The sequence below is a fragment of the Kitasatospora sp. NRRL B-11411 genome (genome assembly GCF_000721345.1).
Classification (GTDB): domain Bacteria; phylum Actinomycetota; class Actinomycetes; order Streptomycetales; family Streptomycetaceae; genus Kitasatospora; species Kitasatospora cineracea.
This window is the reverse complement of the sequence record NZ_JOGH01000039.1, coordinates 1-57,671: the sequence shown is the minus strand read 5'-3', so window position 1 is coordinate 57,671 and position 57,671 is coordinate 1. Positions and strand designations below refer to the sequence as shown.

At 73.3% G+C, this 57,671-nt stretch carries 43 protein-coding genes, 1 pseudogene and 1 riboswitch (1 of these 45 running past the window's edge); of the genes and pseudogenes, 37 read left to right on the top strand and 7 right to left on the bottom strand.

Annotation, left to right across the window (positions count from 1 at the left end; genetic code table 11):
• Nucleotides 1–1,285 carry the 3' portion of a family 2B encapsulin nanocompartment shell protein gene (locus tag IH44_RS0119345; RefSeq protein WP_030460872.1) on the top strand. 125 nt of this gene lie to the left of the window's left edge, so 1,285 of the gene's 1,410 nt are visible here — the last part of the coding sequence; its start codon lies beyond the left edge, outside the window; it ends in the stop codon at nt 1,283–1,285.
• Nucleotides 1,286–1,331: 46 nt separating this feature from the next.
• Here IH44_RS0119345 and glgX read toward each other — a convergent pair whose 3' ends face one another.
• The gene (gene glgX, locus IH44_RS0119340) at nt 1,332–3,533 is read right to left on the bottom strand and encodes a glycogen debranching protein GlgX (protein WP_030460871.1); all 2,202 of its coding nucleotides are present in this window, start codon (nt 3,531–3,533) and stop codon (nt 1,332–1,334) included.
• Nucleotides 3,534–3,630: 97 nt separating this feature from the next.
• Between glgX and IH44_RS0119335 the strand changes: the two genes are divergently transcribed.
• The 4 genes from IH44_RS0119335 to IH44_RS0119320 all read left to right on the top strand — a co-directional run bounded on the left by IH44_RS0119335 (nt 3,631) and on the right by IH44_RS0119320 (nt 8,286).
• Complete coding sequence (locus IH44_RS0119335; protein WP_081966982.1) at nt 3,631–4,815, top strand: Ig-like domain-containing protein; 1,185 nt, start codon at nt 3,631–3,633, stop codon at nt 4,813–4,815.
• A gap of 166 nt (nt 4,816–4,981) precedes the next feature.
• Nucleotides 4,982–6,235, top strand: coding sequence for an Ig-like domain-containing protein (locus tag IH44_RS0119330; RefSeq protein WP_081966981.1), 1,254 nt, complete (start codon nt 4,982–4,984; stop codon nt 6,233–6,235).
• A 175-nt stretch (nt 6,236–6,410) separates the two neighbouring features.
• Complete coding sequence (locus tag IH44_RS0119325) at nt 6,411–7,613, top strand: Ig-like domain-containing protein (RefSeq protein WP_051817070.1); 1,203 nt, start codon at nt 6,411–6,413, stop codon at nt 7,611–7,613.
• A 187-nt stretch (nt 7,614–7,800) separates the two neighbouring features.
• Nucleotides 7,801–8,286: an ATP-binding protein gene (locus IH44_RS0119320; RefSeq protein WP_369794973.1), complete on the top strand. Its 486-nt coding sequence runs from the start codon at nt 7,801–7,803 to the stop codon at nt 8,284–8,286.
• Between the two features lie 233 nt (nt 8,287–8,519).
• On the opposite strand, the gene IH44_RS0119315 is transcribed toward IH44_RS0119320, so the two are convergent.
• The 4 genes from IH44_RS0119315 to gcvT form a co-directional block, all read right to left on the bottom strand.
• Nucleotides 8,520–9,887 (bottom strand): L-serine ammonia-lyase, encoded by a 1,368-nt coding sequence (locus IH44_RS0119315; RefSeq protein ID WP_030460866.1) that lies wholly within the window; start codon nt 9,885–9,887, stop codon nt 8,520–8,522.
• Between the two features lie 159 nt (nt 9,888–10,046).
• Nucleotides 10,047–11,315 carry a serine hydroxymethyltransferase gene (glyA, locus tag IH44_RS0119310; RefSeq protein WP_030460865.1) on the bottom strand — a complete coding sequence of 423 codons (1,269 nt, stop codon included), beginning with the start codon at nt 11,313–11,315 and terminating at the stop codon, nt 10,047–10,049.
• A gap of 15 nt (nt 11,316–11,330) precedes the next feature.
• Entirely contained in the window at nt 11,331–11,705 is a 375-nt protein-coding gene (gcvH, locus tag IH44_RS0119305) for a glycine cleavage system protein GcvH (RefSeq protein ID WP_030460864.1), read from the bottom strand.
• A gap of 91 nt (nt 11,706–11,796) precedes the next feature.
• Nucleotides 11,797–12,915 (bottom strand): glycine cleavage system aminomethyltransferase GcvT, encoded by a 1,119-nt coding sequence (gene gcvT, locus IH44_RS0119300; RefSeq protein ID WP_030460863.1) that lies wholly within the window; start codon nt 12,913–12,915, stop codon nt 11,797–11,799.
• Nucleotides 12,916–13,066: 151 nt separating this feature from the next.
• A riboswitch (glycine riboswitch) is annotated at nt 13,067–13,170 on the bottom strand.
• Between the two features lie 139 nt (nt 13,171–13,309).
• On the opposite strand from gcvT, the gene IH44_RS0119295 reads away from it, so the two are divergent.
• The 10 genes from IH44_RS0119295 to IH44_RS0119250 all read left to right on the top strand — a co-directional run bounded on the left by IH44_RS0119295 (nt 13,310) and on the right by IH44_RS0119250 (nt 24,323).
• A complete protein-coding gene (locus IH44_RS0119295) occupies nt 13,310–14,077 on the top strand; it encodes an enhanced serine sensitivity protein SseB (RefSeq protein ID WP_030460862.1) in 768 nt (255 codons plus the stop codon).
• Between the two features lie 117 nt (nt 14,078–14,194).
• Nucleotides 14,195–15,019: an enhanced serine sensitivity protein SseB C-terminal domain-containing protein gene (locus IH44_RS0119290; protein WP_030460861.1), complete on the top strand. Its 825-nt coding sequence runs from the start codon at nt 14,195–14,197 to the stop codon at nt 15,017–15,019.
• Between the two features lie 589 nt (nt 15,020–15,608).
• Entirely contained in the window at nt 15,609–16,607 is a 999-nt protein-coding gene (locus IH44_RS0119285) for an ABC transporter permease (RefSeq protein ID WP_030460860.1), read from the top strand.
• 28 nt (nt 16,608–16,635) lie between these two features.
• Nucleotides 16,636–18,411 (top strand): ABC transporter substrate-binding protein, encoded by a 1,776-nt coding sequence (locus tag IH44_RS0119280; RefSeq protein WP_030460859.1) that lies wholly within the window; start codon nt 16,636–16,638, stop codon nt 18,409–18,411.
• 114 nt (nt 18,412–18,525) lie between these two features.
• On the top strand, nt 18,526–19,524 hold the full coding sequence (locus IH44_RS0119275) for an ABC transporter permease (RefSeq protein WP_030460858.1): 999 nt from the start codon (nt 18,526–18,528) through the stop codon (nt 19,522–19,524).
• Nucleotides 19,521–20,585 carry an ABC transporter ATP-binding protein gene (locus IH44_RS0119270; RefSeq protein WP_030460857.1) on the top strand — a complete coding sequence of 355 codons (1,065 nt, stop codon included), beginning with the start codon at nt 19,521–19,523 and terminating at the stop codon, nt 20,583–20,585. Before IH44_RS0119275 ends, IH44_RS0119270 begins: the two co-directional genes overlap by 4 nt.
• Nucleotides 20,586–20,613: 28 nt before the next feature.
• Nucleotides 20,614–21,663: an ABC transporter ATP-binding protein gene (locus IH44_RS0119265; RefSeq protein WP_030460856.1), complete on the top strand. Its 1,050-nt coding sequence runs from the start codon at nt 20,614–20,616 to the stop codon at nt 21,661–21,663.
• Between the two features lie 114 nt (nt 21,664–21,777).
• Nucleotides 21,778–22,689 (top strand): hypothetical protein, encoded by a 912-nt coding sequence (locus tag IH44_RS0119260; protein ID WP_030460855.1) that lies wholly within the window; start codon nt 21,778–21,780, stop codon nt 22,687–22,689.
• Nucleotides 22,690–22,838: 149 nt separating this feature from the next.
• Complete coding sequence (locus tag IH44_RS0119255) at nt 22,839–23,618, top strand: hypothetical protein (protein WP_030460854.1); 780 nt, start codon at nt 22,839–22,841, stop codon at nt 23,616–23,618.
• 45 nt (nt 23,619–23,663) lie between these two features.
• Nucleotides 23,664–24,323, top strand: coding sequence for a trimeric intracellular cation channel family protein (locus IH44_RS0119250; protein ID WP_030460853.1), 660 nt, complete (start codon nt 23,664–23,666; stop codon nt 24,321–24,323).
• Here IH44_RS0119250 and IH44_RS0119245 read toward each other — a convergent pair.
• Nucleotides 24,259–25,080 (bottom strand): IclR family transcriptional regulator, encoded by an 822-nt coding sequence (locus IH44_RS0119245; RefSeq protein WP_030460852.1) that lies wholly within the window; start codon nt 25,078–25,080, stop codon nt 24,259–24,261. The genes IH44_RS0119250 and IH44_RS0119245 overlap by 65 nt on opposite strands.
• A 103-nt stretch (nt 25,081–25,183) precedes the next feature.
• Here IH44_RS0119245 and IH44_RS0119240 point away from each other — a divergent pair, with 103 nt between their 5' ends.
• The 4 genes from IH44_RS0119240 to mnmA all read left to right on the top strand — a co-directional run bounded on the left by IH44_RS0119240 (nt 25,184) and on the right by mnmA (nt 29,593).
• Entirely contained in the window at nt 25,184–26,365 is a 1,182-nt protein-coding gene (locus IH44_RS0119240) for a cysteine desulfurase family protein (protein ID WP_030460851.1), read from the top strand.
• 54 nt (nt 26,366–26,419) lie between these two features.
• A complete protein-coding gene (locus tag IH44_RS0119235; protein ID WP_030460850.1) occupies nt 26,420–26,911 on the top strand; it encodes a MarR family winged helix-turn-helix transcriptional regulator in 492 nt (163 codons plus the stop codon).
• 94 nt (nt 26,912–27,005) lie between these two features.
• A complete protein-coding gene (locus IH44_RS0119230; RefSeq protein ID WP_030460849.1) occupies nt 27,006–28,418 on the top strand; it encodes an MFS transporter in 1,413 nt (470 codons plus the stop codon).
• 41 nt (nt 28,419–28,459) lie between these two features.
• Complete coding sequence (gene mnmA / locus IH44_RS0119225) at nt 28,460–29,593, top strand: tRNA 2-thiouridine(34) synthase MnmA (protein ID WP_030460848.1); 1,134 nt, start codon at nt 28,460–28,462, stop codon at nt 29,591–29,593.
• Here mnmA and IH44_RS0119220 read toward each other — a convergent pair.
• Nucleotides 29,590–31,221, bottom strand: a complete 1,632-nt coding sequence (locus IH44_RS0119220; RefSeq protein ID WP_157852393.1) for a hypothetical protein — start codon at nt 31,219–31,221, stop codon at nt 29,590–29,592. The two genes, mnmA and IH44_RS0119220, sit on opposite strands and share 4 nt — an antisense overlap.
• A 254-nt stretch (nt 31,222–31,475) precedes the next feature.
• On the opposite strand from IH44_RS0119220, the gene IH44_RS0119215 reads away from it, so the two are divergent.
• The 18 genes and pseudogenes from IH44_RS0119215 to IH44_RS49420 form a co-directional block, all read left to right on the top strand.
• Nucleotides 31,476–32,012 carry a TIGR00730 family Rossman fold protein gene (locus tag IH44_RS0119215; protein WP_030460846.1) on the top strand — a complete coding sequence of 179 codons (537 nt, stop codon included), beginning with the start codon at nt 31,476–31,478 and terminating at the stop codon, nt 32,010–32,012.
• A gap of 11 nt (nt 32,013–32,023) precedes the next feature.
• The gene (locus tag IH44_RS0119210; protein ID WP_030460845.1) at nt 32,024–32,713 is read left to right on the top strand and encodes an SDR family oxidoreductase; all 690 of its coding nucleotides are present in this window, start codon (nt 32,024–32,026) and stop codon (nt 32,711–32,713) included.
• 120 nt (nt 32,714–32,833) lie between these two features.
• Nucleotides 32,834–33,805, top strand: coding sequence for a methionine synthase (locus tag IH44_RS0119205; protein WP_051817069.1), 972 nt, complete (start codon nt 32,834–32,836; stop codon nt 33,803–33,805).
• Nucleotides 33,802–36,159 carry an NAD-dependent DNA ligase LigA gene (gene ligA, locus IH44_RS0119200; protein ID WP_232795010.1) on the top strand — a complete coding sequence of 786 codons (2,358 nt, stop codon included), beginning with the start codon at nt 33,802–33,804 and terminating at the stop codon, nt 36,157–36,159. Before IH44_RS0119205 ends, ligA begins: the two co-directional genes overlap by 4 nt.
• Before the next feature lie 365 nt (nt 36,160–36,524).
• Nucleotides 36,525–38,051: pseudogene (locus tag IH44_RS0119195) on the top strand (putative bifunctional diguanylate cyclase/phosphodiesterase); the annotation flags it as partial.
• Nucleotides 38,052–38,219: 168 nt separating this feature from the next.
• Nucleotides 38,220–38,516: an Asp-tRNA(Asn)/Glu-tRNA(Gln) amidotransferase subunit GatC gene (gene gatC / locus IH44_RS0119190; protein ID WP_030460841.1), complete on the top strand. Its 297-nt coding sequence runs from the start codon at nt 38,220–38,222 to the stop codon at nt 38,514–38,516.
• A 5-nt stretch (nt 38,517–38,521) separates the two neighbouring features.
• On the top strand, nt 38,522–40,015 hold the full coding sequence (gatA, locus tag IH44_RS0119185) for an Asp-tRNA(Asn)/Glu-tRNA(Gln) amidotransferase subunit GatA (RefSeq protein ID WP_030460840.1): 1,494 nt from the start codon (nt 38,522–38,524) through the stop codon (nt 40,013–40,015).
• On the top strand, nt 40,012–40,251 hold the full coding sequence (locus IH44_RS0119180) for a hypothetical protein (protein WP_014138190.1): 240 nt from the start codon (nt 40,012–40,014) through the stop codon (nt 40,249–40,251). Before gatA ends, IH44_RS0119180 begins: the two co-directional genes overlap by 4 nt.
• Before the next feature lie 27 nt (nt 40,252–40,278).
• Nucleotides 40,279–41,778 (top strand): Asp-tRNA(Asn)/Glu-tRNA(Gln) amidotransferase subunit GatB, encoded by a 1,500-nt coding sequence (gene gatB, locus IH44_RS0119175; protein ID WP_030460839.1) that lies wholly within the window; start codon nt 40,279–40,281, stop codon nt 41,776–41,778.
• Between the two features lie 212 nt (nt 41,779–41,990).
• Entirely contained in the window at nt 41,991–42,197 is a 207-nt protein-coding gene (locus IH44_RS0119170; RefSeq protein WP_030460838.1) for a hypothetical protein, read from the top strand.
• Nucleotides 42,198–42,271: 74 nt separating this feature from the next.
• A complete protein-coding gene (locus tag IH44_RS0119165) occupies nt 42,272–45,307 on the top strand; it encodes a helix-turn-helix transcriptional regulator (protein WP_232795009.1) in 3,036 nt (1,011 codons plus the stop codon).
• A 223-nt stretch (nt 45,308–45,530) separates the two neighbouring features.
• The gene (locus IH44_RS0119160) at nt 45,531–48,569 is read left to right on the top strand and encodes a bifunctional diguanylate cyclase/phosphodiesterase (RefSeq protein WP_030460836.1); all 3,039 of its coding nucleotides are present in this window, start codon (nt 45,531–45,533) and stop codon (nt 48,567–48,569) included.
• Between the two features lie 275 nt (nt 48,570–48,844).
• The gene (locus tag IH44_RS0119155; RefSeq protein ID WP_030460835.1) at nt 48,845–50,695 is read left to right on the top strand and encodes an acetolactate synthase large subunit; all 1,851 of its coding nucleotides are present in this window, start codon (nt 48,845–48,847) and stop codon (nt 50,693–50,695) included.
• A 31-nt stretch (nt 50,696–50,726) separates the two neighbouring features.
• The gene (gene ilvN, locus IH44_RS0119150) at nt 50,727–51,251 is read left to right on the top strand and encodes an acetolactate synthase small subunit (RefSeq protein ID WP_030460834.1); all 525 of its coding nucleotides are present in this window, start codon (nt 50,727–50,729) and stop codon (nt 51,249–51,251) included.
• Between the two features lie 110 nt (nt 51,252–51,361).
• Nucleotides 51,362–52,360 (top strand): ketol-acid reductoisomerase, encoded by a 999-nt coding sequence (ilvC, locus tag IH44_RS0119145; RefSeq protein WP_030460833.1) that lies wholly within the window; start codon nt 51,362–51,364, stop codon nt 52,358–52,360.
• Between the two features lie 214 nt (nt 52,361–52,574).
• Nucleotides 52,575–54,155 carry a phosphoglycerate dehydrogenase gene (gene serA / locus IH44_RS0119140; RefSeq protein WP_030460832.1) on the top strand — a complete coding sequence of 527 codons (1,581 nt, stop codon included), beginning with the start codon at nt 52,575–52,577 and terminating at the stop codon, nt 54,153–54,155.
• Nucleotides 54,156–54,437: 282 nt separating this feature from the next.
• Complete coding sequence (locus IH44_RS46575) at nt 54,438–54,605, top strand: hypothetical protein (RefSeq protein WP_157852391.1); 168 nt, start codon at nt 54,438–54,440, stop codon at nt 54,603–54,605.
• A gap of 95 nt (nt 54,606–54,700) precedes the next feature.
• Nucleotides 54,701–57,671, top strand: a 2,971-nt coding sequence (locus IH44_RS49420) for a S8 family serine peptidase (protein ID WP_198545013.1), incomplete at its 3' end; no start/stop codon positions are given.

Below are 57,671 nucleotides of genomic sequence, written 5' to 3'. Positions count from 1 at the left end.
CCGCTGGCTGCTGCGCAAGCTCCCGTGGGTGCACGTCTCCGGCGGCACCTACCGGCTCAACCGGCGCCTGTCGTACGCGGTCGGCCGCGGCCGGGTCGGCTTCGCGCAGACCGGCTCGGACGTCCGGGTGGTGCCGCCGACCCTGCGCGAGGTCCCGGTGCTGCGCGGCTTCGAGGACGACGCGGTGCTGGAGCAGCTCGCCGAGCGCTTCGTGCGGCGCGAGTTCACCGCCGGCGAGGTGCTGGTGCGCGAGGGCGACCCGATCGCCGAGGTGTTCCTGATCGCGCACGGCAAGGTCGAGCGGATCGGCACCGGCAAGTACGGCGACCCCACCGTGCTGGCCGTGCACGCCGACGGCGACCACGTCGGCGACGAGGCGCTCACCGTCCCCGACGGCCGCTGGCCCTACGGCGTCAGGGCCGCCACCGCGGGCACCGCGATGTCGCTGCCCTGGCCCGCCTTCCAGGAGGTGCTGGACCGCTCCCCGGCCCTGCAGGCGCAGATCGCCGCCCACCTGGCCGGGCACGCCGCCGCGCAGAACCAGCACGGCGAGGCCGAGATCGGCATGTCGGCCGGCCACGAGGGCGAGTACGACCTGCCCACCGCCTTCGTCGACTACGAACTCGCGCCCCGCGAGTACGAGTTGAGCGTCGCCCAGACGGTGCTGCGGGTGCACAGCCGGGTCGCCGACCTGTACAGCAAGCCGATGGACCAGACCGAGCACCAGCTCCGGCTGACCATCGAGGCGCTGCGCGAGCGCCAGGAGCACGAGATCGTCAACAACCCGGAGTTCGGCCTGCTCGCCAACTGCGCCTTCGACCAGCGGATCCACACCCGCTCCGGCGCGCCCACCCCGGACGACCTGGACGAGCTGCTGGCGATGCGCCGCGACACCGACTACCTGTTCGCCCACCCCAAGGCGATCGCCGCGTTCGGCCGGGAGGCCAACCGGCGCGGCGTCTACTTCTCCACCGCGGAGTTCGGCGGCCACCGCGTCCCGGCCTGGCGCGGCGTGCCGCTGCTGCCCTGCGGCAAGATCCCGGTCCGCTCCGGCGCCACCTCGATCATCGCCGTGCGCACCGGCGAGGAGAACCAGGGCGTGGTCGGCCTCACCCAGGTCGGCCTCCCCGACGAGGTCGAACCCGGCCTGAACGCCCGCTTCATGGGCATCGACGAGAAGGCCGTGGTCAACTACCTGGTCTCGGCGTACTACTCGGCCGCGGTCCTGGTCCCGGACGCGCTGGGCGTGCTGGAGAACGTCGAGGTCAACCACCCGATGTCCTGAGACCGGCCGTCGGGGCCCGGGCCGCGCGGCCCGGGCCCCGACGCGTTCAGCGGGCCGTCAGCAGCACCGCCGAACGGCCCGTCAGCAGCACCTGCGTCACCTCGGCCGGCTCCGGGTCCCCGGCCAGCGCGGTGTCCAGCAGCGGGACGTGCGGGGCGGGCAGGGTGAAGCGCCGCGGCTCGGGGGCGGCGTTCAGCAGCAGCAGGAAGCTCGCGTCGCGCAGCTCCCGCCCCCGCTGGTCGCGCTCGGACATCGCGCTGCCGGACAGCCGCACCGCCAGTGCCTGCCCCGGCGAGAACCAGTCCGCGTCGGTCATCTCCCGGCCCGCCGGGGTCAGCCAGGCCAGGTCCCGCTGCCCGTCCGGCCCGGCCGGGCGGCCGGAGAAGAACGCCCGCTGCCGCAGCACCGGGTGCGCCCGGCGCAGGTGCACCAGCTTGGCGGTCAGCTCGGCCAGCGAGCGCCAGCCGGGGTCGTCCAGCAGCGACCAGTCCAGCCAGCTCGTCTCGTTGTCCTGGCAGTACGCGTTGTTGTTGCCGCCCTGGGTGCGCCCCATCTCGTCGCCCGCGGTCAGCATCGGCACCCCGCTGGAGAGCAGCAGCGTGGTCAGCAGGTTGCGCAGCTGGCGCAGCCGCAGCGCGCGGACCGCCGGGTCGTCGCTCTCGCCCTCCGCGCCGTGGTTCCAGGACCGGTTGTCGTCGGTGCCGTCCCGGTTGTCCTCGCCGTTGGCCCCGTTGTGCTTGCGGTCGTAGCTGACCAGGTCGCGCAGCGTGAAGCCGTCGTGCGCGGTGACGAAGTTGACCGAGGCGTACGGGCGGCGCCCGCCGCGCTGGTACAGGTCGGAGGAGCCGGAGAGTCTGGTCGCCAGCTCGCGGACGTCCGGCCGGGCGCCGCGCCAGAAGTCCCGGACGGTGTCCCGGTAGTGGTCGTTCCACTCGCCCCACAGCGGCGGGAAGCCGCCCACCTGGTAGCCGCCCGGGCCGACGTCCCACGGCTCGGCGATCAGCTTGACCCGGCTGAGCAGCGGGTCCTGCGAGACCGCGGCCAGGAACGGGTGCTCCATCTCCACGCCGTCCCCGCCGCGGGCCAGCGCGGCCGCCAGGTCGAACCGGAAGCCGTCCACGCCCATCTCGGCGACCCAGTACCGCAGCGAGTCGGTGATCAGCCGGATCACCTGCGGGCGCCGGGTGTCCAGCGTGTTGCCGCAGCCGGTGTAGTCGGCGTAGCCGCGGCGCGAGCGGTCCGGCCGGTAGTAGCCCGCGTTGTCGATGCCGCGGAAGGACAGCGCCGGGCCCATCACGCCCTGCTCGGCGGTGTGGTTGTAGACCACGTCGAGGATCACCTCGATGCCCGCCGCGTGCAGCGCCCGCACCATCCGCTTGAACTCGCCGACCTGCTGGCCCCGGCTGCCGGTGGCCGCGTAGCCCGCGTGCGGGGCGAAGTAGCCGAGCGTGTTGTAGCCCCAGTAGTTGACCAGCCCGCGGGCCTGCAGGTGGTCCTCGCTGACGTGGTGGTGCACCGGCAGCAGCTCCACCGCCGTCACCCCCAGCCGCACCAGGTGCCCGACCGCCGCCGGGTGCGCCAGCCCCGCGTAGGTGCCGCGCAGCTCCGGCGGCACCTCCGGGTGGCGCATGGTGAAGCCGCGCACGTGCAGCTCGTACAGCACCGTCTCGGCCCACGGGGTCTTCGGCCGTTGGTCGTCGTACCAGTCGTCGGCGTCGTCCACCACCACGGCCTTGGGCACGTACGGCGCGGAGTCCCGGTCGTCCCGGACGGTGTCCGCCACGTCCCGCTCCGGCCAGTTGCGGACGGCCGCGCAGGTCGCGTCGTGCGCGGTGTAGGCGCCGTCGATGGCCCGGGCGTACGGGTCGAGCAGCAGCTTGGCGGGATTGTGCCGGGCGCCGGTCCACGGGTCCCACCGGCCGTGGACCCGGAAGCCGTAGCGGGTGCCGGGCAGCACGCCGGGCAGGTAGCCGTGCCAGGTCTGGTACGTCTGCTCGGCCAGCCGGTGCCGGCTCTCCCGGCCGCGCTCGTCGAACAGGCACAGGTCGACGGCCTCGGCGTTCGGCGCCCAGAGCGCGAAGTTGGTGCCCCGGCCGCCCTCCGGGTCGGTGCGGAACCGGGCGCCCAGCGGCTGCCAGCTGCCCGGCCACGGCGGATCGGCGTCGGGCCGGGGCGCCGAGCCGTTCCACCGGGCCGCCGGCCGCTCCTGACGGCCCGCGCCCGCACCCAGCTCCTGCCACGCCGTCATGGCGACCCTCCCAGCAATCCGGGGGCCCGTCCCCGTTCTTCCGGTTGTTCCCTGTCCGACGGCCCTCGTCACCCCAGGTCGGGCGGCGTGACGCACCGTGATCGATCATGTGCCCAGCGGCTCCGGCGGGGGCGGGGGCGGCGGGGCCGACCGGCCGCCGGGCGACGCGGCGGCCGCCCCGCCGGTCTCCCGGGCCCGGCTCTCGGTGCGGCCCGGCGACGGCGCGCAGGACGTCCCGGCCGACGGCCCGGTGGAGGTCGCGGTCGCCGAGGGCCGGCTGCTGGCCGTCCGGCTCGCCGACGACCGCGGCACCGCCGTCCCCGGCACGCTCAGCGCCGACGGCGCCCGCTGGACGCCCGACCGCCGGCTGGCCACCGCCACCGCCTACACCCTGGACGCGGTCGCCGAGGACGCCGCCGGCCTGCGCGCCGCCCAGCACGCCGCCTTCGCCACCGCCGCCCCCGCGCACACCTTCGCCGGCTTCTTCACCCCCGAGGACGGCTCCACCGTCGGCGTCGGCATGCCGGTCTCGCTGCGCTTCTCGCACCCGATCGCCGACCGGGCCGCGGTCGAGAAGGCCGTCGCGGTGGTCGCCGACCCGCCGCTGGAGGTCGCCGCGCACTGGTTCGGCGACCAGCGGCTGGACTTCCGCCCCGAGGAGTACTGGCCGGCCGGGACGAAGGTCACCCTGCTGCTGCGACTCAAGGACGTCGAGGGCGCGCCCGGCTACCTCGGCACCCAGGACAAGGACGTGCACTTCACCGTCGGCCGCGCGCTGGTGGCCGTCGTCGACCTGGACGCGCACACCATGACCGTCCGCCGGGACGGCGAACTGCTGCGGGTGCTGCCGGTCAGCGCCGGCAGCCCCGAGCACGGCACCTACCTGGGCACCATGGTGGTCTCCGAGCGCCACGAGGTGACCCGGATGAACTCGCAGACCGTCGGCCTCGGCGACGAGTACGACATCAAGGACGTCCCGCACGCGCTCCGGCTGACCGCCTCCGGCACCTTCGTGCACGGCAACTACTGGAGCGACCCCGCGGTGTTCGGCGCCGCCAACACCAGCCACGGCTGCATCGGCCTGCCCGACACCAAGGGCGGCTCCGCGGACTCCCCGGCCGGCTGGCTCTACCGGCACACCATCACCGGGGACGTGCCGAGTCCGGGCGGTGCCGACGAGGGAGCCGTGGCGGAGCCACGGCGACTGAGGAGAAGCCGTCCGGGCGACAGCCATCGGCCCGCGACGCCGCCCTCCGGATGCCGGCCGGTCCGAGTTCACTGAACCGGCACTCGGCTCCCGCCGAAGATTCACTCAGATTCGCCCGTTATCCTGACCGCGCGCGACCGGGGCCGAGGCGACCAAGCGCCCGGGCCGCGATCGGCCCGGGGCGACGGATCCCGGGCGCAGCACGGGTATTCGCCGGTGGTACCGGGAGGGGAGCAGCGCGGTGGAGACGGTTGGCAAGTCCTGGGCGGTGGCGGGGCAGGGGCGCCGGGCCGGGCGGTCGGCGGCGGCCCTGCTGGTCGGTGGTGCGCTGCTGCTGGGCACCGCGGCCTGCAACGACGGTGGCGGCGCCACCGGTTCGACCGACGCCAAGGGGTCGGCGAGCGCCGGGAGTTCGTCCTCGACCGACGCCGCGCCGAAGGTCTCGGCCGCCCAGCTGACCGTCACCCCGGCCGACGGGGCCACCGACGTGCAGCCCAAGGACGGCCTGCAGGTCGCGGTGGCCGGCGGCAAGCTCACCACGGTCGAGGTGACCGACAAGAACGGCAAGGCGGTGGAGGGCAGCATCTCCGCCGACGGCCTGAGCTGGAAGCCGGCCGGCCAGCTGACCGTCGGCACCACCTACACCGTCGCCGCGCAGGCGGTCGACCCGGCGGGCCTGGTGGCCGCCTCGACCACCAGCTTCACCACGCTGACCCCGGCGAAGACCGCCTCGACCAACGACAACATCGCCGACAACGGCAACTACGGCGTCGGCATGATCGTCTCGGTCCGGTTCGGCAAGGCGATCAAGAACAAGGACGCGGTGCTGGGCGGCGTCACCGTCACCGGCTCCGACGGCACGGTGGCCAAGGGCCACTGGTTCGGCGACAGCCGGCTGGACTTCCGGCCGGAGAACTTCTGGACGCCGGGCACCAAGGTGACGGTCAAGTACCGCTTGAAGAACGTCGAGGTGGCGCCCGGCGTGTACGGCGACATCGACAAGGACGAGCCGTTCACCATCGGCCGCTACCAGGTCTCCACGGTGGACGCGGCGGCCCACACCATGACGGTGGACCGGGGCAACGGCAAGACCGAGACCGTCCCGATCACCGCGGGCAACGACCAGAACGCCTCCTGGAACGGCACCATGGTGATCTCCTCCAAGGAGAAGGTCACCCGGATGAACTCGGCGACCGTCTCCAACGTCAAGGGCGACGAGTACGACGTCCCGGACGTGCCGCACGCGATGCGCCTGACCACCAGCGGCACCTACGTGCACGGCAACTACTGGAGCAGCGCCTTCGGCAAGTCCAACGCCAGCCACGGCTGCATCGGCGTGGCCGACGCCAAGGGCGGCAGCGACAGCTCGGCGGCGGGCAAGTTCTTCAACTCCTCGATCGTCGGGGACGTGGTGCGGATCAAGAACTCCAAGGGCCAGACCGTCTCCGGCGACAACGGCTGGAGCGGTTGGACCATCCCGTGGAGCAAGTGGTAGGCACCGGTGCGCGCGCCGTGACGGCCCGGTGGTCACCCGACCGCCGGGCCGTGGTCCGTTCGTGACCGTACCGGGACACTTCCCCCGCAACGTTTGACCGTCCCGGCCCGTCATATCAAACGAAAGCCCTGTCAGCCGACAGGCGGGTGCGTGGGGAGAACGGAACGTGAAGGCGATGCGCGGGGGATACGTGGTGGGGGCGCTCGCGGGCGCCCTGGTGCTGATGGCCACGGCCGGCTGCAGCTCCGGCGCGACCAAGTCGGACGACGCGAAGGGCGCCTCGGCCAGCTCCGGCGCGACGGCCGGTGACACCAAGCCGGCCGCCTCGACCGCGACCATCGCCATCGCCCCCGCCGACGGCACCACCGGGGTGAAGCCGACCGGCGAGGTCAAGGTGACGGCCGGCAACGGCAAGCTCACCTCGGTCAAGGTCACCGGCCCGGACGGCGTCGAGGTGCCCGGCCAGATCGGCGCCGACGGCAGCTGGGCCCCCACCGGCGCCCTCCAGGTGGCCACCGCCTACACCGTGGACGCGCTCGCCGAGGACGCCAAGGGCGCGGTCGCCAACGCGCGCTCCGGCTTCACCACCCTCACCCCCGACAAGGAGGCCGGCACCAGCGACAACATCGCCGACAACGGGGAGTACGGCGTCGGCATGATCGTCTCGGTGACCTTCAAGCGGGCGGTCAAGAACAAGGACGCGGTGCTGGGCGGCATCACCTTCGAGGCCTCCGACGGCACGACGGTCAAGGGCCACTGGTTCGGCGACAACCGGGTCGACTTCCGGCCGGAGAACTACTGGAAGCCCGGCACCAAGGTCACCATCCACTACAAGCTGAAGAACGTGGAGACCTCGCCCGGCGTCTACGGCGACGTGGACAAGGACGAGCCGTTCACCATCGGCCGCTCGCAGATCTCCACCGTCGACGTCAACACCCACAAGATGGCGGTCGTCCGGGACGGCCAGCAGGTCGACACCGTCGAGTTCACCGCCGGCAAGCCCGGCTACGACACCTGGAACGGCGTCATGGTGGTGGAGGCCAAGGAGGGCACCACCCGGATGACCTCGGCCGGCGTCACCAAGGAGGGCTCCGGCGACGAGTACGACCTGGTGGTTCCGCACGCCATGAGGTTGACGGACTCCGGCACCTACGTGCACGGCAACTCGTGGAGCGCGGGCGTGATCGGCCGCTCCAACGGCAGCCACGGCTGCATCGGCGTGACCGACACCAAGTCCGGCAGCGCGAGCGCCCCGGCGGGCAAGCTCTACGACTCCAGCCTGGTCGGGGACGTGTTCAAGGTGGTCAACTCCAAGGGCAAGACGGTCGACCCGTCCAACGGCCTGAGCGGCTGGAACACCCCCTGGGCGCAGTGGTGACGCTCGGGCGCCCGTTCGGTTGCTGACGGCATATGCCAAATGAATAGTGATCGTTTGCTCATTGTCCGTACGCACCTGCTCGCGTTCCGCAATGATGGGGCGCATGGCGGCATGGGGCGAAGCAGACCGGTCATCACTTCCACCGGCCGGCACCCGTGGTGACGATCCGTCAGGGATCGGCGCCGGCGTGGTGCTGGCCGACCTGGAGCGGCTGACGCCGGAGGAGATGGAGCACCTCTTCTTCGGCGTGCTCAGCGATCCCGACGCCGCGGAGGAAGTCCGGCTGCCCTCCCGCCCGGAGTCGGCCGGGGTGGCCCGGCGGCTGGTGCTCTCGGTGTTACGGACGTGGAAACTCCACCAGCTGCTGGAGGCGGGGGAGTTGCTCACGGGTGAACTGGTGGCCAACGCCATCCGGCACACCGGTGGTCGGATGATCGGACTGAAGGTGACCCGTCGCCCCGGCTGGCTCCGGGTCGAGGTCCGGGACTCCTCGCGCGCCCTGCCCTGCCTGATCGTCGCCCCCGAGGTCGGCTACCAGAACGGCAACGGCCTGCGCCTGGTGGAGTCGCTCGCCGACCGCTGGGGCGCCGACCTGCTGCCGCGCGGCAAGGGCGTCTGGTTCGAGATGAAGATCCGCGAACGGGCCGCCGCCGTCGCCGCTGCCACCCGCTGAACCCCTGCCCGGCCCGCCGCCTGGCATGTGAAGGTGAACTCAGCCACACGCCTTGGTTTCGATTTTGTTCGCCGGTTCATAGCGTGCGATAGTCATGCAAGTCGGGCAGAACAACCCGACACCCTCCCTCCGCCGGCACGCACCCCCTTGGCCGCCGGAGGACGCACAGGGGCCCCGGACCGCGAACAACCGCGGACAGGGGCCCCGTACCGTTTCCGGGGGCGATCAGCGGCTCAGCACTCGATGACGTTCACGGCGAGGCCGCCGCGCGAGGTCTCCTTGTACTTGATCTTCATGTCGGCGCCGGTCTCCTTCATGGTCTTGATCGCCTTGTCGAGCGAGACGTGGTGCCGGCCGTCGCCGCGCAGGGCCATCCGGGCGGCGGTGACGGCCTTCACGGAGGCCATGCCGTTGCGTTCGATGCAGGGGATCTGGACCAGGCCGCCGACCGGGTCGCAGGTGAGGCCGAGGTTGTGCTCGATGCCGATCTCGGCGGCGTTCTCGACCTGCTCGGGGGTGCCGCCGAGGACCTCGGCGAGGCCGCCGGCGGCCATCGAGCAGGCGGAGCCGACCTCGCCCTGGCAGCCGACCTCGGCGCCGGAGATCGAGGCGTTCTCCTTGAAGAGCATGCCGATCGCGCCGGCCGCGAGCAGGAAGCGGACGATCCCGTCCTCGTCGGCGCCCGGGATGAAGTTCAGGTAGTAGTGCAGGACGGCCGGGATGATGCCGGCGGCGCCGTTGGTGGGGGCGGTGACCACCCGGCGGCCGGAGGCGTTCTCCTCGTTGACGGCCATCGCGTAGAGGGTGACCCACTCCATCGCGTTGCCCGGCCCGATGCCCTCGGCGCGCAGCGCGCGGGCCGCGCTCGCGGCGCGGCGGCGGACCTTGAGCCCGCCGGGGAGGATGCCCTCGCGGGACATGCCGGCCGCGACGCACTCCTTCATGACGGCCCAGATCTCCAGCAGCCCGGCCCGGATCTCGGCCTCGGTGCGCCAGGCCTTCTCGTTCTCCAGCATCAGGCCGGAGATGGACAGGCCGGTCTCCCGGGTCAGGCGCAGCAGTTCCTCGCCGGTGCGGAAGGGGTGGCGCAGGGCGGTGTCGTCGGGCTTGACCCGGGCCTCGCCGATGGCGTCCTCGTCGACCACGAAGCCGCCGCCGACCGAGTAGTAGGTCTTCTCCAGCAGCGTCTCGCCGGAGGCGTCGTAGGCCCATAGGGCCATGCCGTTGGCGTGGTAGGGGAGGGCCTTGCGGCGGTGCAGGACCAGGTCGTGGTCCGGGTCGAACGGGATCTCGTGGCGGCCGAGCAGGCTGAGCCGCTTCTCGGCGCGGATCCGCTCGACGTCGAGGTCGGCGCGGTCGACGTCGACCGTGCGGGGGGAGTGGTTCTCCAGGCCGAGCAGGACGGCCTTGGGGGTGCCGTGGCCGTGCCCGGTGGCGCCGAGCGAGCCGTACAGCTCGGCCCGGACGGTGGCGACCCGCTCCAGCAGGCCCTCGGAGTTGAGGCGGCGGGCGAACATCCGGGCCGCGCGCATCGGGCCCACGGTGTGCGAGGAGGAGGGGCCGATGCCGATGGAGAAGAGGTCGAAGACGCTGATGGCCACGGGGTGACGTCCTTGTCCGGTCTCGTGGTGGTGGTGCTGGGTCCCGTCTCGTGGACGGGGCGCGGCATGGAACGGGGCACCGCGCGCACGTCTTCCAGTGTGCGCGGTGCCCCGGGGTTGCTCGGTGGACCGCCGGTCGGCGGCCGGACGAGCGGGGTCTTACAGCTCCGGGTAGAGCGGGTGCTTGGCGGCGAGCGCGCTCACCCGGGCCTTGAGGGCCTCGGCCTTGGCCGCGTCGAAGCCCGGCTTGAGGGCCTCGGCGATGACGTCGGCGACCTCGCGGAAGTCCGCGGCGCCGAAGCCGCGGGTGGCCAGCGCCGGGGTGCCGATGCGCAGGCCGGAGGTGACCATCGGCGGGCGCGGGTCGTTCGGGACGGCGTTGCGGTTGACCGTGATGCCGACCTCGTGCAGGCGGTCCTCGGCGTCCTGGCCGTTGAGCTCGCTGTTGCGCAGGTCGACCAGGACCAGGTGCACGTCGGTGCCGCCGGACAGCACGGAGACGCCGGAGGCGGTGACGTCGTCCTGGAGCAGGCGCTCGGCGAGGATCTTCGCGCCCTCCAGGGTGCGCTGCTGGCGCTCCTTGAACTCCTCGGAGGCCGCGACCTTGAACGCGACGGCCTTGGCGGCGATCACGTGCTCCAGCGGGCCGCCCTGCTGGCCGGGGAAGACCGCGGAGTTGATCTTCTTGGCCCACTCGGCCTTGGAGAGGATGACGCCGCCGCGCGGGCCGCCCAGGGTCTTGTGGGTGGTGGTGGTGACCACGTCCGCGTACGGCACCGGGGAGGGGTGCAGCCCGGCGGCGACCAGGCCGGCGAAGTGCGCCATGTCGACCATCAGCAGGGCGCCGACCTCGTCCGCGACCCGGCGGAACTCGGCGAAGTCCAGCTGGCGCGGGTAGGCGGACCAGCCGGCGATGATCAGCTTGGGCTGGTGCTCCTTGGCGAGGCGCTCGACCTCGGCCATGTCGACCTGGCCGGTCTTCTCGTCCACGTGGTACGCGGCCACGTTGTAGAGCTTGCCGGAGAAGTTGATCTTCATGCCGTGGGTCAGGTGACCGCCGTGGGCCAGGTTCAGGCCCAGGATGGTGTCGCCCGGCTGGATCAGCGCGAACATCGCCGCGGCGTTCGCCTGCGCGCCGGAGTGCGGCTGCACGTTGGCGTGCTCGGCGCCGAACAGCTCCTTGATCCGGTCGATGGCGATCTGCTCGACCACGTCGACGTGCTCGCAGCCGCCGTAGTACCGGCGGCCGGGGTAGCCCTCGGCGTACTTGTTGGTGAGCACCGAGCCCTGGGCCTCCATGACCGCCACCGGGGCGAAGTTCTCGGAGGCGATCATTTCCAGGGTGGTCTGCTGGCGGTGCAGCTCGGCGTCGACCGCGGCGGCGATCTCCGGGTCGAGCGCGTGGAGGGACTGGTTCAGGACCGTCATGAGGGGGTCTCCCGGTCAGGCGCCGGTGAAGGCGGTGTAGCCGTCGGCGTCGAGCAGCTCGTCGGTCGCCTCGACCCGGACCTTGAACAGCCAACCGCCCTCGAAGGGCTCCGAGTTGACCAGGGCCGGCTCGTCGATGACGGCCTGGTTGACCTCGGTGACCACGCCGGTGGCGGGGGAGTAGAGGTCGCTGACCGACTTGGTGGACTCAAGCTCGCCACAGGTCTCACCCGCGGTGACGGTGTCACCCACCGCAGGGAGCTGGACGTAGACGATGTCGCCGAGGGCGTCGGCCGCGTGCGCGGTGATGCCGACCGCCGACACCCCGTCCACGGCGGCGGTCAGCCACTCGTGCTCCTTGGTGTACTGCAGGTGCGTGGGGTTGCTCATGACGTCATTCTCCAGGATCGCGGGAGGGGAGGGCGCGGCCGTCCGCTGGGCGGACGAACCGGAAAAGGACTGTTCCGAAGGGGCGCGGGGGTCAGCGGGCGCGCTTGTAGAACGGCAGCGCGACGACCTCGACCGGCTCGGCCTTGCCGCGCACGTCCACCGCGACGGCGGTGCCCGGCTCGGCGTGGGCGGCGTCCACGTACGCGATGGCGATCGGCTTGCCCAGGGTCGGGGACGGCGAGCCGGAGGTGATCCGGCCGATCACGGCGCCCTCGGCGTCCACCACGGAGTACTCGGCGCGCGGGACGCGCTTGCCCTCGGAGACCAGGCCGACCAGCTTGCGGGGAGGGTTGGCCTCGGCCTGCGCCGCGGCCTCCTCCAGGGCCTTGCGGCCGACGAAGGCACCGTCGTTGGTGGTCTTGTCGAAGCGCACCACCCGGCCCAGGCCCGCGTCGAACGGGGTCAGTTCGGTGGACAGCTCGTGCCCGTACAGCGGCATGCCGGCCTCCAGGCGCAGCGTGTCGCGGCAGGACAGGCCGCACGGGACCAGGCCCTCGGCGGTGCCGGCCTCGGTCAGCGCGGTCCACAGGTGCTCGGCGTCGGCGGGGGCGCAGAACACCTCGAAGCCGTCCTCGCCGGTGTAGCCGGTGCGGGCCAGCCAGACCTGGCGGCCGGCCACGGTGGCGGGCAGCAGGGCGTAGTACTTGAGGCCGGGCAGGTCGGCGTCGGTCAGCTTGGCCAGGATGCCGTTGGCCTCCGGGCCCTGGACGGCGAGCAGCGCGTAGGCGTCCCGGTCGTCGCGGACGACGGCGTCGAAGCCGGCCGCGCGCTCGGTCAGCGCGTCCAGCACCACCTGGGCGTTGGAGGCGTTGGCGACCACCAGGTACTCGTCCTCGGCGGTGCGGTAGACGATCAGGTCGTCCAGGATGCCGCCGTCCTCGCGGCAGATCATGGTGTAGCGGGCGCGCAGCACGCCGAGCGCCGAGATGAAGCCGACCAGCGCGTGGTCGAGCAGCTCGCCGGCCTGCGGGCCGGAGACGGTGATCTCGCCCATGTGCGAGAGGTCGAACAGGCCGGCCCGGGTGCGGACCGCGAGGTGCTCCTCGCGCTCGCTGCCGTAGCGCAGCGGCATGTCCCACCCCGCGAAGTCGGTCATGGTGGCGCCGAGCGAGCGGTGCAGCGCGTCGAGCGCGGTCAGGCGGAGGGACACGACAGGACTCCCGGGATCTGGAAACGGGCAGGCTGGGGCGAATCTCCCCCATCTGTCGTCGAACCTGAGAGCTTCGCCGCCTCCTGACAAGGATGGCGGCTTGCACCGTGGGTGGGCGCACGGCGCGGCCGTGTCCACTTTCCAGATCTGCCTAGCCCGGGCGGTAGGGGTGCCTGAGAGATTCCGGGGAGGACTTGCTCCTTCGGCGCCGGTCGCGGCCTGAGCAGGCCGTTCCGGCTCTCCCGCGCGGGTTCGAGCGGCCGGTATGAAGTTTGGGCGGGCCCATCATGGCATGCCGGGGGCACCCGGTGGGAGAGGGGCCCGGTCACACCCGCGCACGGGGGGCGCCCGCGCGCCGCTAACCTGATCGCAACCGCGGATGTGGAGGGGCGAGATGGGGTTCCCGCTGGACGGGGCGCTGGAGGGCGGGGCCTGGCCGGCCAACGAGCTGGAGCAGGTGCTGACGGCCGCGCTCGGCGACCCCGGGGCGACGCCCCGGGTGATCGAGGTGCTGGCCCGCAGCCAGGTGTGGATCCCGCTGCCGTCCGGCACCGCGCCGGACGCCGACTCGCTGGACCTGCCGACGCTGGAGCTGGCCGGCGCGCCGTACGTTCCGGTGTACTCCTCGCAGGAGCAGTACCTGCAGCACTGCCCGGGCATCCCGTTCGCGATCGCCCCGATGTGGGAGTTCGCCCGCGGGCTGCCGCTGGGCATCGGCATCGCGGTCAACCCGGAGGCGCCGGTGGGCATCCCGGTGCCGCCGGAGGGCGTCGGCGAGCTGCGGCGCGGGCCGCGCGGCGAGCAGTGGGAGGCGCAGGGGGTGGCCGAGGGCGCCCGGGTGGCGCTCAAGGAGCCCGAGCCGCACCAGGAGCCGTACGCCTTCCTGGCCGCCGCGACCGGCGAACTCGTCGCGCTGCCGGGCGTCCTGACGGCCCGTCGGGCGCTGGCCCGGGTGGAGGGCGAGGCGACCCTGCTGTACGTCGGCGTGCAGCTGGACCCGGCGGCCCCCGCCGACCCGGCCGAGGTGAACACCGCGCTGGGCCGGGCGCTCGGAACCGCGCCGCCCAGCTGGGGCGTCCACCTGGTGCTGCTCGACCTGGTGGCCGACCCGGTGGTGGAGTGGATGCTGGGGCGGGTGCAGCCCTTCTACGTGCGGCCGTGACGGCGGATCCGGTCCGGCGCGCGGGGCCGGCGGCATGACGGCCGCCGGGTCCGCCCCATAGGGTTGCCCGGTACACCGGAGCACGGCGGAACGGACGACAGAGAGTAGGGCGGCGACGTGACGGGAGCGGTCGGCGACCCGGGGGCGGTCGAGCGCGCCCTCGCAGCAGTCGCACCGGAACGCTGGGAGGCGTACGAGGGGCTGCTGCGCGCCCTGGCCGGCGGGCAGGTCTGGATGCTGCTGTGGCACGGCAGCCCCGGCAGCCCGGACGCCCAGTACGGGAACATGGACGTCGGCGGGCACGGCTACGCGCCCTGCGCGACCTCCCCCGGGCAGCTCGCCGCCAGCGGCTGGACGCGCGCCCACGAGGTGGTCTCCGGGCCGGAGATCGCCGCCTCGCTGTACCGCTCGCGCTGGGGCCTGTGGCTCGACCCGCACCGCCCCGGCGGCGGCGTCGGCGTGCCCTGGGCCGACCTGCGGCGGATCGCGCTCGGCCTGGACCGGCTGCCGGCCGGCCCGCTGCGGATCTCCGAACCCCCGGTGCAGGGCTCGCCGTTCTTCTCCGTGCTGGAGCAGCAGGCGGGCGAGGTGCGGCCGCTGCGCTCGCTGCGCCGGGCCTGGGTGCAGCCGGTGCTGGGCGAGGGCTACCTGGCGATCGGGCTGGACCTGTACGACGCCTCGCCGCCCTCCGTGGAGGCGGCCCGGGCGCTGGTGCAGCGGGCCGCCGCGCAGGCGCCCGACGGGCCCGGCGTGTCCACCGTGATGATGGCGGACGAGTACGACCCGGTGGCGATGTGGATGTGGGCCAACGCCCGGCCGTTCTTCGACCGGCAGGGCGCCCCGCAGGCCCAGCCCACCGGCTTCGGTTACGCAGCGCAACCACCGGCCGGGCCCACCCAGGGGTGGCCGCAGGCGCCCTGGCCGGGTTATCCGGGCCGTTGAACCTACCCTGACGCTCCGTCGAAAAACCCCCGCCCCGACCTTTTCCCCGGTCGGCGGGGGTTTTTTGCCACCTCATGATCTACGCGCGCCATCCCTTGTGCCACCTGGCGTTTTCCCGCCAGTGGCGGGGTGTCGTCAGTGCGCCCCTTGACGGACACGTAACAGCTGTGTGAAGAGCGATATGCGCGCGCAACGGAAGTGCATGCGGACAGATCACAGTTAGGCATCCTTCGGCATGGGGGTCTTCCGCCGGGTACGTCCCATGACAGAGAGTGCTGCGCAATGCGGAGCGCGAGCCGAACCTCACGAAGGTGAACGCGCCCCCGCCAGAGCATGAACCGCACGACGCGTTTCTCCGTGCGGCAGCACCGTGCACTTCGGAGCCCCTCCCCGCCGGGGAGCGGCCCCGCTCGGCGACCTCCGACCCGGAGGCGACCCGGGGGAACCCGCACCACCAGCAACGCCCTGCTTGCTCAACGCACTTCTGCACCGCCGCATCGGCGTCCGGCACCACCGAACCGCTCTGCACTTCCGCACCGCACGCGACTCCGTGGGCCGGCCACCGTCGGCGAGGGGAACGAACTGACTCATGACCACACCCACCGAGACCTCGGGTCCGGCGGCCGGCGCGCAGCCTGACGGCTCGTCAACCACCGAGCCGCCCAAGAAGATCGAGGGACGCTCACCCGGCCGCATCGCCTGGGAGCGCCTCAAGCGCGACAAGGTCGCCCTGGCCGGCGGCGCCGTGGTGATCCTGCTGATCCTGGCGGCCGTCCTGGCACCGGTGCTCACCGCGCTGTTCGGACACCCGGTCGACGAGCCGCACCCGGACCAGATCAACCCCGACCTGGGCCTGCCCAAGGGCTCGTTCGGCGGCATCAGCGGCGACTACCTGCTCGGTGTCGACCCGACCTTCGGCCGCGACGTGTTCTCCCGGATCCTCTACGGCGCCCGGATCTCGCTGCTGGTCGCGCTCGGCGCGGCCGTGGTGGCGATCACCATCGGCGTGGTGCTGGGCATCATGGCCGGCTACTTCGGCGGCTGGGTGGACTCGGTGATCAGCCGGGTGATGGACGTCCTGCTGGCCTTCCCGCAGCTGCTGTTCAGCATCGCCCTGGTGTCGGTGATCCCCAACTCGGTGCTGGGGCTGGGCGACACGACCGTGCGCGTGATGGTGCTGATGACGGTGATCGGCTTCTTCGGCTGGCCGTACATCGGACGCATCGTCAGAGGCCAGGCGATGTCGCTGCGCGAACGCGAGTTCGTCGACGCCGCCCGCAGCCTCGGTGCCGGCCGCGCGCACATCCTGTTCCGCGAACTGCTGCCCAACCTGGTGGCGCCGATCCTGGTCTACACGACCCTGATCATCCCCACCAACATCCTGAACGAGGCGGCGCTCAGCTTCCTCGGGGCCGGCGTCCGGCCGCCCACCCCGTCCTGGGGGCAGATGCTCTCGGACGCGGTGGGGATCTACCAGGCGGATCCCACCTACATGGTGATCCCCGGTCTCGCCATCTTCATCACCGTGCTCGCCTTCAACCTCTTCGGTGACGGCCTGCGTGACGCTCTCGACCCCAAGGGCAACTGAGCCCGCAATTCTGGAGGTTCCCCAACCCATGAAGCGAAACAGGACGCTCGCGGCCGCCGCACTGGTGGTCACCCTCGCCCTCACCACCGCCGCGTGCGGCGGCAGCAAGGGCGGCGGCACGGGCGGCGACAACGCCTCCGGCAAGGCCGGTGCGGCGGGCTTCAACGCGGCGGCCGAGAAGAAGGTGAACCCGTCCGACAAGAAGGGCGGCACCCTCAACCTCTGGACCACCACCGACGTGGACTCGCTCGACCCCGGTCGCGCGTACTACGCCTCGGTGTGGAACTACGAGCGCTTCTACACCCGCACCCTGCTCGCCTTCGACGGCAAGCCGGGCAAGGAGGGCCTGCAGCTCGTCCCCGACCTGGCCTCGGCCAAGCCGGAGATCTCCGCCGACGGCAAGACCTACACCTTCAAACTGAAGCCGGGCCTGAAGTTCGAGGACGGCTCGGTCATCACCTCGAAGGACATCAAGTACGGCATCGAGCGCATCTTCGCGCAGGACGTCATCTCCGGCGGCCCGACCTACCTGATGAACGAGCTGGACCAGGGCCAGGGCTACAAGGGCCCCTACACCGACAGCGACCCGAACAAGCTCGGCCTGAAGTCGGTGCAGACCCCGGACGACACCACCATCGTCTTCACCCTGGCCAAGCCGAACTCCGACTTCCCGTACCTGCTGGCCATGGGCTCCGCCGCCCCGGTCCCGCAGAAGCTGGACACCGGTGCCCAGTACGGCCAGAAGCCGGTCTCCTCCGGCCCGTACAAGTTCAAGTCGGTCGAGCCGGGCAAGGAGTACGAGCTCGTCCGCAACGAGAACTGGGACCCGGCCTCCGACCCGTTCCGCAAGGCGCTGCCGGACACCGTCAAGCTGACCGTCACCACCAACGCGGACGACATGGACTCCCGCCTGCTGGCCGGCACCGCCGACCTCGACTGGGCCCAGACCGGCCTGTCGCAGGCCGCCCAGGTCAAGGTGCTCCAGGACCAGTCGCTCAAGGCCAACACCGACGACCCGTACAACGGCTTCATCCGGTACATCACGATGGCCCCGTCGGTCGCCCCGTTCGACAACCAGCACTGCCGCAACGCGGTGCTCTACGCGGCCGACACCACCGCCCTGCAGACCGCCCGCGGCGGCTCGGTGGCCGGTTCGCTGTACGGCTCGATGCTGCCCCCGAACATCCTCGGCTCCGACGACTACGACCCGTTCGGCCTGACCAAGGGCAAGCCGAACCTGGACAAGGCGAAGGAAGAGCTGAAGGCCTGCGGCAAGCCGGACGGCTTCAAGACCACCATCGCGGTGCGCGGCAACAAGCCGAAGGAGGTCAACTCCGCGGTGGCGCTGCAGACCGCGCTGAAGGCCGTCAACATCGACGTCACCGTCGACCAGTACGACGGCAAGCTGATCTCCTCGGTGATCGGCGCGCCCGACGTGGTCAAGTCCAAGGGCTACGGCCTGATCGTGATGGGCTGGGGCGCCGACTACCCGACCGGCTCCGGCTACCTGCAGCCGCTGGTCGACGGCCGCTTCATCACCCAGAACGGCAACAACAACTACGCCGAGATCAACGACCCGGAGATCAACGGCTGGTTCGACCAGGCCGCCCAGGAGACCGACCCGGCCAAGGCCGCCGACCTGTACAAGAAGATCAACCACAAGGTGGTCGACGGCGCCTACTACCTGCCGATGGTCGCCGACAAGGCCCTGAACTGGCGCAACCCGCGCCTGACCAACGTCTACATCTCCGACGCCTTCGGCGAGGTGGACTTCCAGGCGCTCGGCGTCTCCGACGGCAAGTGACCTGACCTCCCCTAGTTCGCACCGCTAGTCCGAAGGGCAGGTGAAGGCCCTGCCCGGGCCGGCCGCGGCGCCCCCACCGGGGCGTCCGGCCGGCCCGCGGCAGGGCCGACCGCAGTGCTCGTGTATCTCGTCAGGCGACTGATCAACGTCGCCTTCATGCTGTTGGTGGTCGCCGCGGTGACCTTCGGCATCTTCTTCATGGTGCCGAAACTCACCGGAACCGATCCCGCGATGCTCTACGTGGGCAAGATCGCGGACAAGGCGGCGGTCGAGGGAATCCGCCACAAGATGGGCCTCGACAAGTCGATCATCGAACAGTTCTGGCTCTTCCTGCGCGGGGTGTTCGCCGGCCGCGACTACAACGCCGGCACCGACATGACCCACTGCGCGGCCCCCTGCCTGGGCTACTCGTTCAAGACCGAGCAGGCGGTCTGGCCGCTCCTGCTCAACCGGGTCGGCGTCGACGTCTCGCTCGCGGTCGGGGCCTCCGTGCTCTGGCTGGTCTTCGGCACCGCCACCGGCGTCATCTCGGCGCTGCGCCGCGGCACCGCGCTGGACCGCATCACCATGACCGTCGCGCTGGCCGGCGTCTCGCTGCCGATGTACTTCACCGGCCTGGTCGCGCTCGCGCTGTTCGTCAACCAGCTCGGCTGGTTCCCCAACAGCTACACCGACTTCGCGGACGATCCGGTCTCCTGGTTCCAGGGGCTGGTGCTGCCATGGGTGACCCTGGCGTTCCTGTTCGCCGCGACGTACGCCCGACTCAGTCGGGCCACCCTGCTGGACGTCCTCGGCGAGGACTACATCCGCACCGCGCGGGCCAAGGGCCTCAAGGAACCGGTGGTCATCGGCAAGCACGCCATGCGCTCCACGCTGACCCCGATCCTGACCATCTTCGGCATGGACCTCGGCGGCCTGCTCGGCGGCGCCGTGCTCACCGAGAAGACCTTCAACCTGCGCGGACTCGGCTACGAGGCGGTCACCTCGATCCAGTCCAGCGACCTCCCGGTGATCATGGGCGTGACCCTGTTCGCCGCGTTCTTCATCATCATGGCCAACCTCGTGGTGGACATGCTGTACGCCGTCGTCGACCCGCGGGTGAGGCTGACATGAGCAACACCGACAAGCCCAACCTGGCCGACAAGCCCTTCCTGTCGGTCCGCGACCTGAAGGTGCACTTCCCGACCGACGACGGACTGGTCAAGTCCGTCAACGGGCTCAGCTTCGACCTGGAGCGCGGCAAGACCCTCGGCATCGTCGGCGAGTCCGGCTCCGGGAAGTCCGTCACCTCGCTGTCGATCATGGGACTGCACCGCACCGGCACCAAGCGCGGCGCCCCGCAGATCACCGGCGAGATCTGGCTCGACGGCGAGGAGCTGATCGCGGCCGGCCCCGACCGGGTGCGCAAGCTGCGCGGCCAGAAGATGGCGATGATCTTCCAGGACCCGCTGACCGCGATGCACCCGTACTTCACGGTCGGCGCCCAGATCGTCGAGGGCTACCGGGCCCACCACCCCGGCGCCTCCAAGAAGGAGGCCCGCACCCGGGCGGTCGAGATGCTCGACCGGGTCGGCATCCCGCAGCCCGACAAGCGGGTCGACAACTACCCGCACGAGTTCTCCGGCGGCATGCGCCAGCGCGCCATGATCGCGATGGCGCTGGTCAACGACCCCTCGCTGCTGATCGCCGACGAGCCGACCACCGCCCTCGACGTCACCGTCCAGGCGCAGATCCTCGACCTGATCCGCGACCTGCAGAAGGAGTTCGGCTCGGCGGTCGTCATCATCACCCACGACCTGGGCGTGGTCGCCGAACTCGCCGACGACATCCTGGTCATGTACGGCGGCAAGCCCGTCGAGCGCGGCCCCGCCGCGACCATCTTCGAATCCCCCGAGCACCCCTACACCTGGGGCCTGCTCGGCTCGATGCCCCGCCTCGACCGGGAGCTCCAGGACCGGCTGATCCCGGTCAAGGGCACCCCGCCGAGCCTGATCAACGTGCCGTCCGGCTGCGCCTTCCACCCGCGCTGCCCGTACGCCGAGCTCACCGGCGGCCGCTCCACCAGCGAGGTGCCCGTGCTCGCCGAGGCCGCGCCCCGGCACCACGCCGCCTGCCACCTGCCGATCGCCGAACGCCACCGGATCTTCACCGAAGAGATCGCGCCCCGGCTGTGAGCACGTACCACCCATTTGGAGAGCAGCGATGACGGACAGTCAGGCGGCGGTGCCGCAGCTCGAGAAGGTGCCGGCCCAGGCGCCCGGGCCCGACCGCGAACCCCTGCTGAGGGTCACCGGACTGACCCGGCACTTCCCGGTCACCAAGGGCCTGCTGAAGCGCCAGGTCGGCGCGGTGCGGGCGGTCGACGGCATCGACTTCACGGTCAACGCCGGCGAGACCCTCGGCGTGGTCGGCGAGTCCGGCTGCGGCAAGTCCACCATGGGGCGCCTGGTCACCCGGCTCGACGAACCCACCGGCGGGAAGATCGAGTTCGACGGCAGCGACATCACCCACCTGGGCGTCGCGGCGATGCGCCCGTACCGCCGCGACATCCAGATGATCTTCCAGGACCCGTACTCCTCGCTGAACCCCCGGCACACCATCGGCACCATCGTCGGCGCGCCCTTCCGGCTGCAGAAGATCAGCACCGAGCACGGCGTCAAGCGGGCCGTCCAGGACCTGCTGGAGCTCTGCGGCCTCAGCCCCGAGCACTACAACCGCTACCCGCACGAGTTCTCCGGCGGCCAGCGCCAGCGCATCGGCATCGCCCGCGCCCTGGCGCTGCGCCCCAAGATGATCGTGGCCGACGAGCCGGTCTCCGCGCTGGACGTCTCCATCCAGGCCCAGGTGGTCAACCTGCTGGACGACCTCCAGAAGGAGCTCGGCCTCACCTACCTGATCATCGCGCACGACCTCTCGGTGGTCCGGCACGTCTCCGACCGGGTCGCGGTGATGTACCTCGGCAAGGTGGTGGAGATCGCCGACCGGGACGCCCTCTACGCCCGGCCGATGCACCCCTACACCAACGCCCTGATGTCCGCGGTGCCGGTGCCCGACCCGCGCCGCAAGGAGCGCCGCGAGCGCATCCTGCTCACCGGCGACGTGCCCTCCCCGCTCAACCCGCCGTCCGGCTGCCGCTTCCGCACCCGCTGCTGGAAGGCCCAGGACGTCTGCGCGAGCGAGCAGCCGCCGCTGGCCACGGTGTCGACCGGGCACCAGGTGGCCTGCCACTTCCCGGAGAACGCGGGCGAGTAGTTCGTCGTTCGAGGGTTCGAGAGTCCGTCCGGCGAGGGGGTTCCCCCGCCGGGCGGACTCCGTCGTTCGTGCGGGCCGGCGGGACTGACGGTGGCGGGTGGCAAGGTGAGGGGCATGCTGGAGATCGCGGTGCAGGACAGGTCGGGGCGGGTCGGCGTCCGGTTCTCGGAGGACGGACTCCGGGACCTGGTACGGGACATGGGGCAGTGGAAGGGCGCCTTCCTGGTGCTCCAGCGGGTCCCCGACCTGCCCGACACCTACGCGCAGGCGTGCCCGGAGCACGGCGCCTGGACGGTCGAGTACCGGGACGGCGCGCAGTCGCGCCACTTCGGGGCGCGGGTGACCGAGCTGGAGCGGGTCGCCGAACTGCTGGTCGGCTGGGCCCGGCAGGACCCGGACTGGGCGGCGGGGGAGGAGTGGGAGCGGATCGACTTCGGGCCCGACCCGGAGCCCGCGCCGCTCGAACTGCCGGAGGAGGACGAGGCGAGCCTGCTGGAGGAGCTGCGGCGCCAACTCGCGGGCGGGTACGCCACGTTGGACGGGCTGGCCGAGACCGCGCAGGAGTACCTCGTCCGGGACGGGCACCGGCCGGTCGGCGAGGAGCAGGCCAAGCAGCTGGCCGACCGGCTCTGGCTGGAGCGGGTCGCCGAGCAGCGCACCTGGACCGGCGAGACCGACCCGGAGCGGCTGGCCCGGGCGTTCGGCGCGCTGGAGGCGGCCGGGATCACCGCCCGGGAGAACTTCACCTGCTGCAGCAGCTGCGGCAACAGCGAGATCGGGGCGGAGAACCCGGAGGCCCGCGGCTTCGTCTACTTCCACTCCCAGAGCACCGGCCACGCCGCCGAGGGCCACGGCCTGTCGCTGCACTACGGCGGCTTCGACGGCTCGCCCGGGACCACCGCCGCGGTCGGCCACGAGGTGGCGGCCGCCCTGCGCGCCGTCGGCCTGACGGTCCGCTGGGACGGCGACCCGTCGCGGGCCGTCGAGGTGACCGGCCTGGACTGGCGGCGCCGGCTGGTCGGCTAGTACCGGGGGTGCGCCGGACGCGGCACCGGCCTCCGCAGGGCAGGCTGTCCTTCGTCCGGCGCAGCCCCCGGCCGGAGCTGTTGCCGGGGGCGGGGGCGGTGCCTTGACTGGAGCGGAATGTCCCGGCTCCCGTGCGAGGGTAGGTCACCATGCTGTCGGCCAGCAGTCTGTTCCAGGAGATCCACGACGACGACCAGGCGTTCCGGCTGTTCTGCTCGATCGCCGCGAAGGGCGAGGACCAGGGCGGCTGGGAGAACGGCCGGATCGCCCGGCTGGTGCCCGACCCGGAGCTGGCGCCCAAGGTGGCCCGGCACGGCGCCGACGAGGACAAGCACGGCCGGATCTTCAAGGCGCTGATGCACAAGCGCGGCCTGACCGAGCGGGACGTCCCGGACGACACCGACTACACGATGATCCTGGAGCGGCAGGGCATCGGCCTGGCGCACACCCGGCTGCGCCGCGACGAGCCGCTGACCGAGCAGGACGTGATCACGTACCTGGCGCACAGCCGGGTCACCGAACAGCGGGCGTCCGAGCAGATGCTGATGCTGAAGCGGATCTTCGGTGACCACCCGGAGCTGGGCCGGGCGGTGCGGATGATCTCCAACGACGAGGACAACCACCTGGCGTTCTGCCACGAGGAGCTGCTGCGGCTGGCGTATCACGGGCACGGCCGGGCGATCCTGGACACCCTGCAGTCCACCGCCCGGGCCGAGATCCGCACCTACCGGGACGTCAGCCTGGCCGTGATGGCGCACCTCGGGGAGCTGCTGCGCTGGCCGCGGGCGAAGTCGGCGGCGCTGGCGGCGGGCATCCACGCGGTGTACGCGTACGAGCGGGCGGGCGGCTGGCGGCGGATGACCACGCTGAGGATGCCGACCCGGCTGAACGCGCTGGGCGGGCCCGCGCCGCACGAGCAGTTCGCCTGACCGCCCGGCGGCGGGCGGCGGGAGGCCGGTGTGCACACTGACCAGGTGACCTCCGAGATCTTCCCGCACAACGTCCAGCAGACCCTCGACCTGGTGGGCATCTTCGTGTTCGCGCTGTCCGGCGGCCTGATGGCGGTCCGCAAGAACATGGACATCTTCGGCATCTGCGTGCTGGCCGAGGCCACCGCGCTGGGCGGCGGCATCCTGCGGGACCTGGTGATCGGGGCGCTGCCGGTGGCCGCGTTCACCAGCTTCGGGTACTTCCCCACCCCGCTGGTTGCGGGAGTGGTGGTGTTCTTCCTGCACCCCGAGGTGGAGCGGATCACCCGGGCGGTGATGGTGCTGGACGCCGCGGGCCTGGGCCTGTTCTGCGTCACCGGCACCATCAAGGCGCACACCTACGGCCTGGGCGCGATCGCCTCGGTGGCCTGCGGCATGCTGACCGCCGCGGGCGGCGGCGTGATCCGCGACCTGCTGGCGATGGAGCCGCCCTCGCTGCTGCGCTGGGACCGCGAGATCTACGCCGTCCCGGCGCTGGTCGGCTCCGCCGTGGTGGCGGTGCTGATCGCGGCCGGGCAGCTGACCCCGCTGAACGCCGCGCTGGCCGCCGTGGTCGCGTTCACCATGCGGATGCTGGCGCTCAAGTACGGCTGGCGCGCACCTCGTGCTTGGCACCGCAACGGTTCTCGCACCAGCGAGGAGTAGGCGAGCCGCCGTACGCCAGCGAGATCGCCTCGACCGTGCAGAGCAGCTCCGGCAGCAGCTTGCTGAGCTCGGTCACCGAGGCGATCCGGACCGGGGCGGAGATCGAGCAGGCGGCGATCGCGGTGCCCTCGGTGCCGGCGATCGGGGCGGCGATGCAGTTCACCGACTCCTGGTACTCGGCCTGGTCCACCGCCCAGCCGCGGCGGCGCACCTCGGCCAGCTCGGCCCGGAACTCCTCCGGGCCGCGGATCGACTGCGGGGTGCGGGCCGGGAAGTCGGCGCCCTCCAGGAAGGCGGCGAGCTTCTCGGCGGGCAGGTCCGCGAGCAGCACCTTGCCCGCCGCGGTCGCCACCGCGGGCGCCCGCTTGCCGATCCGGCTGGCCTCGCCGAGCCAGCTGCGGCCGTGGTTTGGGTACTTGGCCTCGACCTTGTCGAGGTACAGCACCTCGTCCTCCTCCAGCACCGACAGGTGCACGGTGTGCCCGTAGCGCTCGTTCAGCACCGCCAGGTACGGGGCGGCGACCTGCCGGATGTCGATGCCCTCCAGCGCCTGGTGGGCGAGCGCGAACAGCCGGCCGCCGAGCCGGTAGCGCTGGTCGGACTGCCGGTGGACGAACCCGTGCTCCTGCAGGGTGCGCAGCAGCCGCAGCGCGGTGGACTTGTGCACCCCGATCTTCGCGGCGGCCTGCTCCAGCGACGCCGGGCCCTCGCCGAGCGACGCCAGGATGGTCAGCGCGCGGTCGACCGTCTGGGACACGGCCCCTCCCTCTCACATCGGCGTGGCCGGAAGGCTAACGGCGCGTTGCAGAGGGTGCAATGGCCAAATCGTGACTCTTCCGCCGCCTACACTGGTTCCCGCTATGGCATACCTCGACCACGCCGCCACCACCCCGATGCTGCCCGAGTCGGTCGCCGCGATGACGGCGCAGTTCGGCGTCGTCGGCAACGCCTCCTCGCTGCACGCCGCCGGACGGCGGGCCCGCAGAGTGGTCGAGGAGTCCCGGGAGTCGCTCGGCGAGTCGCTGGGCGCCCGCCCCAGCGAGATCGTGCTCACCGGCGGCGGCACCGAGTCCGACAACCTGGCGGTCAAGGGCCTGTACTGGGCCCGGCACGACGCCGATCCGGCCCGCCGCCGGGTGCTGAGCAGCCCGGTCGAGCACCACGCGGTGCTGGACGCGGTGCACTGGCTGGCCGAGCACGAGGGCGCCGAGGTCGAGTACCTGCCGGTGGACGCGCTCGGCCGGGTGCACCCCGAGGCGCTGCGCGAGGCGATCGAGCGGGATCCGGGGACGGTCGCGCTGGTCACCGTGATGTGGGCCAACAACGAGGTCGGCACCGTCCAGCCGATCCGCGAACTCGCGGCCGTCGCCGCCGAGTTCGACGTGCCGATGCACTCCGACGCGGTGCAGGCGCTCGGTCAGGTGCCGGTCTCCTTCGCCGACTCCGGGCTGACCGCGCTCACCGTCACCGGCCACAAGGTCGGCGGCCCGTACGGGGTCGGCGCGCTGCTGCTGGCCCGCTCCGCCAAGCCCGTCCCGCTGCTGCACGGCGGCGGCCAGGAGCGCGACGTGCGCTCCGGGACGCTGGACGTGCCCGGCGCGGCCGGGTTCGCGGTGGCCGCCGCGCTGGCCGTCGAGCGGCAGCCCGGGTACGCGGCCGCGGTCGGCGCGCTGCGCGACGAACTGCTCGCGGTGGTCCGCGCGGCCGCGCCCGACGCGGTGCTCAACGGCGACCCCGGCGCCGACGGGCGGCTGCCCGCCAACGCGCACTTCTCCTTCCCCGGCTGCGAGGGCGACGCGCTGCTGATGCTGCTGGACGCGGCGGGCGTGGAGTGCTCCACCGGCTCGGCCTGCTCGGCCGGCGTCCCGCAGCCCAGCCACGTGCTGCTGGCGATGGGCGTCGACCCGGAACTCGCCCGGGCCTCGCTGCGCTTCTCGCTCGGCCACACCTCCACCGCCGCCGACGTGGCGGCGCTGGCCGCCGCACTGCCCGGCGCGGTGGAGCGCGCCCGCCGGGCCGGGCTGGTGCGCGCCGCCCGCTGAGGCCGGGCTTTCCTCCCGGGCGGAACCTTCTGCTACCGGACGTATTCTGGGGGCATGGACGCCCCCCTGCCCGAGCGCACCGTCCGCGACCTCACCGGGATGCTGGTGCAGGCCGCGCACGCGATGAACACCCGGCTGTCGCTGGCCCTGGCCGAGATCGACAGCTCCCCGCGCAAGCACTGCGTGCTGGTGCACGCCCTGGAGGGCGGGCGCACCCAGTCGCAGCTGGCCGCGATCGCCGGGCTGGACAAGACCACCATGGTGGTCACCGCCGACGAGCTGGAGCGCGACGGCCTGGCCGAGCGCCACCCGTCCGCGACCGACCGGCGGGTGAAGGTCATCCACGTCACGCCCGCGGGCGCCGAGCTGGTCCGGCGCGGCGAGGTGATCGTCGACCGGGTGCACGGGGAGGCGCTGGGCGAGCTGTCGGCGGGGGAGCGGCAGGTGTTCGTGGACGCGCTGGACCGGCTGCAGCGGTCGGCGGAGCTCCCGGCGGCGGGCGAGGCCGACGGGGTGCGCAAGCCGCGGCGGGCCCGGCAGGGATAGCCGTCCCGTTCAGGATCGTCTACTACAAAACTATCTGCTACGGTCTCTCTTATCGGGGGAGCGCGCCCACGCGTCCCCACGGAGGGGAGAGACCATGCCCGAGAACTCGTCACGCACCCGCTGGCCGGCCCTCGCGGTGGTGTGCGCCGGAATGCTGATGGTGATCCTCGACGGATCGATCACCACCGTCGCGCTGCCCGCCATCCAGGCCGACCTGCACGTCGGACCGGCCGGACTCGCCTGGGTGGTGGACGCCTACGTGGTCGCCTTCGGCGGACTGCTGCTGCTCGCCGGACGCCTCGGCGACCTGCTCGGCCGCCGCCGGGTCTACCTCGCCGGGATCGCCGCCTTCACCGCCGCCTCCGTGCTCTGCGGCCTCGCCACCGGCCCCGCGACGCTGATCACCGCCCGCTTCCTGCAGGGCGTCGGCGGCGCGACGGCCTCCGCCGTCGGCCTCGGCATGGTGGTCGCGCTGTTCCCCGACCCCGCCGAGCGGGCCAAGGCGTTCGGCGTGGTCGGTTTCACCGGCGCCGCGGGCGCCTCGCTCGGCCAGGTGCTCGGCGGCGTCCTCACCGCGGGCCTCGGCTGGCACTGGATCTTCCTCATCAACCTGCCGATCGGCGCCGCCGCCGTCCTGGCCGGACGCCGCCTGCTGGCCGACGACCGCGGCCCCGGCCTCGGGGCCGGTGCCGACGCCCCCGGCGCCGCCCTGGTCACCGGCGGACTGATGCTCGGCGTCTACACCATCGTCGAGGGCGGCCCGGCCGGCTGGACCTCCGCCCGCACCCTCGCCACCGGCGCCGCAGCGCTCGTCCTGCTCGCCGCCTTCCTGCACCGGCAGGCCCGCGCCGCCACCCCGCTGCTGCCGCTGCGGATCCTCGCCCGGCGCACCACCGCCCTCGCCAACCTGGTCCAGATCCTCATGCTGGCCGCGCTGTTCGGCTTCCAGATCCTGCTCGCCCTGTACCTCCAGCAGGTCCAGCACTACAGCGCGCTGGCCACCGGCCTGGCCATGCTGCCCGCCGCCCTCACCATCGCCGCCGTCTCGCTGCTGCTCGCCGCCCGCACCATCGCCCGGCTCGGCGAACGCCGCACCCTGCTGCTCGGCCTGGCCCTGCTCACCGTCGGCATCGCCCTGCTCACCCGGCTCCCGGCCGGACCCCTCAACTACGCCGCCGACGTGCTGCCCACCCTGCTCGGCGCCGCCGGGTTCGGCCTCGCCGCCACCGCCCTCACCGCCCTCGGCATGGCCGACGCCCGCCCCGAGGACGCCGGACTGCTCTCCGGCCTGCTCAACACCACCCAGCAGGTCGGCGCCGCGCTCGGCGTCGCCGTCCTCACCGCGCTGGCCGCCGGACGCGGCACCGGCGGCTTCCACCTCGCCTTCGGCACCGGCGCCGCGCTGCTGCTCGCCGCGTTCCTGCTGGCCCTCGCGCTGCCCCGGCACCGGCCCGCCGCGCCGGCCGGGGAGCCCGCCGCCGAGCCGCCCGCCCTGGTCCACGGGTGACGGCCGGGGCGCCGCCCGCCCCCGTTACGCTTGGAGGCACCATGACTGACTTCCCCGGCGCCCCGACCACCCCGTCCACCGGCCGCCTGCGCGTGCTCGCCGCGATGTCCGGCGGCGTCGACTCCGCGGTCGCCGCCGCCCGGGCCGTCGAGGCCGGCCACGAGGTGACCGGCGTCCACCTGGCGCTCGCCAGCAACCCGCAGTCCTTCCGCACCGGCGCCCGCGGCTGCTGCACCCTGGAGGACTCCCGGGACGCCCGCCGCGCCGCCGACGTGATCGGCATCCCGTTCTACGTCTGGGACTTGGCCGAGCGCTTCCGCGAGGACGTGATCGAGGACTTCGTCGCCGAGTACGCCGCCGGACGCACCCCCAACCCGTGCCTGCGCTGCAACGAGAAGATCAAGTTCGCCGCGCTGCTCGACAAGGCGATCGCGCTCGGCTTCGACGCCGTCTGCACCGGCCACTACGCCCGGATCGTCGACCACGCCGACGGCACCCGCGAACTGCACCGCGCCGTCGACGCCGCCAAGGACCAGTCGTACGTCCTCGGCGTGCTCGACGCCGAACAGCTCGCCCACTCGCTGTTCCCGCTCGGCGACACCACCAAGGACGTCATCCGCGCGGAGGCCGAGCGGCGCGGCCTGGCCGTCGCCAAGAAGCCCGACAGCCACGACATCTGCTTCATCACCGACGGCGACACCCAGGGCTTCCTGGCCGAACGCCTCGGCACCGCCCCCGGCGACATCCTCGACGCCGACGGCACCAAGCTCGGCGAGCACGACGGCGCGTACGGCTTCACCATCGGCCAGCGCAAGGGCCTGCGGCTCGGCCGCCCCGCCGCCGACGGCAAGCCCCGCTACGTGCTCGACATCTCGCCGGTGAACAACACCGTCACCGTCGGCCCGGTCGAAGGACTCGACGTGCACGCCCTCACCGCCATCCGCCCCCGCTGGTGCGGGACCCCCGCCGTCGGCGAGGGCCGCTACACCGCCCAACTGCGGGCCCACGGCGAGGAGGTGCCGGTCACCGCCGTGCTGGGCGAGGACGAACTGCACGTCCGGCTCGACAGCCCCGCCCGCGGCATCGCCCCCGGCCAGGCCGTGGTGCTGTACGACGGCACCCGGGTGGTCGGCTCGGCGACCATCGCGAGCACCGAGCGGGCCGTGGGGGTCTAACACCCCAGTTCGGCGTCGGATTCGTCCAGGTGTGACAGCGGCGGCATCGTGACCGCCTCGCCGCGCAGGGCCCGGTGCAGGGTGTCGCGCAGCCGTTCGTCGTCCAGGACCGTCCGGTAGTCGCCGAGCCAGGACAGCCGGCGGTCCAGTGCGAGGACGTGTGCGACGGCGGCCCGGACCTCGGGGGATAGCGGGCCGCGCCGGGACAGGGCGGTGACGGCCCAGGTGCCGCGCAGGTACGGGGCGGGGCTCTCGTGGACCAGGCGGACCGGCGGAGTCCGGAGCAGCCCGCGCACCGCCGCCTCCAGGTCCGGCGGTGGTGCGGGGCCGTCGGCCGCGCCGTCCCAGGCCGCCAGCAGCCGGGCGCCCGGATGGTTCCACGGCCAGGCGTGCGACTCGCCCTCCCGGGCCCACTCCGCGACCTGCGGGCGCAGCACCGCCGCGTGCTCGTGCAGCGGGAGCAGCGCGTCGTACGGTTCGGGGCGGCGCGGGTCGCCGCGTACGAAGCCCCGGCCGTTCTCCCGCTCCACCGCCGTCAACTGCCGTACCAGGTCGGGCAGGACGCGCGGATCGCCGATCCGGGCCAGCGCCCAGCGCGCCTGGTCGGCGGTGGTGCCGTCGAGGAACTCGTCGCCGTCGGTGTCCGCCAGCCGGGCGTGCAGCGCGTCGGCGTACGGGGCGGCCGCGCGGCCCAGCACGGCGAGGAAGGCCGCCGCCCAGTGTCGGATCCGGGGGTCGGGCGAGGAGAGCAGCTCGCCGGCGGTGGCGGGCCAGAGCGGGCCGGTCGACGGGAGGTCCAGCAGCGGGTGCCACGCCGCCTCCAGCGCGGCCGCGCACAGCTCGGGCCGGTCGGCGTCCCGGGCGGCCCGGGCCAGCCGGACGGAGAGGTGCGCGGTGAGGCGTGGCGGCAGTGACCAGGCGATCGAGGCGACCTCCTGTCCCAACTCGGCCCGGTAGTCGTCGTCGGGCCGGTCCCACAGCCGCTCGACCGCCGCGGGCGCCGCCGGGTCGAGGACGGCCGCCACCCACTGGTCGGCCCAGCGCTCGGGTTCGGCGGCGTCCAGCGCGGTCAGCCCCCACAGCGCGGCCAGCCGGTGGGCGGCGGCGTCCGGGCCGTCGGCGCCGTGCAGGGTGTCGGTGAGCAGGGCGCGGGCCGCGTCGTTGGCCGGGTCGGCCACCGCGCCCAGGCGTTGCAACTGCCGTACCCGCAGCCAGGGTTCGGTCTCCGCCGGGATCCGGGCCAGCAGCGGTCGGGCCCGCTCGGCCAGGTGCACGGCGGTGTTCCGCACCTGCGGGTCCGGGTCGGCCAGCAGCGGTTCCAGGGTGGTGCGGTGCTCGCGCCAGGCGGCGGTCCAGCCGGGCGCGCGGCGCTCGGCGGCCTCCTGCCGGCCGACGTCGACCAGCAGCACCAGGAAGCCCAGCAGCTGCTCGCGATTCGGCAAGTCCGGTTCGCGGACCAGGGCGATCAGGAACGGCAGCGCGGCGGGCGCGGCCGGGTCCATGCCCGTGCGCCAGTGGTGCAGGGACGGGACGACCGGTTCGCCCCGGGCGGCCTGCCGCAGCTGCTCCAGCACCGGTTCGCGGGCCCACACCGTCAACTGCCGCCACGCCTCGTCCACCGTCGTCACGCGCGGCATGCTGGCAGGCCGGGGGCCCGGTGGGCCAAGGGTTTTCCGGGATGGGCCGGAGGGCCGCCGGGCGGGCGGGTCCGGCGACGTCGTCGAGTCGGTGTGGTCGGTCGCCGCCGCCCCGACGATCCTGATGCGGCTGCTGCTCCGAGCCGGAGCGGTTCGGCCGGGCCGGCCCGGTCACCGGTTCGACCGGTTCGGCCGGTTATCGGTTTGACCCGGGCGCGCCGGGCGGTGATAGGACTGGGAGCACTATGAACATCACGGTCTTCTGCTCCGCCAACTCCCTCGACGCCAAGTACACCGCCCCGGCGGCCGAGTTCGCCCGGCTGCTCGGTGAGGCCGGGCACACGCTGGTGTGGGGAGGGTCGCACGCGGGGCTGATGGGGCAGCTCGCGGACGGGGTCAAGGCCGCCGGCGGGCGGCTGGTGGGGATCTCGGTGGAGTTCCTGCGGCACAAGGCGTACGAGGGTGCGGACGAGCTGGTGACGATGCCCGACCTGCCGAGCCGGAAGGCCGAGCTGCTGGCCCACGGGGACGCGCTGGTGGTGCTGGTCGGCGGGGTAGGGACGCTGGACGAGATCACCGAGGTGCTGGAGCTGAAGAAGCACGGCATGCACGACAAGCCGGTGGTCGTCCTGGACAGCGAGGGCTTCTACACCGGCCTGCGCCTCCAGCTGGAGCGGATGGACGCCGAGGGCTTCCTGCCCCGTCCGCTCGCCGAGCTGGTGGCCTTCGCGCAGACCCCCGCCGAGGCCCTCGCCCACCTGTCCGCGCACCAGCCCCAGTAAGGAAGACCGTCGTGGGTGTCCACCTGATCACCGGAGCCGGCTCCGGCATCGGCGCCGCCGTCGCCGACAAGCTCACCGCCCGCGGCGAGGAGCTCTGGCTGCTCGTCCGCGACGCCCGCCGGGCCGCCCAGCTGCGCGAGCGGTACCCCGGGGCGAGGACCCTGGTCGGCGACCTGGACGATCCGGCCAAGCTGTCCTGGGCGTTCGGGCACCAGGCGCTCCCGGTCGAGCTCGACTCGCTGCTGCACGTCGCGGGCGTGGTCGAACTCGGCACCGTCGCGGAGACCCCGGTCAAGGCCTGGCAGCACCAGCTGAACGTCAACGCGGTCGCGCCCGCCGAGCTCACCCGGCTGCTGCTGCCCTCGCTGCGGCTGGCCCGCGGCCACGTGGTGTTCGTCAACTCCGGCGCCGGACTGCGGGCCGACCCGACCTGGGGCTCGTACGCGGCCAGCAAGTTCGCGGTGCGCGCGCTGGCGGACGCGCTGCGGCAGGAGGAGCACGCCAACGGCGTCCGGGTGACCAGCGTCTACCCGGGCCGGACGGCCACCCCGATGCAGCAGAAGGTCCACCAGCAGGAGGGCGCCGCGTACGACCCGGAGCGCTGGATCGCGCCGGAGTCGGTCGCCACCGCCGTCCTCACCGCGATCGACCTGCCGCGGGACGCCGAGATCACCGAGATCACCGTCCGGCCGGGCAAGTAGCCGGGACGCCGAGGGGCGCGGGCCGTTTCCCGCGCCCCGCGCGCGCCTCGTAGGCTCTCCCCCGTGACTGACGTGGACGTTTTCGCGGAGCTGGCCGGCGCGGCGACCGGGGTCGGGTCGATGCCCGGCACGGACGTGCGGGAGATGGCCCGCGGCGTGATGGCCGAGCTGGAGCAGCTGCCGCACCTGCCCGAACTGCCCGCGCGCGGGCCGGGCGCCGACATGATCGGGCGCGGCGCCGGGCTGCTGACCGAGCTGTTCGTGCAGACCGAGCCCAGCGGGTGGCGCTTCACCGACCGCCCCGGACGGGACACCAAGCGGGCGGTGTCCTGGCTCGGCGAGGACCTGGACGCGCTGGAGGAGTACACCCAGGGCTACGCCGGGCCGCTCAAGGTGCAGGCGGTCGGGCCGTGGACGCTGGCCGGCTCGATCGAGCTCCGGCACGGCGAGAAGGCGCTCAGCGACCCCGGCGCCTGCCGCGACATCGCGGGCTCGCTCACCGAGGGCCTGCGCCGCCACCTCGCCGACGTCCGCCGCCGGGTCCCCGGCGCCACCGTCGTCCTGCAGCTCGACGAGCCGCTGCTGCCCGCGGTGCTGGCCGGGTCGGTGAAGACCGCCAGCGGCTTCCAGCGGCTGCGCGCGGTCGACCGCCAACTCGCCGAGCAGGCGCTGCGCGAGCTGATCGGCGGCCTGGACGCGCCCGTCCTGGTGCACAGTTGCGCGCCCGGGGTGCCGATCCCGCTGCTGCGCCGGGCCGGGGCCGCCGGGATCAACCTGGACTTCGGCCTGCTGACGGAGCGTGACGACGACGACCTGGGCGAGGCGGTCGAGGGCGGCACCCTGCTGCTCGCCGGTGTGGTGCCGTCCACTGACGCCACACCCGCCGAATCAAAAGCGGTGTCGGACCCGGCCGGTAGTGTCCAGGGTGTCAGGACGTTGTGGCGCAGGCTGGGGCTGGCCCCCGAACTGCTGGGCCGCCGAGTGGTGGTGACGCCGACGTGCGGGTTGGCGGGGGCGTCCCCGGCGTACGCGCGACGGGCACTGGCCGTGGCGGTCCGGGCCGCCCGGAGCCTGGTGGACGACCCGGAGTGACGAGCGAGGAGGACGGCGCGGTGGCGGCTGTGGAGGGCTGGGAGGAGATCCCGGCGGAGGTGCGGACGCGGCACGCCGAGCTGGCGACCGAGATCGAGGAGCACCGGGCCCGGTACTACGACCAGGACGCCCCGGTCATCAGCGACGCCGAGTTCGACGTCCTGATGCGGGAGTTGGAGGCGCTGGAGGCCGCGCACCCGGCGCTGGTGACGCCCGACTCGCCGAGCCAGAAGGTCGGCGGCGGGTCGACCGGGCAGTTCGCCCCGGTGGTGCACCGGGAGCGGCTGCTCAGCCTGGACAACGCGATGGACGACGAGGAGCTGGCCGCCTGGGCCGAGCGGGTCGCCACCGAACTGTCCGGCATCGACTACCACTACCTGTGCGAGCTGAAGGTCGACGGCCTGGCCGTCAACCTGACGTACGAGCGCGGCGAGCTGGTGCTGGCCGCCACCCGCGGCACCGGCGTGGTCGGCGACGACATCACCGCCAACGTCCGCACCATCGCGGGCATCCCGCACCGGCTGCACGGCGAGGACGTCCCGGAACTGGTCGAGATCCGCGGCGAGGTGTACTTCCCCACCGAGGAGTTCGACGCGCTGAACGCCTCCTTCGCCGAGGAGAACGAGCGCCGCCGGCAGGAGAACGAGGAGCGCGCCAAGGAGGGCAAGCGGCCCCGGGCGATGATCCGGCTGTTCATGAACCCGCGCAACGCCGCCGCCGGTTCGCTGCGCCAGAAGGACCCGCACGTCACCGCGTCCCGCCCGCTGCGGATGGTGGTGCACGGCATCGGCGCCCGGGTCGGCTTCGACATCGACTGCCAGTCGCACGCCTACCGGCTGCTGCACGACTGGGGCCTGCCCACCGCCAAGCACAACGAGGTGGTCGGCAGCCTGGAGGAGGTGCGGGCGTTCATCAAGCGCTTCGGCGAGCAGCGGCACTCCGTCGAGCACGAGATCGACGGCGTGGTGGTCAAGGTCGACGAGATCGCCCTGCAGGGCCGGCTCGGCTCCACCTCCAAGTCGCCGCGCTGGGCGATCGCCTGGAAGTACCCGCCGGAGGAGGTCACCGGCAAGCTCGCCGAGATCAAGATCGGCATCGGCCGCACCGGCCGGGCCACCCCGTACGCGGTGCTGGCCGCGCCGGTGAAGGTGGCCGGCTCGATGGTGCAGTACGCCACCCTGCACAACCAGCAGGTGGTCAAGGCCAAGGACGTGCTGCTCGGCGACACCGTGGTGCTGCGCAAGGCCGGCGACGTGATCCCGGAGATCCTCGGCCCGGTCTACGACCTGCGCGACGGCAGCGAGCGGGAGTTCGTGATGCCCGCGCAGTGCCCGGAGTGCGGCAGCGACCTGCGCCCGATGTCCGAGGGCGACATCGACCTGCGCTGCCCCAACGCCCAGCACTGCCCGGCCCAGGTCCGCGAGCGGATCGCCTTCCTCGGCGGCCGCCAGTGCCTGGACGTCGAGGGCCTCGGCTACGTCGCCGCCACCGCGCTCACCCAGCCGCTGGAGCCCGCCGACCCGCCGGTCGGCGACGAGGGCGACATCTTCGGCCTCACCGAGGAGCAGCTGCTGCCGATCAAGGTCCTGGTGCGCGACCCGAAGACCGGCATGCCCAAGCCGGACGACAAGACCGGCCTGGAAAAGAAAGTTTCCTTCTTCGCCACCACCTCCGGCGCGCCGAAGAAGAACACCGGCGTCCTGCTGGAGAACCTGGCCGCCGCCAAGGACCGCCCGCTGTGGCGCTTCCTGAACGGCCTGTCGATCCGGCACGTCGGCCCGGTCGCCGCCCAGGCGCTGGCCCGCGAGTTCCGCGACCTGGACCGGATCTTCGCCGCCGACGAGACCGAACTGGCCGCCGTCGAGGGCGTCGGGCCGACCATCGCCCGCGCCGTCAAGGAGTGGCACGCCGAGGACTGGCACCGGGAGATCCTCCGCAAGTGGCGGGAGGCCGGCGTCGTCTTCACCGAGCAGGGCGCCGAGGAGCAGGGCGAACGCCCGCTGGAGGGCCTGACCGTGGTGGTCACCGGCACCCTCGCCGGGCACACCCGGGACGGCGCCAAGGAGGCGCTGACCTCGCGCGGAGCCAAGGTCACCGGCTCGGTCTCGAAGAAGACGCACTTCGTGGTGGTCGGCGACAACCCCGGCTCCAAGTACGACAAGGCGGTCCAACTGGGCGTCCCGGTCCTGGACGACGCGGGCTTCGCCGTCCTGCTGGAGCAGGGCGCGGACGCCGCCCGGGCGCACCTCGGGCTCGAACCCGCGGACGCGCCGGCGGCCGCCGGCGGCGATCCGGACGGAGCCGGCGCGGTGGGGGAGAATGCCGGAGAAGACACGGCGGAGAAGGTTTCCTGACGGGTCGTTATCGTCCTGATGCCGCGTCAGCCGGGTGTTCGAGAAGGAAATCGGGCATTGTGTCACTGAACAACGCGCGGATATGACGTTGCGCTCAGAGGTGGCCCGAAAGTGCGCCCAGGCGGTGCACCCCGGCTTACCCTGGGCGCTACGAACTGTCAGCAGGAGTGTGTGGCGCCGGCCTTCCCGCCGGAGCCCCGGGGACACGCCCTCGTCTGACGTCCACCGGCACCTCTGAGGAGAGGGGTGCCTCACCGTGAGGCGGCCCCGCCGGGGGGTGGGCCCGACGGAGGACTGGGCTTATGGATCGTACGACCGGCGGCGCGCCCACACGCCCGCCGCAGGGGGTGGCAGGGGCGGTCCTGCTGCTCGGCGTGCTGCTGGCCGGGGCCGCGCCGCTCATCCCGCTGGCCGTCCTGGTGTACCGCTACGAACCCGAGCTGCTCCCGCTGTTCGCGGTTCCCCTGGCCGTGCTGGTCGCCGCCTGGCGGATCGCCCGCGACCGGGCCCGGGACCAGCTCACCGACCCGCTCACCGACCTGCCCAACCGGCAGGCCCTGCTGATCGCCACCCAGGAGGCGCTGGCCCGGCACGAGGCCGAACCCGGGTACAGCGTCGGCCTGATCCTGCTCGACCTGGACCGCTTCCGCTCGCTCAACGACGCCCTCGGCCACACCGCGGGCGACCGGCTGCTGGTGCACATCGCCCGCCGGCTGCACCGCGCCCTGCGCACCGGCACCGGGCACCCCCGGGACGGCGAGGACGGCACCGCGCTGCCCCCGCCGCTGCGCCGCGGCGAACGGCCGGTGGTGGCCCGGATGGGCGGCGACGAGTTCGCCGTGCTGCTGCCGGGGGTGGGCAGCCCCGAGGTGCTGGAGCGCACCGCGAAGGCGCTGATCGCCGAACTCGCCGCGCCGATCCGGCTGGACGGCCTGCTGCTGGTGCTGGAGGCCAGCGCCGGGGTCTGCGTCTACCCCACCCACGCCCAGGACGCAGAATCGCTTCTGCGACGCGCGGACGTGGCGATGGGCCACGCCCAGCACAGCCGCAGCGGCGTCGAGCGCTACGACGAGGCCCGCGACCTCGACACCCCCTACCGGATCGGCCTGCTCGGCGACCTGCGGCGGGCCATCGAGATGAACGAGGTGCAACTGCACTACCAGCCCAAGGTGGCCTTCGACGGCAGCGTGGTCGGCCTGGAGGCGCTGGTGCGCTGGGACCGGCCCGGACAGGGACGGGTCGCGCCGGACGAGTTCATCGCCCTCGCCGAGTCCTCCGGGCTGATGCCCCGGCTCACCGACTACGTGCTGGAGAGCGCCGTCGGACAGATCGCCCGCTGGCGCCACCAGGGCCTGATGGTGCCCGTCGCCGTCAACGTCTCGCCGCGCGACGTCCTCAACCCCGGCTTCGCCGCCCGGGTCGCCGGACACCTCACCCGGCACCAGGTGCCCGCCGCCGCCCTCCAACTCGAGATCACCGAACGGCTGCTGCTCGACGACAGCCGGCGCGCCGCCGACACCCTCGCCGAACTGCGCCGCTACGGCGTGCGGATGTCGCTGGACGACTTCGGCACCGGGCACTCCTCGCTGGTGCGGCTGCGCAGCCTGCCGGTCGGCGAACTCAAGATCGACCGCTCCTTCGTCTCCCGGATGGTCGCCGACGACCACGACGCCGCCGTGGTGCGCTGCTCGGTCGAGCTCGCCCACTCGCTGGGGCTCACCGTGGTCGCCGAGGGCGTCGAGGACGACGAGACCTGGGAGCGGCTGCACGACATGGGCGTCGACGCCGTCCAGGGCTGGCTGGTCTCGGCCGCGCTGCCCGCCGACCAGGCCACCGCCTGGCTGCTGGTGCGGCGCAACGACGCACCGCCGGTGGAGTCGCTGCCGCGCTGAGCGCACCCGCGCGGGGCCCGTCCGGGACGTCCCCGGGCGGGCCCCGCGCGTGCGGCCGGTCGGGCGTCCCCCTTCTGCCCATAGGATGGCCCCTTAGGACCGAAAGGACCGGGCGTGCCCAGCGGGCAGAGGCCCGGCCCACCAGAACTCACCCTTGAGGATCGCTGCATGCCTGGCATCACGCGCGAGGAGGTCGCCCACCTCGCCCGGCTGTCGCGTCTGGAGTTGCAGGCGGAGGAGTTGGACCACTTCGCCGAGCAGCTCGACGTGATCATCGGCGCGGTCGCCCGCGTTTCCGAGGTCGCGGGGCAGGACGTCCCGCCGACCTCCCACCCGCTCCCGCTCACCAACGTGATGCGCGCGGACGAGGTGCGACAGTCGCTGACCCCGGAGCAGGCGCTGTCCGGCGCCCCGGCCAGCGAGGACCAGCGTTTCCGCGTGCCGCAGATCCTCGGGGAGGACTGACCGAGATGACCGAGCTGATCAAGTACACGGCGGCCGAGACGGCCACCGCGATCGCCAAGGGCGAGGTCTCGGCGGTCGAGGTCGCCCAGGCCCACCTGGACCGGATCGACGCCGTCGACAAGAAGGTCAACGCCTTCCTGCACGTCGACCGCGAGGGCGCGCTGGCCGCGGCCCGCGCCGTCGACGACAAGCGCGCGGCCGGCGCCGAACTCGGCCCGCTGGCCGGCGTGCCGCTGGCGCTCAAGGACGTGTTCACCACCAAGGGCATGCCGACCACCTGCGGGTCGAAGATGCTCGAGGGCTGGATCCCGCCCTACGACGCCACCCTGACGAAGCGCCTGAAGGACGCCGACGTCGTCATCCTCGGCAAGACCAACATGGACGAGTTCGCGATGGGCTCCTCCACCGAGAACTCCGCCTACGGCCCCACCGGCAACCCCTGGGACCTCACCCGGATCCCCGGCGGCTCCGGCGGCGGCTCGGCGGCCGCGCTGGCCGCCTTCGAGGCGCCGCTCGCCATCGGCACCGACACCGGCGGCTCGATCCGCCAGCCCGGCGCCGTCACCGGCACCGTCGGCGTCAAGCCCACCTACGGCTCGGTGTCCCGCTACGGCCTGGTCGCCTTCTCCTCCTCGCTCGACCAGGGCGGCCCGTGCGCCCGCACCGTGCTCGACACGGCGCTGCTGCACGAGGCCATCGCCGGGCACGACCCGCTCGACTCCACCTCCGTCGACGCCCCCGTCCCCGACGTGGTTGCTGCCGCCCGGATGCGCGACGTGCGCGGCATGCGGATCGGCGTGGTCAAGGAGTTCGCCGGCGAGGGCTACCAGGCCGGCGTCATGCAGCGCTTCGAGGAGTCCGTCGAGCTGCTGCGCGAACTGGGCGCCGAGGTCGTCGAGGTCTCCTGCCCGTCGTTCACGCTGGCGCTGCCCGCGTACTACCTGATCGCCCCGTCCGAGGCGTCCTCGAACCTCGCCCGGTTCGACGCCATGCGCTACGGCCTGCGGGTCGGCGACGACGGCACCCGCTCCGCCGAGCAGGTCACCGCGCTCACCCGCGAGGCCGGCTTCGGCTCCGAGGTCAAGCGCCGCATCATCCTGGGCACCTACGCGCTGTCGTCCGGCTACTACGACGCCTACTACGGCTCCGCGCAGAAGGTCCGCACCCTGATCTCCCGGGACTTCGACGCCGCCTTCGCGGGCGTGGACGTGCTGGTCTCCCCGACCACCCCGACCACGGCATTCCCGATCGGCGAGCGGGCAGACGACCCGATGGCGATGTACCTCGCCGACCTGTGCACCATTCCCTCGAACCTGGCGGGCAACGCGGCCATGTCGCTGCCCTGCGGGCTCGCCCCGGAGGACAATCTCCCGGTCGGCCTGCAGATCATCGCCCCCGCGATGGCGGACGACCGCCTCTACCGCGTGGGCGGCGCCGTCGAGGCCGCGCTCAACGACAAGTGGGGCCACGCCCTGCTGGAGGAGGCACCGGCACTATGAGCAAGATCGAGAAGGCCAAGGGCTGGAAGCACTCGAAGCCCGGCCTGTGGCTGTCCATCGGCACCAGCGCCTTCGGCGCCATCTCCATCGCCAAGGACATCCGCGGCGCCCGCGCCGACAACGACACCCTCAAGCTGATCAACGCCGTGGTCGGCGCCGCCGCCCTGATCACCGGCACCGCGCTCCTCGTCCGCGAGCTCAAGCGTCTCGGCGACGACGACGTCCTGCTCGGCTGAACCTCCCATGACTGAAGAAGGGACGCTGTGAGCGTCATGAGCCTGGTCTCCTACGAGGAGGCTCTCGCCTCGTACGACCCGGTGATGGGCCTTGAGGTCCACGTCGAGCTGGGTACCAAGACCAAGATGTTCTGCGGCTGCTCCACCGAACTCGGTGCGGAGCCCAACTCGCAGACCTGCCCGACCTGCCTCGGCCTGCCCGGTTCGCTGCCGGTGGTCAACGCGGTCGGCGTGGAGTCCGCGATCCGGATCGGCCTCGCGCTGAACTGCGAGATCGCCGAGTGGTGCCGGTTCGCCCGGAAGAACTACTTCTACCCGGACATGCCGAAGAACTTCCAGACCAGCCAGTACGACGAGCCGATCGCCTTCAACGGCTACCTCGACGTGCAGTTGGAGGACGGCGAGGTCTTCCGGGTGGAGATCGAGCGCGCCCACATGGAGGAGGACACCGGCAAGTCCACCCACGTCGGCGGCGCCACCGGCCGGATCCACGGCGCGGAGTACTCGCTGCTGGACTACAACCGGGCCGGCATCCCGCTGATCGAGATCGTCACCAAGCCGATCGAGGGCGCGGGCCACCGGGCTCCCGAGGTCGCCAAGGCGTACGTCGCCGAACTGCGCGAGCTGATCCGGGCGCTGGGCGTCTCCGAGGCCCGGATGGACAAGGGCCAGATGCGCTGCGACGTCAACCTGTCGCTGCGCCCCAACGGCACCGAGACCTTCGGCACCCGCAGCGAGACCAAGAACGTCAACTCGCTGCGCAGCGTCGAGCGGGCCGCCCGGTTCGAGATCCAGCGGCACGCCACGGTGCTCGGCGACGGCGGGACGATCGTCCAGGAGACCCGGCACTTCCACGAGGAGGACGGCTCCACCACGGCCGGCCGGATCAAGGACAACGCCGAGGACTACCGGTACTTCCCCGAGCCCGACCTGGTGCCGGTCGCCCCGGCCCGGGAGTGGGTCGAGGAGCTGCGGGCCTCGCTGCCGGAGCTGCCCCGGGTCCGCCGGGCCCGGCTGCAGGCCGAGTGGAACCTGTCCGACAAGGACATGCAGTCGGTGCTCAACGCCGGTGCGGTGGAGCCGATCTCGGAGACCATCGCGGCCGGCGCCCCCGCCGACCAGGCCCGCAAGTGGTGGATGGGCGAGCTGGCGCGGCGCGCCAACGAGACCGGCACCGAGCTGTCCGAGCAGCCGATCACCCCGGCCCAGGTGGCCCGGGTGTGCGCGCTGGTCGCCGAGGGCAAGCTCAACGACAAGCTGGCCCGCCAGGTCATCGAGGGCGTCCTCGCGGGCGAGGGCGAGCCGGACGACGTGGTGGCCAAGCGAGGCCTCGCCGTGGTCTCGGACGACTCCGCGCTCGGCGCGGCCGTCGACCAGGCGATCGCCGACAACCCGGACGTCGCCGCGAAGATCCGCGACGGCAAGGTGCAGGCGGTCGGCGCGCTGGTCGGCGCGGTGATGAAGACCACCCGCGGGCAGGCCGACGCGGCCCGGGTCAAGGACCTCATCCTGGAGAAGCTCGCCTGAGCAGTGCCTAGGACTGCTTAGGAGTGCCTAGACGAGACGGCGGGGCCTAAGGAGGCTGCTTAGGGCCGCCGAGCACGGTGCCCGTCCCCGGGAGGGGGCGGGCACCGCCGTTTTCGCGGTCGGCGGCCCGCGGAGATCGGGCAGGCTCCCGATGTGGCGCACCCCCCTGGGGGCGGAGGCTGGACACCAGCACGCAACGAGGGGAAAACACCGTGTACGAGTACGAGTTGTTCAAGGTACGGGAACGCGAACTGCACGACCGGGCCGCCGCCGAGCGGCTGGCCCGGGAGGCGGCCGGTGCGCGCACCGGGCTGGTCGGGCGGGTGGTGCGGGCGGTCCGCCGGGAGGCGGCCGCGCCGCGGGTCAACTCCGGTGCGGAGCAGGGCCGTTCGAGCGCCGTGGCGGGCTGTGCCGGATGACCGGCGGGCCCGGCCGGTCCGGCGGGTGGGATAACCGCTCGGCCCTGTTCGAGGGCTGTGGCATGCTCACGGGCATGGAGCAGACAGTCAGCCCGGTCTTCGTCGGACGCGGCCGGGAGAGCGGTGTGCTCGGGGCCGGCCTGGACCGGGCGGGGGCGGGGGAGCCCAAGGCCGTGCTGGTCGGCGGCGAGGCGGGGGTCGGCAAGACCCGGCTGCTGGAGGAGTTCCTGGCCCGGGCCGAGGCGGACGGCGCGGTCACCGCGCTGGGCGCCTGCCTGGAGGTCGGCGCCGAGGGCCTGCCGTACGGGCCGCTCTCGGCCGCGCTGCGCCGCCTGCACCGGCGGCTCGGCCCGGAGCTGGAGCGGGCCGCCGCCGGGCTGGAGGGCCACCTCGCCCGGCTGCTGCCGGACTTCGGCGAGGCCGACGGCGAGGGCAACGACGAGTACGGCCGGGCCCGGCTGTTCGAGCACACCACCCGGCTGTTCGAGCGGCTGGCCGAGCACCGGACGGTGGTGCTGGCCATCGAGGACCTGCACTGGTCGGACCGCTCCACCCGGGAACTGCTCGCCTACCTGGTCCGCACCCTGCACCGCTCCCGGGTGCTGATCGTCGCCACCTACCGCACCGACGACCTGCACCGCCGCCACCCGCTGCGCCCGTTCCTGGCCGAACTCGAACGGCTGCGCACCGTCCAGCGGATCGAACTGGACCGCCTGGACCGGCCCGAGGTGGCCGCCCAACTGGCCGGCATCCTCGGCCCCGAGCCGCTCGGCCGGGACGTGGTGGACCGGATCCACCGCCGCTCCGAGGGCAACCCGTTCTTCGTCGAGGAACTCGCCGCCGCCTACCGCGACGGCTGCCTGGCCTGCGTCACCGAGTCGCTGCGCGACATCCTGCTGGTCCGGGTCGAGGCGCTCCCCGAGGAGACCCAGCGGATCGTCCGGATCGCCGCCGAGGGCGGCTCCCGGATCGAGCACGCCCTGCTCGCCGCCGTCGTCGCCGAGAACGGCCCCGACGGCTCCCGCACCGGCGAGGACCAGCTGATCGCCGCCCTGCGCACCGCCGTCGGCGCCAACATCCTGCGCCCCGACACCGACGGCGAGGGCTACCGGTTCCGGCACGCGCTGGTCCGCGAGGCGGTCTCCGACGACCTGCTGCCCGGCGAACGGCAGGGCATCAACCGGCGGTTCGCCACCGTCCTGGAGGCCGACCCGTCCCTGGTCCGGGCCGAACAGCGCACCGCCCGGCTCGCCGACTACTGGTACCACGCCCACCAGCCCGCCCGGGCGCTGCCCGCCGCCCTCGACGCCGCCCGCGCCGCCCGCCGCCGCAACGCCTTCGCCGAGCAGCTCACCATGCTCGAACGCGCCATCGAGCTCTGGGACACCGTCTCCGAGCAGGTCCTCGCCACCACCCTGCGCCCCTACGACTGGGCCGAGACCTACCCGCCCTGCGCCTGCGACGACGGCGAGCACCACGACTGCGAGCGCCTGCAACTCGTCGACGTGCTGGCCGAAGCGGTGGTCGCCGCCCGCCGGGCCGGCGACCGCGACCGCGGCCAGGGCCTGGCCCGCCGCGCCCTCGCCCTGGTCGACGAGACCGGCAACCCGCTGCGCGCCGCCTGGTTCCGGCTCCAGCGCGCCAAGATGCTCGACCAGCTCAAGCGCAGCGGCGGCCTGGAGGAGATCCAGTACGCCCACCGCCTGGTCCGGGGCCTCGGCCCGTCCGCCGTGCAGGCCGAGGCGCTCGCCCTGGAGGCCGCGCACGGCCTGCTCCGCAACCCCGGCCCGGACGCCGTCGCCACCGCCGAACGCGCCGTCGACGTCGCCCGCCGGGCCGGCGAACCCTCCGTCGAGGTGCACGCCCGGGTCACCCTGGCCGGACTGCTCGGCGACTTCGAGGACGCCGAACGGGCCGTCGCCCTGCTCGCCGAGGCCGTCGAACTGGCCCGCCCGCTCGGCAACGGCGACGTCCACACCCGCGGCCTGAACAACCTGGCCAGCCTGCTGCTCTCGGTCGGCCGCGCCGAGGAGGCCGCCACCGCCGCCCGCCAGGGCCTGGAGGCCGCCCGCGGCAGCGGGCTGATGCTCAACACCGGCCCGATCCTCACCGGCAACCTCGCCGAGGCGCTGCTCGCCACCGGCCGCACCGAGGAGGCCGCCGCCGTCCTCGCCGACTGGGACGACAAGCCCGAGGCCGACACCCACGGCGAGTTCATGGACCGGCTGCGCGGCGAACTCGCCCTGCTCCGCGGCGACCTGGCCGCGGCCGAGACCCACTGGAACACCGCCCACGCCAGCGGCGGCGGCGGCGCCCAGCCCCAGCACGTGCTGCCCACCGCCTCGCTCGGCGTCCGGCTCGCCATCCGGCTCGGCCGCCCCGAACAGGCCCGCGCCCGGCTCGCCGAAGCTCTCGACGGCACCGTCCTCACCCGGCAGGGCGGCCACCTGCTCCCGCTGCTCACCCACGCCGCCGAGGCCGAGGCCGACCAGCACCCGCGCACCCCCGAGGGCGAGGCCGCGCTGGCCCGGATCGCCGCCGAGGCCGCCCGGATCACCCCGCGCTGCGACCTCGACCGCGGCTGGGCCGCCCTGCTGGCCGGCGAACTCGCCCGCGCCGCCGGCCGCCCCACCGCCGAGCACCGGCAGCGCGCCGTCGCCGCGCTGCGCGCCGCCGCCCTGCCCGGCCCGCTCGCGCTGGCCCTGCTGCGCGCCGCCGAGGACAGCGCCGCCGCCGGAGACCGGGAGACCGCCGCCGCCCAGCTCCACGAGGCCGCCGAACTCGCCCGCCGCCGCGGCGACCTGACCACCCGTCGGGACGCCGACCTGCTGGCCGCCCGGCTCGGCCCGGCCCGCCGGGCCGCCGCCGACCCCGAGCCCGGCCCCGGCCTCGGCCTCACCCCGCGCGAGCGGGACGTGCTGCGCCAGCTCGCCCTCGGCCGGAGCAACCGGCAGATCGCCGAACAGCTGTTCATCTCGCCGAAGACCGCCAGCGTGCACGTCTCCAACATCCTGGCCAAGCTCGCCGTCACCGGCCGCGGCGAGGCCGCCGCGCTGGCCCACCGGCTGCGGCTGTTCCCGGACGAGGAGCCCGCCACCAGCGGCTCCTGACGCCCCGTCGGACCTCGCGCCGCAACCCCTGTCGTCGTCCCCGCGGGCGGTCCTCCGCCGCCCGTCCGCCTGCGCCGAACGGGCGATCCCGGTCCCAACCGGCTTCACGCCACCTGCGGTTCATTACTCTAAGTTGAGCGGACGTGCCAGTGCGTGACCGCAGTGGTGTAGGGTCCGAAGCGGGAACACCGGTACGGCCACGGGCCGGAGGGGGAGATGTCGATTGAACTCCACCGAGTCGGTGCTGCCTGCCCGTACCCCGCTCAGCCGGCTGACGGCCGGGCTGCTCGCGGTGCTCTGCGCCGGGTACGCCGCCGGCGCCGCCGTCGGCTGGGGGTCGAGTGAACTCGCACTGGTGATGGGGGACTTCGGTCTCGCCGGGGCGGCCCTCGTGGCCGCCCTGTCCTGTCTGGCGCACGGCGTCGCGGTGGGCGGCCACACCCGGCCGGCCTGGCTGCTGTTCGGACTCTCCTCGGCGATGGTGGCCTTCGGCAACGGCGCCTGGGGCTGGTACGAGGTGGTGCTCCGGCAGCCGCTGCCGCCGGACTCGCTGGCCGACTACGCCTTCCTGCTGTTCGCCCCGCTGGCCATCATCGGCCTGCTGGTGCTCGCCCAGCGCCCGCGCACCCCGGCCGGCTGGCTCTGCCTGCTGCTGGACGGCTGGCTGGTGGCCGGTTCGCTGTTCACGCTCAGCTGGAGCCTGGCGCTCGGCCGGGTCGCGGCCGGCGACGGCGACGACCCGCTGAAGCTCGCCCTCGGCCTCGGCTACCCGGTGCTGGACATCCTGCTGGTCAGCCTGGTGGTCGGGCTGCGCTTCCGGAGCCGGGACGGCAACCGGGCCGCCGTGCACACCGCGATGATCGGTCTGGCGCTGACCGTGGTCTGCGACGCGCTGTTCACCACCCCGCAGTTCCACAGCGACTACCACTCCGGCGAACTGCTGGACGCGGGCTGGTTCGCCGGCTCGCTGCTGCTCGCCTGGGCCCCCTGGCAGCACGGCCGCCACCCGTCCCGCGAGCACCCGTCCGCGCAGGGCTCGCCGCGCCGCCGGGTGGCCTCCACCTTCAGCGCGCTCACCCCGTACGCGGCCGCCGCCGTCTGCACCGCCGGCATCCTCTACAACGCGCTCGGCGGCCGCCCGCTGGACCGGGTGATGCTGGCCGCCGCCAGCACGGTGGGCCTGGCGCTGATCGTCCGGCAGGGCGTGATGCTGCTGGACAACCTCTCGCTGGCGCAGGAACTCGCCACCAAGGAGGCGCACTTCCGCTCCCTGGTGCAGGGCTCCAGCGACGTCATCATGATCGCCGGGCCGTCCGGGGCGCTGTCCTACGTCAGCCCCGCCGCGCTGCGGGTCTACAACCGGGACCCGGAGGACCTGGTCGGCGGCAACCTGCTCAACCTGGTCCACCCCGAGGACGTCGACCGGGTGCTGGCCGAGGTCCGCCGGATCCTGGCCCGCACCCGGGGCGCCCGGTTCGGCATCGGCGAGCCCTCGGCCCGGGTCGAGTGCCGGATCCGCTCCGGCGAGGGGGAGTGGCTGCACGTGGAGTCCACCGTCAACCCGTACCGGGACGGCCTGATCCTCAACAGCCGGGACATCACCGAACGGGTCCGACTGCAGGCCCAGTTGCAGCACAACGCGTTCCACGACCCGCTCACCGACCTGCCCAACCGGGCGCTGTTCGCCCAGCGGGTCCGGGCCGCGCTCTCCGCGCAGGGGCCGGTCGGCACCGCCGTCGCGGTGCTCTTCCTCGACCTGGACGGCTTCAAGGCCGTCAACGACACCGCCGGGCACCAGGTCGGCGACGAACTGCTGGTGCAGGCCGCCCGCCGGCTGCAGGCCGCCGTCCGCAGCGAGGACACCGTGGCCCGGTTCGGCGGCGACGAGTTCGCGGTGCTGGTGCGCGGCCGGCTCGGCCACCCGCAGGTCCGCGACCTGGCCGAACGGATCCGCGGCGCGCTCTCCGAGCCGTACTGGATCGGCGGGGCCGAACTCGGCGTCGCCGCCTCGATCGGCATCGCGTTCGGCCCCGACGCCCCGCTGCCGGTGCCCGAACCCGCGCCCGCCGCGCCCGCCGCCCCCGGCGGGCCGGGGAGCGCCGGGAACGGCCCCCGCAAGGACGGCCCCCGCAAGGACGGCTCCCGCAAGGACCGCGACGGCGCCGCCGGGCCCGCCGCCTCGGCCGCCGACGAACTGCTGCGCAACGCCGACCTGGCGATGTACCAGGCCAAGTCCCGCGGCAAGGGCCGGGTGGTGCTCTACACCCCGGCGATGCGGGCCGAACTCGACCGCCGCAGCGAACTGGAGGAGCGGCTGCGGGCCGCCGTCCGGGAGGGCTCCTTCACGCTGCTGCACCAGCCCGTGGTCGAGCTCGCGGGCGGCCGGCTCACCGGCGTCGAGGCGCAGGCCCGCTGGCGCTCGGCCGGCGGACTGCTGCTCACCCCCGCCGAGTTCCTGCGCACCGCCGACTCCGGCGACGCCGCCACCCGGTTCGCCCGCTGGCTGCTCACCGAGGCCGTCGCCGCGGCCGCCCGCCGCCGCGCCGACGGCCCGGCCGCCCCGCCCGTCCCGGTCACCGTCCGGCTGGCCGCCGAACGGCTCTGCGCCCCCGGCATGTACGAGACGCTGGCCGCCGCGCTGCGCGACACCGGGCTGCCGCCCGAACTGCTGGTGCTGGAGGTGGCCCGGACCGGGCCGGACGCGCTGGCCGACGAACTCGGCCGCCGGCTGGCCGCGCTGCGCCGCCTCGGGGTGTCCACCGCGCTCGCCGGGTTCGGCGCAGGCGGCGGCTCGCTGGGCGCGCTGGCCCGGCTGCCGTTCGACGCCCTCAAGCTCGACCGCAGCCTGGTCCAGGACGTCGCCGAGTCCACCCTGACCCGGGCGCTGGCCGGCCACGCGCTGCGGCTGGCCCGCGACCTCGGCCTGGCCACCGGCGCCGACGGGGTCGACCACCCCCGGCAGGTCGCCGCCCTGCAGGAGCTCGGCTGCCGCCGCGGCCAGGGCCTGGCCTTCGACCGGCCGCTGGACGAACTGCGGCTGCGCCGGGCGCTGCTGCGCCGCGGCTACCCGGTGCCGCGGCAGCCGCAGGGCGGCCCGGGCCGCCGTCCGCTGCTCACCCCCGACCCGCGAACGGGTGGTCTGGCCGAGGCCGCCGGGGCCCGCCCCGGAGCCCCGCACCCCGGCCTCGACCTGCCGCAACGGCACGCGGTGGGCGGTCCGAGCGGTGGCCCGCATGGTGAGACGGCGGTCCCACCAGCTTGACACCCGCCACTGCGTGGGAGGAAGGTCGGTGCCATGACCACCCGAATTCTCGTACTTGGCGGGCGCGTCGGCTGAATCGCAGCCCGACGCGCCTCCCCCTCGCATGCCCTGGGCACGAGGGGTTTTTTGTTGCACGAATGCTGGTTGGCCACCGCACCACCACTGGCCTCAACCACCTGAAATCCGGACGATTGAGGCAGAGCCGGAGACCGGCCCGAACCCCTCCGCCGCCCGGGCCGGCGCCCCCCGAGCAGAACCCGAGAAGAGACAGGCAGATGACTGAGCACGCCGCAACCCCCCGCCGCGGGGACCACCCGGCCGCCCACGCTCCGGGTCCCCAGACCACCGAGACCATGACCGGCGCGCAGTCGCTCATCCGCTCGCTCGAAGCCGTGGGCGCCGACACCGTGTTCGGCATCCCCGGTGGGGCGATCCTCCCCGCGTACGACCCGCTGATGGACTCCACCAAGGTCCGGCACATCCTGGTCCGCCACGAGCAGGGCGCCGGCCACGCCGCGACCGGCTACGCGCAGGCCACCGGCCGGGTCGGCGTCTGCATGGCCACCTCCGGCCCGGGCGCGACCAACCTGGTCACCCCGATCGCCGACGCCTACATGGACTCGGTGCCGATCGTCGCGATCACCGGCCAGGTCGCCTCCAAGGCGATCGGCACGGACGCCTTCCAGGAGGCGGACATCTGCGGCATCACCATGCCGATCACCAAGCACAACTACCTGGTGACCGACCCGGCCGAGATCCCCCGGGTGATCGCCGAGGCGTTCCACATCGCCGCCACCGGCCGCCCCGGCCCGGTCCTGGTCGACATCGCCAAGGACGCCCTGCAGGCGCAGACCGTCTTCCGCTGGCCGGTCGAGACCGCGCTGCCCGGCTACCGCCCGGTCACCAAGCCGCACGCCAAGCAGATCCGCGAGGCCGCCAAGCTGCTGGTGAACGCCAAGCGCCCGGTGCTGTACGTCGGCGGCGGCGTGCTCAAGGCCAACGCGGGCGCCGAACTGCGCATCCTGGCCGAGCTGACCGGCGCGCCCGTGGTCACCACCCTGATGGCGATCGGCGTCTTCCCGGACAGCCACCCGCAGCACCTGGGCATGCCCGGCATGCACGGCTCGGTCCCCGCCGTCACCGCCCTGCAGAAGAGCGACCTGCTGTTCACCCTGGGCGCCCGCTTCGACGACCGGGTCACCGGCAAGCTCGACTCCTTCGCCCCGAACGCCAAGGTCGTGCACGCCGACATCGACCCCGCCGAGATCGGCAAGAACCGCCCGGCGGACGTCCCGATCGTCGGCGACGCCCGCGAGGTGCTGGCCGACCTGATCGTCGCCGTCCAGGCCGAGTTCGACGCCGGCCACCGCGGCGACTACACCGAGTGGTGGACCCGGCTCAACGAGTGGAAGAAGACCTACCCGGTCGGCTACGAGCCCGCCCCCGAGGGCCGGTTGTCGCCCCAGCAGGTGATCGAGCGGATCGGCCAGCTGGTCGGCCCGGACGCGATCTACGCCGCGGGCGTCGGCCAGCACCAGATGTGGGCCAGCCAGTTCATCCAGTTCGAGAAGCCGGCCACCTGGCTGAACTCCGGCGGCGCCGGGACGATGGGCTACGCCGTCCCCGCCGCGATGGGCGCCAAGGCCGGCAGGCCGGACGTCCCGGTCTGGGCGATCGACGGCGACGGCTGCTTCCAGATGACCAACCAGGAACTGACCACCTGCACCCTGAACGACATCCCGATCAAGGTCGCGGTCATCAACAACGGTTCGCTGGGCATGGTCCGCCAGTGGCAGACGCTGTTCTACAACCAGCGCTACTCCAACACCGTGCTGCACTCCGGCCCCGGCCACGACGGCATCGAGCCGCCCGCCCAGGGCACCCGCGTCCCGGACTTCGTGCTGCTCTCCGAGGCGATGGGCGCGGTCGGCCTGCGCTGCGAGCGCCCCGAGGACCTGGACGCGGTGATCAAGCAGGCGATGGAGATCAACGACCGCCCGGTGGTCATCGACTTCATCGTCCACCAGGACGCGATGGTCTGGCCGATGGTCGCGGCCGGCACCAGCAACGACGAGATCCAGTTCGCCCGGGGCGTGCGCCCCGACTTCGGCGACGACCTGGACTGACGGACCCACGGACCCGAAAGCGATGACCACCATGTCCAAGCACACCCTGTCCGTCCTGGTCGAGAACAAGCCCGGCGTGCTCGCCCGGATCGCCGCGCTGTTCTCCCGCCGCGGCTTCAACATCGACTCGCTCGCGGTCGGCCCGACCGAGCACCCCGACATCTCCCGGATGACCATCGTGGTGAACGTCGAGGAGCTGCCGCTGGAGCAGGTCACCAAGCAGCTCAACAAGCTGGTCAACGTGATCAAGATCGTCGAGCTGGACCAGTCCCAGGCGGTCCAGCGCGAGCTGGTCCTGGTCAAGGTCCGGGCCGACGCGGAGACCCGCTCGCAGGTCACCGAGATCGTCCAGCTGTTCCGCGCCAAGACCGTCGACGTGTCGCCCGACGCGGTGACCATCGAGGCCACCGGCTCCTCGGACAAGCTGGAGGCCATGCTGCGGATGCTGGAGCCGTACGGCATCAAGGAGTTGGTGCAGTCCGGCCTGGTCGCCATCGGCCGGGGCGCCCGCTCCATCACCGACCGCTCGCTGCGCGCGCTGGAGCGCTCCGCCTGACGCGCGCCGCCGCGACCCGTCCCACAACCTGAGCACTGCCATCGAAGTCCGCCGGGTGCGCCTACGGTAGGAACCCCCGGCACCACCATCACGCAAGGAGATGTGCCCCCGTGGCCGAGCTGTTCTACGAAGACGACGCCGACCTGTCCATCATCCAGGGCCGCAAGGTCGCGGTCATCGGCTACGGCAGCCAGGGCCACGCCCACGCGCTGTCGCTGCGCGACTCGGGCGTGGACGTCCGGGTCGGCCTGCTGGAGGGCTCCAAGTCCCGTGCCGCCGCCGCCGAGGCCGGCCTGCGCGTGGTGACCCCGTCCGAGGCCGCGGCCGAGGCCGACGTCATCATGATCCTGGTGCCGGACCCGATCCAGGCCGACGTCTACAAGGACGCGATCGAGCCGAACCTGAAGGCGGGCGACGCCCTGTTCTTCGGCCACGGCCTGAACATCCGGTTCGGCTTCATCCAGCCGCCGGCCGACGTCGACGTCTGCATGGTCGCCCCGAAGGGCCCGGGCCACCTGGTCCGCCGCCAGTACCAGGAGGGCCGCGGCGTCCCGTGCATCGTGGCCGTCGAGCAGGACGCCACCGGCAAGGCCTTCGACCTGGCGCTGTCGTACGCCAAGGGCATCGGCGGCACCAAGGCCGGCGTCATCAAGACCACCTTCACCGAGGAGACCGAGACCGACCTGTTCGGCGAGCAGGCCGTCCTCTGCGGCGGCACCGCCGCCCTGGTGAAGGCCGGCTTCGAGACCCTGGTCGAGGCGGGCTACCAGCCCGAGATCGCCTACTTCGAGTGCCTGCACGAGCTGAAGCTCATCGTCGACCTGATGTACGAGGGCGGCCTGGAGAAGATGCGCTGGTCGGTCTCCGAGACCGCCGAGTGGGGCGACTACGTGACCGGCCCCCGCATCATCACCGCCGACACCAAGGCCGAGATGAAGAAGGTCCTCACCGAGATCCAGGACGGCACCTTCGCCAACACCTGGATCGCCGAGTACAAGGCCGGTCTGCCGAAGTACAACGAGTACAAGAACGCGGACAGCGAGCACCTGCTGGAGACCACCGGCAAGAAGCTCCGCAAGCTGATGAGCTGGGTCGACCAGGAGGCCTGATCTCCGCCCGTCCCGGTTGTACAACAAGGCTGTTCCCGTCCGGGTGATTTCGCCGGACGGGAGCAGTCCCGGTAGGACCCCGCCGATAGACTCCGAACCACGCGTCAGGCCCACAGCGTCGTGCGTCTAGCTACGCGACATGCCACCTTCCCCCCGCCCTGTGCGCGCCACCTCCGTGCGGCGGGGTGAACCGGACAGTTAAGGACACACTGTCGTGAGCAAATCTGTCGTACTGATCGCCGAAGAGCTGTCGCCCGCCACCGTCGACGCGCTGGGCCCCGACTTCGAGATCCGGCACTGCAACGGCGCCGACCGCACCGAGCTGCTGACCGCGATCGCCGACGTGGACGCCATCCTGATCCGCTCCGCCACCAAGGTGGACGCCGAGGCGCTGGCCGCCGCCAAGAAGCTCAAGGTCGTCGCCCGGGCCGGCGTCGGCCTGGACAACGTGGACGTGGCCGCCTCCACCAAGGCCGGCGTGATGGTCGTCAACGCGCCGACCTCGAACATCGTCACCGCCGCCGAGCTGGCCTGCGGCCTGCTGATCTCGGTCGCCCGCAACATCGCCCCCGCCAACGCCGCGCTCAAGGGCGGCGAGTGGAAGCGCAACAAGTACACCGGCGTCGAGCTGAGCGAGAAGGTGCTCGGCGTGGTCGGCCTCGGCCGGATCGGCGTGCTGGTCGCGCAGCGGATGTCCGCGTTCGGCATGAAGATCGTCGCCTACGACCCCTACATCCAGGCCGCCCGCGCGGCCCAGATGGGCGTCAAGCTGCTCTCCCTGGAGGAGCTGCTGGAGGTCGCGGACTTCATCACCGTCCACCTCCCGAAGACCCCGGAGACCATCGGCCTGATCGGCGACGAGGCCCTGCACAAGGTCAAGCCGAGCGTGCGGATCGTCAACGCCGCCCGCGGCGGCATCGTCGACGAGGAGGCGCTCGTCCGGGCGCTCCAGGAGGGCCGGGTGGCCGGCGCCGGCCTGGACGTCTACTCCAAGGAGCCGTGCACCGACTCCCCGCTGTTCGCCTTCGACAACGTGGTCGCCACCCCGCACCTGGGCGCCTCCACCGACGAGGCGCAGGAGAAGGCCGGCATCGCGGTCGCCAAGTCGGTGCGCCTCGCGCTGGCCGGCGAGCTGGTGCCGGACGCGGTCAACGTCCAGGGCGGCGTGATCGCCGAGGACGTCCGCCCGGGCCTGCCGCTGGCCGAGAAGCTCGGCCGGATCTTCACCGCGCTGGCCGGCGAGGTCGCCGTCCGCCTGGACGTCGAGGTCCGCGGCGAGATCACCCAGCACGACGTCAAGGTGCTCGAACTGTCCGCCCTCAAGGGCGTGTTCGAGGACGTGGTGGCCGAGACGGTGTCCTACGTCAACGCCCCGCTGTTCGCCCAGGAGCGCGGCGTCGAGGTGCGGCTGACCACCTCCAGCGAGTCGCCCGAGCACCGCAACGTGATCACCGTCCGCGGCACCCTGGCCGACGGCGGCGAGGTGTCGATCTCCGGCACCCTGTCCGGCCCGAAGCAGACCCAGAAGATCGTCGGCGTGGACGGCTTCGACGTCGACGTGGCGCTCACCGACCACATGGCCTTCTTCCACTACGAGGACCGCCCCGGCGTGGTCGGCACCCTCGGCCAGATCCTCGGCGACGCGGGCATCAACATCGCGGGCATGCAGGTCGCCCGGGACGGCGACAACGCGCTGGCCTCGATCACCGTGGACAGCGAGGTCTCCCAGGAGGTCCTGGCCGAGATCGCGACCGCGATCGGCGCCAAGTTCTCCCGCTCGGTGAACCTGGGCTGACGCCCCCCGCACCACCGCGACGGCCCTTCCGACCTTGAGGCGGAAGGGCCGTTCGCATGCCCGCGAGCGAAACCCGTCTCAGATACTAGGAAATCCAAGTAAATCTGCTGACCTCGCGCCCTCCACGTCGTACCGTGGAGTAGTCCTACGGTGAGCCACCCCCGTCACGACGGGGAGCCCGGCCCGCGGGGCCCGTACGCGGTGCGGCAGGCGACCCCTGCTCGGCGTACCTCCGCTCGTCCCTCCAGCGCGCCGCTGCGCCCCCGCACCAAGGAGCCCGGTATGCCGTTCGTCGCAGACCGCACCACCGCCCCCGCCGCCACCACGACCGCCACCGCCCGCGCCGCGGCCCCGCGCCGCCGCCGCGCCCTGCCGGCCGACCCCCGCACCGCCGCCGCCCTCCAGCGCGCCCTCGACCGCCGCGACAACGGCGCCCCGATCGGCGGCTGACCGCCGACGCCCCCGCTGGGCCGGACGGGTGACGGACCGTCACCCACGGGGTGAACCTCCGCCCCCGGCCCCGCGACGGCTCCTACCTTGGGGCCGTGCGCACCCCCCTCGGCCTCCTCGCCGCCCTCGCCCTGCTCGCCCCGGCCGCCGTCCCCGCGCTGGCCGACGACCGGCCCGCCGACGGCCCGAGCACCACCGTGTTCGTGGAACTCGCCACCGAGCCCGCCGCCACCGCCTGGCAGCGCGCCCGGGACGACGCCCGCCGACAGCTGCGCACCCCCGACCAGGCCCGGCGCGCCGCCGCGAGCGCCGGCGGCGCCCAACGGGCCGTCGCCGACCGCTCGTTGGACGCGCTCACCGCCGCCCTGCGGCGCGCCGTCCCCGACGCCCGCCCGCTCTACCGCACCCGCACCCTGGCCAGCGGCCTCGCCCTGCGGCTGCCCGCCGCCGAACTCCCGAAGCTGGCCGCGCTGCCCGGCGTCCGCGCGGTGCGCCCCGTCGCCCTCAAGCGGCGCGCCAACGGCTACTCGGTGCCGCTCACCGGCGCCCCGCAGGTCTGGGACGGCCCGGCGGGCCACACCGGCGAGGGCGTCCGGATCGGCGTCGTCGACTCCGGCATCGACTACACCCACGCCGACTTCGGCGGCCCCGGCACCCCCGCGGCCTACCGCGCGGTGGACGGCGCGAAGCCCGCCCCCGCCGGGCTGTTCCCCAACGCCAAGGTGGTCGGCGGCAAGGACCTGGTCGGCGACGACTACGACCCCGACCCGGCCGCCGCCCACTACCAGCCCGACCCGCACCCCGACGACAACCCGCTGGACTGCGCCGCCAACGGCCACGGCACCCACGTGGCCGGCACCGCCGCCGGGCTCGGCGTCACCGCCGACGGCCGGCCCTACCGCGGCCCCTACCGCCCCGGCCTGGACCCGGCCGACTTCCGGGTCGCCCCCGGCGCGGCCCCCGGCGCCCAGCTGTACGCCATCAAGGTGTTCGGCTGCGACGGCTCCACCGACCAGCTCTCCGCCGCCCTCGACCTGGCCGCCGACCCGAACGGCGACGGCGACCTCTCCGACCGCCTCGACGTGGTCAACCTCTCGCTCGGCAGCCCCTACGGCCGCCCCGGCGACGCCGACGCGCTGGCCGCCGACCGGCTCGCCGCGCTGGGCACCGTGGTGGTCGCCGCCGCCGGGAACGAGGGCGACGTCTACGGCGTCGGCGGCAGCCCCGGCACCGCCGCCCGGGTGCTCACCGCCGCCGCCTCGGTCGACGAGCACGGCGACGCCGACGGCATCACCGTGCTCGCCCCCGCCGCGCTCGCCGGGAACGTCCCCGCGCACTGGAGCAGCAAGTACACCCACTGGGACGACACCGAGGTCAGCGGCGAACTCGCCGTCCCCGCCGACCAGTCGGACGGCTGCGCGCCGTTCTCGCCCGCCGACGCCGACCGGCTGCGCGGCAGGGTCGCCGTGCTGCGCTGGACCACCAAGGACCCGGACCGGGCCTGCGGCTCCGCCCCGCGCGCCGACCACGCCGCCGACGCCGGAGCCGTCGGCACGCTCTACGCCGCCGACGGCGACAACCTCGGCGAGATCGCCGGGGACGACCGCATCCCCGCCGCGATCCTGGCCCGCGCCGACGGGCAGCGGCTGCTCGACGCCGCCGCCCGCGGCCCGGTCACCGTCCGGCTCGCCGCCCCGGGCAACCCGCTGCACGGCGCCGTCCCGCAGGACCAGCCGCAGCGCACCGACACCCTCGCCTCCTTCACCTCGCGCGGCATCGGCGTCGACGGCGTGGTCAAGCCCGACCTGGCCGCCCCCGGCGAGACCGTCTGGTCGGCCAAGGCGGGCACCGGCACCGGCGGCATGCGCGAGGACGGCACCTCGATGGCCACCCCGCACCTGGCCGGCCTGGCCGCGCTGGTCCGCTCCGCGCACCCCGACTACGACCCGGCCGAGGTCAAGGCCGCGCTGATGGACACCGCCACCGACACCTACTCGCACGACGGCCGCACCGGCCCGGTGTACGGCCCCGAGCGCACCGGCAGCGGCCGGGTCCGCGCCGACGCCGCCGTCCGCACCCCCGTGCTCGCGTACGGGGCGCAGACCGAGGGCGCGGTCGGCGTCTCCTTCGGCGTGGTCGAGGCCACCGGCGCGACGACGGCCACCCGCGAGGTGACCGTCCGCAACCTGGGCGAGCGCCCGCTGTCGTACGCCACCGGCTACGCGCCCGCCACCGCGCTGCCCGGCGCCGCCTTCGGGATCTCGCCCGCCCGGGTCGACCTGCCGCCGCACGGCAGCGCCACCGTCACCGTCACGCTCCGGCTCGGCGCCGACCTCGGCCGCGCCCCCGACCCCACCCTCGACCTGCTGCAGGCCGGGCACGCCCGCAGCTACCGCGGCGAACTCTCCGGCCGGCTCACCCTCACCCCCGACGACGGCACCCTCCCGCCGCTGCGCGTCCCGCTGTTCGCCGCCCCGCGCGCCGCCACCGCCGCCACCGCGCTCGGCACCGCCGCCACCTTCGCCGTCTCCGGTGACCCCCGCCCCGGCCTGCTCACCGCCCTCCAGCCGGGCGGCGAAGGACCGCGCTGGCCCGACTGCCCCGCCGCCGACACCGACCTCTGCGTCGACGACCCCGCCGAACGCTCCGCGAACCTCCACTACGCGGCCGCCGCCGTCGACGGCCACGGCACGCTCTACCTCGCCGCCGTCCTGTGGGCCCCCGCCGCCACCCCCGCCGGCGCCCTCGGCGTGCGCGCCTCGATCGACACCGACGGCGACGGCACCCCCGACGCCACCGTGGTCGCCGACCGCCTCAAGGGCAGCGACGTACTGATCGCCCGCACCCTGGACGCCCGCACCGGCGCCGAACTCGACGTCCAGCCGCTCAACGGCCGCTGGGGCGACACCGACACCGCGCTGCTCGACTCCGACACCCTGCTGCTCCCCGTCCGCCTCGCCGCCCTGCCACCGCTCACCCACCCCCGCTACACCGTCTGGACCGGCGCCTCCGACGACCCCACCGACGCCCTCGCCACCCTCGGCCCCTACCCGTTCGACCCCGCCC

Excerpts from the sequence above, each read along its gene's own strand:
- glgX (WP_030460871.1), bottom strand. The coding sequence starts at position 3,533 with ATGACGGCGTGGCAGGAGCTGGGTGCGGGCGCGGGCCGTCAGGAGCGG.
- IH44_RS0119325 (WP_051817070.1), top strand. The coding sequence starts at position 6,411 with ATGCGCGGGGGATACGTGGTGGGGGCGCTCGCGGGCGCCCTGGTGCTG.
- glyA (WP_030460865.1), bottom strand. The coding sequence starts at position 11,315 with ATGACGGTCCTGAACCAGTCCCTCCACGCGCTCGACCCGGAGATCGCC.
- gcvH (WP_030460864.1), bottom strand. The coding sequence starts at position 11,705 with ATGAGCAACCCCACGCACCTGCAGTACACCAAGGAGCACGAGTGGCTG.
- IH44_RS0119295 (WP_030460862.1), top strand. The coding sequence starts at position 13,310 with ATGGGGTTCCCGCTGGACGGGGCGCTGGAGGGCGGGGCCTGGCCGGCC.
- IH44_RS0119285 (WP_030460860.1), top strand. The coding sequence starts at position 15,609 with ATGACCACACCCACCGAGACCTCGGGTCCGGCGGCCGGCGCGCAGCCT.
- IH44_RS0119280 (WP_030460859.1), top strand. The coding sequence starts at position 16,636 with ATGAAGCGAAACAGGACGCTCGCGGCCGCCGCACTGGTGGTCACCCTC.
- IH44_RS0119270 (WP_030460857.1), top strand. The coding sequence starts at position 19,521 with ATGAGCAACACCGACAAGCCCAACCTGGCCGACAAGCCCTTCCTGTCG.
- IH44_RS0119265 (WP_030460856.1), top strand. The coding sequence starts at position 20,614 with ATGACGGACAGTCAGGCGGCGGTGCCGCAGCTCGAGAAGGTGCCGGCC.
- IH44_RS0119260 (WP_030460855.1), top strand. The coding sequence starts at position 21,778 with ATGCTGGAGATCGCGGTGCAGGACAGGTCGGGGCGGGTCGGCGTCCGG.
- IH44_RS0119255 (WP_030460854.1), top strand. The coding sequence starts at position 22,839 with ATGCTGTCGGCCAGCAGTCTGTTCCAGGAGATCCACGACGACGACCAG.
- IH44_RS0119240 (WP_030460851.1), top strand. The coding sequence starts at position 25,184 with ATGGCATACCTCGACCACGCCGCCACCACCCCGATGCTGCCCGAGTCG.
- IH44_RS0119235 (WP_030460850.1), top strand. The coding sequence starts at position 26,420 with ATGGACGCCCCCCTGCCCGAGCGCACCGTCCGCGACCTCACCGGGATG.
- IH44_RS0119230 (WP_030460849.1), top strand. The coding sequence starts at position 27,006 with ATGCCCGAGAACTCGTCACGCACCCGCTGGCCGGCCCTCGCGGTGGTG.
- mnmA (WP_030460848.1), top strand. The coding sequence starts at position 28,460 with ATGACTGACTTCCCCGGCGCCCCGACCACCCCGTCCACCGGCCGCCTG.
- IH44_RS0119215 (WP_030460846.1), top strand. The coding sequence starts at position 31,476 with ATGAACATCACGGTCTTCTGCTCCGCCAACTCCCTCGACGCCAAGTAC.
- IH44_RS0119205 (WP_051817069.1), top strand. The coding sequence starts at position 32,834 with ATGCCCGGCACGGACGTGCGGGAGATGGCCCGCGGCGTGATGGCCGAG.
- gatC (WP_030460841.1), top strand. The coding sequence starts at position 38,220 with ATGCCTGGCATCACGCGCGAGGAGGTCGCCCACCTCGCCCGGCTGTCG.
- gatA (WP_030460840.1), top strand. The coding sequence starts at position 38,522 with ATGACCGAGCTGATCAAGTACACGGCGGCCGAGACGGCCACCGCGATC.
- IH44_RS0119180 (WP_014138190.1), top strand. The coding sequence starts at position 40,012 with ATGAGCAAGATCGAGAAGGCCAAGGGCTGGAAGCACTCGAAGCCCGGC.
- IH44_RS0119165 (WP_232795009.1), top strand. The coding sequence starts at position 42,272 with ATGGAGCAGACAGTCAGCCCGGTCTTCGTCGGACGCGGCCGGGAGAGC.
- IH44_RS0119155 (WP_030460835.1), top strand. The coding sequence starts at position 48,845 with ATGACTGAGCACGCCGCAACCCCCCGCCGCGGGGACCACCCGGCCGCC.
- ilvN (WP_030460834.1), top strand. The coding sequence starts at position 50,727 with ATGTCCAAGCACACCCTGTCCGTCCTGGTCGAGAACAAGCCCGGCGTG.
- IH44_RS46575 (WP_157852391.1), top strand. The coding sequence starts at position 54,438 with ATGCCGTTCGTCGCAGACCGCACCACCGCCCCCGCCGCCACCACGACC.